The sequence below is a fragment of the Lysinibacillus parviboronicapiens genome, from assembly GCF_003049575.1.
GTDB lineage: Bacteria > Bacillota > Bacilli > Bacillales_A > Planococcaceae > Lysinibacillus > Lysinibacillus parviboronicapiens.
Genome location: NZ_PYWI01000019.1, coordinates 1 through 57671, shown reverse-complemented (window position 1 = coordinate 57671; position 57671 = coordinate 1). Strand labels below are relative to the sequence as shown.

Here is a 57671-nt window from a genome sequence, read left to right as displayed (position 1 = left end):
GAACAGTCCAAGTAAAGTTAAAATTAGGACTACAAGCTAGACAAGCAGCGCTATTTGTGCAAGAAGCAAATCGCTTTAGCGCTGATATTTTTCTTGAAAAAGATGAGAAAAAAGTAAATGCCAAATCCATTATGGGTGTTATGAGCTTAGCCATAGCAAAAGGCACAGAGGTTGTTTTAAGTAGTGAAGGCAACGATTCTGAGCAAGCGGTTACATCATTAGCGGCACTTATTGAAAAAGAAGATTAACATAAAACGGGAGCTAATAATTGCTTAGCTAGGAAGCACCCAGTCAAAAAAACCTCTGAGCCAATGGGACTCAGAGGTTTTTTATTATTTACGGTCGTTACGTTCAAAGATATGATCGATTAAGCCATATTCTTTGGCACGTTCTGCTGTCATGAAGTTGTCGCGATCAGTATCTCTTGAAATAACCTCAAGAGGCTGGCCAGTACGCTCAGATAAAATACCGTTTAATTTTTCACGTAGGAATAAAATGCGTTTTGCAGCGATTTCAATTTCAGTCGCTTGACCTTGTGCACCGCCAAGTGGTTGGTGAATCATAACTTCTGCATTTGGTAATGCACAGCGCTTACCAGGTTCACCAGCAGCAAGAAGGAATGCCCCCATTGATGCTGCCATACCGATACAAATTGTTTGTACTTTTGGCTTGATGAATTGCATTGTATCATAGATTGCCATACCAGCTGTGATAGAACCGCCAGGAGAGTTAATGTAAAGAGAAATGTCTTTATCTGGATCTTCTGCTTCTAAGAATAGCAGCTGTGCAACGATTGAGTTCGCTACGTTGTCATCAATTGCACTTCCTAATAGGATGATACGGTCTTTTAGTAGTCGTGAATAAATGTCATATGCACGCTCACCACGACTTGTTTGTTCAATAACTGTAGGAATTAAATTCATGTTAAATCCTCCTTAAAAAGCTAAATTCGAATACTTTTACTGAAATCATTCATTGAATTTCAGCTGTAACCTTATCATACACATTATAGTCAGGGAAGGTCAAATATTAACACTGATATTGAGAAATTTAATCTATAACAAAAAAATTTAAAACTTTTTCATTCTATAGTTGAATTGTGAGCAATACGTTTGTATAATAGAAAGGTCGCAAGTTAAAGTACAGTACACTATTTTGCAGGTATGCTTCAAAAAATGAGGGTTATCTACATGATGCTTTACCGTAAAGCCTAGAGTGAGTACTTTTTTTTTGTGTTCAATTGCCCTCGTGGTGTAATGGATAACACGTAAGATTCCGGTTCTTGCACTGGGGGTTCGATTCCCTCCGAGGGCGCCATTTTACTGTGAAATTTGATATATTTTTATAGCTCGACTCTCTAATAAGTAGCTTAGCAGCCTGCTTAGCAGAGAACGAGGGGAACATAGTGAGGATAACCTATATGGCATTATTCCCGTATTAATTCCCTTCAAACCTTCAAAAAAGCAACAACTCCAAATTATTTTAGTGAACATAACTGAACGTGAGGCTAGCTCGCTAGTCCAAAAGAAGAATCCTTTTCTGAGGGGGATTCTTTTTTTGTGTCTAAAATTATGTTATTTTTGCTAAAAAATTATATCAAAAATGTATTAGTATACATTTAATGTTATTAAATCGCTAAGTTAAACATTGTTTTTCTAAATAATGGATGTTGAATTTATTATTATAAAAATACTCTTACTTTTATGCAATATAGTATTGTATCTAGACTCTATTATCACTATAATTGACCTAATAGTCTAACATTTCTGAATTAAGAGAATTGAAGTGTGCGGAATATTATTTAAACTATTAGGGGGAGACAACTATGAAAAAACGTATATGGACGTTATTAATGATTGTTGCAGCGTTTTCACTAGTCCTAGCAGGCTGCGGTACAAAAGAAAACACATCTTCAAGTGACGGTGGCACTTCGGAAGATAATGGAGCCAAGAAACAGGTATATAAAGTAGGTACAGAAGCTACCTTTGCACCATTTGAATCAGTAGACGATAAAGGAAACATTGTTGGGATTGATGTAGATGTACTGCAAGCAATCGCCGATGAAATGGACTTTGAAGTGGAATGGAACAACATCGGTTGGGAACCAGTATTCCAAACAATAAAAAATAGTGAGACAGATATCGGTGCATCAGGTATTACGATTAATGAAGAGCGTAAAGAATCATTTGATTTTACAGAACCTTATTATGAATCTCAATTATTAATCGTAGTAAAAGAAGATTCAAAAATTAAATCATTAGCAGATTTAAAAGATAAAAAGATTTCCGTACAAATTAATGCAACAGGTCATATGGCTGCGAAAAAATTGCAAGGTGAAGCAAGTACAAACATCATGGCATTTGAAAATCAACCAGTTGCCATTCAAGAGATGTTAAACGGCAACGTAGATGCAACTATTGGTGATAATGCGGTTATATACGAATACATGGAGGCAAATCCAAAAGCGAAATTAAAAGTTATTAAAGATGATGCATTTGAAAAAGAATACTACGGCTTCATGGTGAGAAAAGGCAATGAAGAATTATTAAAAATATTAAATGAAGGTTTACAAAAAATTAAAGACAACGGTAAGTTAAAAGAAATTACAGGTACGGACTTTAAGTAGTAGAGGATGCCGCTAGCCTAAATATGCTAGCGGCTCATTTGATTTTTTAGGGTAATTCAATAGCAAGAATCTGAAAGGGAAAGTAGGGGTTCGGATGGACATCTTTGACTTACGCTGGGACATAGTCTGGAACTACCGTGATATGTTTGTACGTGGTATTGGTGTGACAATCATTTTAACGCTCAGTGGTTATTTTGGTGGTATTATATTAGGTTTACTGCTAGGATTGGGGAAATTATCAAAGAAAAAATGGATTTACTGGCCATGTAAACTTTATGTAGATTTATTCCGTGGGACACCAATGCTGGTGCAAATCTTATTAATTCACTTAGCCGTTATTCCGACAATTTTTGGGCATTCATTAGGATATATGGTGTCAGGTATTACCGCACTGGTTTTAAATTGTGCAGCTTATAATGCAGAAATATTCCGTGCTGGTATTCAAAGTATTGATAAGGGGCAAATGGAGGCGGCACGTTCACTCGGCTTAACTCATAATCAAGCCATGCGTAAAGTGATTTTGCCACAAGCTTTTAGACGTATGATTCCGCCATTAGGCAATGAATTTATTGCCTTATTAAAAGACTCATCTTTAGTTACAGTAATTGCGGCACCAGATATATTATATGCAAGTAAAGTAGTGGCAGGTGCAAGCTTCCGTTTCTGGGAGCCTTATATTGTAGCCGCATTGTTATATTTAATCTTAACGTATGGTGTAACAAAAGTTGTTGCCTATATAGAGAAACGTTTTAGCAACAGCTATGTCCCTCGTAAAGTAGAAGGGCGGGAAGCGCGATGATTAAAATTGAAAACTTACACAAATATTTTGGTAAGCTAGAGGTACTAAAAGGCATTGATTATGAAATACAAGAAAAGCAGGTTGTATGTGTAATTGGGCCATCGGGTTCTGGAAAAAGTACTTTTTTACGTTGCATTAATATGCTAGAGCAAGTGACAGATGGTGCAATATATGTGGAAAATGTAAAAATAAATGATCCGAAAACAAATATTAATGCAATTCGAGCGGAGGTTGGCATGGTGTTCCAACAATTTAACCTGTTTCCTCATATGACAGTGTTGGATAATGTAACAATGGCTCCGATGCAAATCCGCAATTTGAAGCGTCCTGAAGCTGAAGAGCTGGGACATGAGCTCTTGAAAAAAGTGGGTCTCGATAGCAAAGCTTACAACTATCCTGAGCAGCTTTCAGGTGGCCAACAGCAACGAGTTGCAATTGCCCGTGCTTTAGCAATGAAGCCTAAAGCAATTCTATTTGATGAACCAACTTCAGCTCTTGACCCAGAGATGGTAAAAGAAGTATTAGATGTTATGAAAAATCTAGCAGTTGAAGGGATGACAATGATTGTTGTGACACATGAAATGGGCTTTGCTCGTGAAGTAGGTGATCGAGTGGTGTTCATGGACGGCGGTTATATCGTAGAAGAAGGGACTCCCCAAGAGCTTTTCGGTAATCCACAAAATGAACGAACAAAAGCCTTTTTAGGAAAAGTCCTTTAATAATTAGTGAAACGAACGGTGCTCGTTCGTTTTTTTTGCTCTGATGAAAGTTGAGCGATAAAAAATAGAGCGATAAAATAGCAAAGTGTTTCGATAAATTTACACGTTATGTAGTGCCATTCAAAAAGATGCAGTCCCCTAGTGATTTTACATCACCTTTGGGACTGCATTTTTTGTATTTAATGAAGGGGATTTGTCGTAGTTGCAAAGGAATCAAGCATAGTACGCATATCTTGTTGTGAGTATTGAGGCACTTGGTAGTAGCCATGTTTATTTTGGTAAATAGATAATTCGTATGCCATCTCAATGCAGTTGGGAATACTATCAGCAACAACACGTCGAACAACAGGGTTTGTTGTTTCTGTTGCTGCAGCAGTCATACATTTTGCTGCACCCTTTTGTGCACCAAGTAAGAAGCCAGAAATGGTTTCATCATTAATTTCATTTGCATTTTGCATTGGCTTTTTCGGTTGTGAGGGTGTTAGGCCATATTTAAAATCATTGCCCGTTTCCATTTGATAGCGCCCAGTAGGAACAGATGGATCATGTCCTGTTTTAAAGGATTCAACAATCGTGTTGTACATTCCTAGGGTGAAATTATATTGGCGATCCAAAATGCTTAATAGCTCAGGATCTTTAACATGTGGACGTAAAATTATGCACTGGTTTAGTCCGGCAATGATTTCGCCAATTGTTTCATGCATGTCCATTACTTCATGGCCACCATGATTTAGGCTTTGTTGTTGGTTGAATGATGTCGCGTCAGATGACTCATTATAAAATGATTGTGACAAAAATAATTCCTCCTCTATGTCATATTTTGTTGCAGTATTTAGTATGTCTATTAAGACATATTTCATACGGGGGAAATACTTTTGCATATATAGAGAATAGTGTTGTTTTTTTAACAACACATTAGTGGTAAAGAAAAGAAAGTAGAGGAGGGCATATTGAATGAAAAAATTACTTGGACCAGTGGGAATAATTATTATTATACTTGTTGGATTAGCATTGCTCTTTATACCAAAATACAATAGCCTCGTGACAGCAGAAGAAAATGTTGATTCCAAATGGGCGCAGGTCGAAAATCAATTGCAGCGTCGCTATGATTTAATCCCGAATTTAGTGGAATCCGTAAAAGGTTATGCCAATCATGAACAAGAAGTCATTGCTAGTATTACCCAGGCACGTGCACAGATGGGCAGTGCAAACACGCCTGAAGAGCAAGCATTAGCAAATGATGCGTTGAATGGTGCACTGAGCCGATTGTTAGTAGTTGTGGAAAATTATCCGAATTTAAAAGCGGATGCAAATTTCCGTCAACTAATGGATGAATTAGCAGGAACGGAAAATCGTTTGGCAGTAGCACGTGAAGATTACAATAATGAGGTACAAGGATTTAATAAAATTGTTAAGCGTTTCCCAGGCAATTTAATTGCGGGTATGTTTGGCTTTGAACAAAAAGAATATTTTAAGGCAGCTGCAGGAGCTGAACAGGCACCGTCAGTAGATTTTAGTGAATCGGGTAAACAATAATGAATCGTTTTACATGGCTATTCGCAATCGTTTATTTTGCCTTTGTGGTGAACATAGGCGTCACACAAGCAGCGATGCCAAAACCAATGGAAAATACGTATATCCATGATTTTGCGAATGTGCTGTCGACTCCTGTAAAAGATGAGTTGAACCATTATTCTGAGCAGTTAGACAATGGTACAGGGGCTGAAATAATGGTCGTGACATTGGATAGCCTAAATGGGCAAGATGCCAAAATGTTTGCAACAAAGATAATTAGAGAATGGGGTATTGGTGATAAAGAAAAAAATAACGGTGTCCTTATTTTAGCCACATTTGGACAAGGAGAAGGAAATAATGATGTCGTTATTAGTGTTGGGCAAGGCCTAGAAGGTGCTTTACCAGACGGTAAATTAGGACGAATCTTGGATTCGGCTTTTTATCCATATGCAAGTACTGGAGAAATCGGTAAAGCCTTTCAAACAACCTATGCCGAAGTATTTCAAACCGTCGCACAAGAATATAATTGGGATGGCGATAAGCCTGAGCAACAAGAAGCGGATGAATCGATGCCCACATGGGTCTTTATCTTACTTATCATTATAGTGCTCATTGTCATTACGTTTTCATCCAATGGTGGCGGTGGCGGACCGCGCTCAAGAGGACGTCGAGGCTATCCAGGTAGTTTCGGTGGAGGTTTTGGTAGTGGTGGTTCACGCGGTGGGGGCTTTGGTGGTTTTGGAGGTGGCTCATCGGCAGGTGGAGGTGCAAGTAGAAAATTTTAAAAAAGTCAGCATCATTTCCGCAGAGATGCAATAAATTTAATTCTAACAGTAGACACTTCAAGTGGCTTGCCAAAAGGTAAGTCGCTTTTTAATTGGTTAAAAAGGAAATTTTCTTTTATTATTATCATTTATTGACAAAAATGCTGAAATTGTTATAATTTTATTATATCGACAAACGATATAACGCGAACTGATATAAGGAGGAGTCATTTTGAAGAAAAGATTTTTAACAGCATCATTAGCAGTCATTTTAACAGCTTCTGCTGTCTATCCTGTTTCGATGCAGGAAGTACGCGCTGCCAATGAAACTAGTAGTCAAGTAGAAGTAAAAGAGGAAAGTCTATCTGCTAAAGATTTTCTAGGTTTAACTGTAACAGCTCTAACATTCCAACATGGTTCAGAGACAATGCGTCAACAAATCATTGATAAGTGGGTAAAAGGTGAAGAATTAAAAGATTTAAGTGTTCATATTAAACGTGATGAAGCAGCACGTATTTTAGTCAGAGCTTTAAATAAAGAGGACAAAGAAACTACACTTGCTGAGTATCAAGAAAAAGCTAATAAGCTTGGTTTATTTAACGGTCTGTCAAATAGTGAAACGATTTCAAAACAAGATGCAGTCAAAATTTTAAACAATGCTAAAAATGTGAAAAACGGAGTTAGTAATGAAGGCGTGAAAGAAATTTCCGTTGAAGATTTCATGAAAAATCCTGGTAGCTTTGGCTATTCACTTTCACCAGATGGTAATTATCTTACTTATTCCGCTGCATGGGAAAATCGTTCAAATGTTTTTGTGAAAAAAATGAATGATGATAGCGAGCCAGTACGTGTATCGAGCTCAACGGATCGTGATATCTCTGGATCCTTCTGGAAAGATGATAATTTACTATACTTAAAGGATAAAGGTGGAGATGAAAACTTCCACATTTATTCAACATCATTTAATGGCAATGAGGAAAAGGATTTAACACCATATCCAAATGTAACAGTTGGGTTATTAAGTGGTTTACAAGGCGTTAAAGATGAAATTCTAATTATGATGAATAAAGAAGATGCAACTGTCTTTGATGTGTACAAGCTAAATGTTAAAACTGGCGAGACAAAACATGTTGCTAAAAACCCAGGTAATATTGCGAGCTGGCTAGCTGATCGCGATGGAAATATTCGAATTGCCGTTGCTTCAGATGGTGTAGAAGGTACTGTTTTATATCGTGAGACAGAAAAAGATGAATTCAAACCATTTATTGAAATGGCAGCAGGAGATGAAGTTACACCACTTGCTTTCTCTAAAGATAATAAACATATTTACGCAACTACTAATAAAGGAAGAGACAAAGTAGAATTCGTAAAATATGATTTAGAAGGCAAAGAAGAAGTCATTATGTCTAACGCAGAGGTAGATGTAGCGGGCGTATTATATAGTGCAGAGCAAGATAAGTTACTTTACGGAGCTTATTTAACAGATAAAACGCATTATCAATTTTTCGATAAAGACTTTGAGGAACTATTCCGCAAGTTACAAACTAAATTAGGCGTTGAAGAAAGCGAATTAGGCATTAACGATTACAATAAAGAAATGACGAAATTTATTGTCAGCGTGTCAAGTGACACTGTATATGGCAAATATTATTACTATGATTCAACAACAGATGAATTAACAGAGCTGACAACTTTAAGCCCATGGTTAAACCCAGAAGAGTTAGCACAAATGCACCCTATTTCATATAAGAGCCGAGATGGACTAACTATTAACGGTTATTTAACACTACCAAAAAACAAAGATGCTAAAAACCTACCACTTATCGTCAATCCACACGGCGGTCCATGGGCACGTGATATGTGGGGCTTTAACCCAGAAGTGCAATTACTTGCGAACCGTGGCTATGCTGTACTACAAGTGAATTTCCGCTCTTCTACAGGCTATGGTAAAGAATTCCTGGAAGCTGGTAATAAGCAGTGGGGTCTGAAAATTCAAGACGATATTACAGATGGCGTACAATGGGCAATTGATCAAGGAATAGCAGATCCTGAGCGTATCGGTATTTACGGTGCATCATTCGGTGGTTATGCAACATTAGCAGGTATTACGAAGACACCTGATTTATATGCAGCAGCAGTTGATTATGTAGGTGTATCAAATATCTTCACATTGTTAGATACAATTCCACCATATTGGGAAACAATGCGTAACATGTTCTATGAGCGAGTTGGGCACCCTGAAAAAGATAAAGAGTTATTAACAGAAGCTTCACCAGTGTTCCACGTTGATAAAATTAAAACACCTTTATTTGTAGCTCAAGGGGCTAATGACCCACGTGTAAATCAGGCAGAGTCTGATCAAATCGTTAAAGCGTTACGTGATAGAGGCGTCGATGTAGAGTACATGTTGAAGGAAAATGAAGGGCATGGCTTCCAAAATGAAGAAAATCGCATTGAGTTCTATAATGCTATGCTTAAATTCTTAGATAGCCATTTAAAAAAATAATAACTAGACTGTGTAGGAAGTAATCTTCTTGCACAGTTTTTTTCTAGTAACAGGCTCACACAGAACAGATGATTTCGTTTTATAATAGCGTTAGGAGGTGGGGAGTGAATGAACGTAAAATTTTTTAGTCGATCTAACTGTGAATTATGTGTAGAAGGCTTACGTACTTTAAAGCTTGTACAAGAAGATATAATATTTGATATTGAAATTATCGACATCGAAGCAGACGAAGTCCTACATGAAAAATATATGCTCATGATTCCTGTAGTGGAAAAGGATGGTCATATTCTACAATACGGCAATTTAGATTACGCAACCCTCGCACAAGCGCTTTTATAGCTGTATTGAATAAATAGAAGAAAGGGGTTTTGCTCATGTATATACCAGCAGCATTTAAAATCAAAGATGACTCGGAAATGATAGAAATAATACAAGTGAACAGTTTTGCAACTTTGTTTTCAACTTATGAAGGGATGCCTTACGCCACACATCTTCCTTTATTGTTCGATGAAACGCAAAATTGTTTGATTGGCCATTTTGCAAAAGGCAATCCGCAATGGAAGAACATCGAGCACCAACATGTTTTAGCGGTCTTCCAAGGTCCTCATTGCTACATATCTCCATCATGGTATGAAACAAATCAAGCTGTCCCCACATGGAATTATGTAGCGGTGCATGTTTACGGAGAAATAGAGCTTATTAAGAAGGAAGAGGAATTAGTCAATTCTTTTAACAATATGATTGCAAAATATGAAGGCAAGGGTAGTCCCTATAGCTTATCTGGAGTGGATGCACAGTTAATAGCGAATTTAAATAAAGGCGTTCAGGGCTTTAAAATAAACATCTCACGCATGGAAGGTAAAAAGAAATTGAGTCAAAACCATTCAATAGACCGACAAAATTTAGTCATTAAGCATTTAGAAGAAGTAGAGCAATCAAACGAACAGCAAATTGCCCATTTAATGAAGCAAAATATGAAATAATTATAAACACTCAGTTTAAAAGGAGCGCTCTTTTAAACCGAGTGTTTTATTGTTTATGCCTATAAAATATTAGTTTTCACAATTTGTTCAATGAAAGCGTTTTGAATATGAACAGTTTGTGAAGAGCTTCACGTAATGCTTTCTTTTAAAGAGAATCGGAGTACAATAGGAAGCAGTAAGAAGTTGTTATAAGACAGTTCGAATGAAATTATCACATTTTAGTGTTTGTTATATTACAAAAACAATTTGAAGGGAGATTTTACAATGTGGGTTATTACAGTATTTGAGAAAAAGGATATTCGTATTTTTGAATACACAAACAAAAATGAGGCTACAAAAGCTTTAGCAAGTTTCAAGAAAAACGCTGTATTATCTTTTACAAATTAATTGACAAAAAATCTCGTAACCGCAATTGAAGGTTACGAGATTTTTTTTGTAGAGGGTGAGAACAGATTGTTTCTTATTACCGAAGTACACGGTTTTCAAAACAATGATGCTCCTAAGTTTTTTTATCCTTTTACAAAATACTTATTTTTGGTTTTATAACGATTAATTAGGTAAAAATATTCATGGAAATTTATTGGTAAATAAGTTATTGTATGGATTGGATTTAACAAAAGGGCGGGGAAGTGTATTGTTTGAACATTCATTTTTTTGAAATTCTTTATTTCATACTTTTTTATGTTATTTTGTCTTTGATATATTATAGGACTGCAAAAGCAAATGGTTACGAGGAAGTTGCATATCTAAGTTTTATACCGATCATCAACATATATATAATGTTTTTACTTATTGCAAAAGGCAATTCAGATATCGAACGAAGAGCTTCAGCTAAGAAAATGGTAATTCTATTTACTTGCTTATTCATTGTCGGAATTATTCTGCCATTAAGATTTATAGTTATACTTATTGTAAATTATTTAATATACCGTATATTTTATCGATGGGTAGGTGATAAAACCTATGGCATTTTTTACATGATACTAAATGTATTTACTTGCGGAATCTTTTTCATTATTTACGGGTTGTTACATATGAATAAACCATTTCGTGTAGCTTAAACATGTTCTACATATAAAATAAACCGATTTTTAAAAATGAGAAGCCACAAAAAAACTATAAAAAAGTTTTTTTGTGGTTTTTTACCTTTGCCTGCTAGGTCAAATAAATAAATGTGAATACCATTATTTACTTGCCCTTTTTTAATTTAAGTATTATAATGAAATCATAAGTGGGACATAATTTTATACAGTGGGATAAAAAACGTCCCATTATAATAGAAAGGTAGTAGATGTGTATGTTAACCATACCAGAGGCACAGCAAAGACTACTTCCGGAAATGTATCCGCTTCTTCAATCAAGATATCGCATCTTGCAATCGATTCAACTAATGCAACCTATTGGACGACGAACACTTGCAGAATCACTAAAAATGACAGAACGTGAAATACGAAAAGAAACAGACATTTTACGTGAGCAAGGGTTATTAGATATTCAAAAATTGGGTATGGTATGTACGAGTGATGGCATCGCCGTTATTGAACAGCTACGAGCATTGGTTTATGAATGGTCTGGACTTACACAGCTTGCTAAATTACTCGAAAAACGTTTTGGCTTGCAACATGTGATTGTTGTACCAGGTGATTATAATGAAGATGAAACGGTATTGACATTGCTTGGTAAAGAGGCAGCACACCAATTTTTATCAAACATTATTGGAGAGCAAGTTGTCGCTGTTACAGGTGGCAAATCGGTGGCTTCGCTTGCGCAATTTTTACAACCAATTGACGCCAAGCAGAACGTAACATTTGTTGCTGCACGTGGGGGAATTGGACATGAAATGCAAATGCAGGCCAATACACTTGTCGCAACATTTGCAATGCAGATGAATGCCCAACATCGAACTTTGTTTTTACCAGAGCATTTAAGTGAGCAAGCCTATCAAGCGATGCTGAAAGAGCCAATGGTTATTGAAATGATGGCTTACTATGATCGGGCAGACTGCGTGATTCATGGTATCGGCTCTGCGGAGGAAATGGCAGTTCGTCGTAATTCGTCGCCAGAGGATTTACGGATTCTCGAGGAAAAAGGAGCTGTCAGTGAAGCGTTTGGCTATTACTTTAATGCCGAAGGAGCAATTGTCCATCGTATTCGTACGATTGGTATTCAGCTTGAACAAGTAGAGCAATGTAAGCATGTCATTGCGGTGGCAGCAGGTAAACAAAAAGTGAACGCGATGCTTTCTTATTTTAAAGTAGCGCCGAAGCAGACTATTTTTATAACGGATGAAGCGGCAGCAAAAGAAATTGCTGAACGTTACCTGTAAATATAAATACAAACATTATTGGAGGAATTTACAATGGCATTAAAATTAGCAATCAATGGATTTGGACGTATTGGACGATTAGTATTTCGTGAAGCAATGAAGCAGGAAGAATTTGAAGTCGTTGCAGTGAATGACTTAACAGATGCTGGCCAACTCGCGCATTTATTAACATATGATTCTGTACACGGTATCTATGATGCTGAAGTATATGCAGATGGCGATTCTTTCGTAGTGAATGGTAAAAAAGTAAAAGTATTTGCTGAAAAAGACCCTGCGCAATTACCTTGGGGTGAGCTTGGTGTTGATGTGGTGCTTGAGTGTACAGGTAAATTCCGTTCAATGGAAGAAGTAAGCAAGCATATTGAAGCAGGTGCAAAAAAGGCGATTCTTTCTGCGCCAGCGAAAGGTGACATGCCGACATTTGTAATGGGTGTTAACCACCAGGATTACAATCCACAAACTGATGATGTGATTTCCAATGCATCTTGTACAACAAACTGTCTTGCACCAGTAGCAAAAGTGCTAGATGAAAAATTCGGCATTGAACGCGGTATGATGACAACAATTCACTCATATACAAATGACCAACGTATTCTAGATTTCCCGCACTCTGATCCTCGTCGCGCTCGCGCAGGAGCAGTGTCGATGATTCCTACAACAACAGGAGCAGCAGTTGCGGTTTCTAAAGTATTACCACAGTTAAAAGGGAAATTAGATGGCTTCTCTATGCGTGTACCGACACCAAATGTTTCTTGTGTGGACTTAGTTGTCGAGTTAAAAGCAGAGGTGACGAAAGATGCTATCAATGCTGCTTTAAAAGAAGCTTCTGAAAATGAGCTGAAAGATATTTTAGGCTACAATGAGTTACCGCTCGTATCAATTGACTACAATGGCAACCATAATTCTTCAACTGTAGATGGTCTTTCTACGATGGTATTAGAAAATAGCATGGTAAAAGTTCTTGCGTGGTATGATAACGAAATTGGTTACTCAACTCGCTTAATGGACTTAGCTTTATATATGGCACAACAAGGTTTAAATCATAAATAAGTGTCATAATTCGTAATTTGAAGTAAAAAGTGTGACATAATACCGCTTTTTACGCATAAAAAGTATAGCCTTTATAATATCTAAAAGATATAATATACAAGGGTAATGGGAGTAGGGGACGTTTACCCTTACTCCTTTTTTGATAAAAAAATAATACAGTTTTTTAAAAGACATATAACGTGACTTTTGCTACTATTTAGTAAAAGTATTTTCACAAATAAAGGCATCGGTGGAAATTGTGTAGAACCAAGATGGGGGAAGCACATAACAGACTTGAGCCAAAAAACTTTGAAGGGGGTTTCTTCATGTTAAATAAAAAGACAATGAAAGATATTGATGTAAAAGGCAAGCGGGTTTTCGTACGTGTAGATTTTAATGTACCAATGGCTGATGGCGCAATTACAGATGAAACGCGTATTCGGGCAGCTATTCCTACAATCGAGTACTTAGTAGAACAGGGGGCTAAAGTAATTTTAGCGTCTCATTTAGGTCGTCCAAAAGGTGAAGTCAACGAAGGTATGCGTTTAACAGCAGTGGGTATTCGCTTAGCTGAATTGATGGGCAAATCGGTGACAAAATTGGATGAGTCAATTGGTGAAGTTGTAGAAGCAGCAGTTGCCAACATGCAAGACGGCGATATCGTACTACTTGAAAACGTGCGCTTCCATGCTGGTGAAGAGAAAAATGATCCTGCACTTGCCGCACAATTTGCAAGTATAGCGGATATTTATGTCAATGATGCCTTTGGAGCAGCACACCGGGCACACGCGTCAACTGAAGGAATTGCGAAGCATATACCTGCTGTATCCGGCTTCTTAATGCAAAAAGAGCTAGATGTTCTTGGTAAAGCTTTATCTAATCCAGAACGTCCGTTTACAGCGATTATTGGTGGTGCCAAAGTAAAAGATAAAATCGGTGTGATCGAAAGCTTATTAGAAAAGGTAGATCACTTAATTATCGGTGGTGGACTATCATTTACTTTCATTAAAGCACAGGGGTACGATGTTGGTAATTCATTATTAGAAGAAGATAAAATTGAGTTAGCAAAATCTTTCATTGAAAAAGCGAACGCAAAAGGCGTGCAACTACATATGCCAATTGATGCTGTTGTAGCAAACGAATTTTCAAAAGATGCTGACACGAAGATCGTAGATGTAAATGCGATTCCATCAGATTGGATGGGTCTAGATATCGGACCAAAAACAGCTGAAAATTACGCTGAGGTTATAAAAAATTCTAAGTTAATCATCTGGAATGGCCCAATGGGTGTCTTTGAAATGGATAAATTCGCTAATGGTACAAAAACTGTTGCACAGGCAATGGCAACAACAAATGGCTATACAGTGATCGGTGGTGGTGATTCTGCTGCGGCTGTGGAAAAGTTCGAAGTAGCGAACAATATGGATCACATCTCAACAGGTGGCGGTGCTTCACTTGAATTAATGGAAGGTAAAGAACTACCTGGTATTGTAGCGTTAAATGATAAGTAGAAGGTTAAGCGGTGGATTTCAAATAAACTTCATACCTACCCGTTAGTTCGGGATAAATAAAAGATAGGGGACACCAACGATGCGTAAACCAATTATTGCAGGAAACTGGAAAATGTATAAGACATTTGATGAGGCGATACAGTTTGTCGATGCCGTACAGGACAAACTCCCTTCAAATGACAAAGTAGATGCTGTTATTTGCGCACCGGCGCTATTCTTGCCAACACTTGTACAGGTAGCTAGCGAATCTGAGCTAGCCATTGGTGCACAAACGATGCATGACGCAAATGAGGGTGCTTTTACCGGGGAAATTAGCCCAGCACAACTTGCGAGTGTTGAAGTAGACTATGTGATCTTAGGACATTCTGAACGACGTGAATATTATAATGAAACTGATGAAGCGGTAAATAAAAAGGTCGCAGCAGCTTTGGCACATAGTATTGTACCAATAATATGTTGTGGTGAAACGCTTGAGGAACGAGAAGCAGGTATTACAGAACGCAAGGTAGCTGGTCAAATTACTGCAGCACTTGCTGGTTTTTCTGCACAAGAAGTAGAGCATATGGTCATCGCCTATGAACCTATTTGGGCGATTGGCACAGGTAAAACTGCAACAGCGGACGATGCCAACCAAGTATGTGGCGCGATTCGTGCAGTTGTGAAAGAACTTTATGATGGTGAAACAGCAGAGGCCGTGCGCATTCAATACGGCGGTAGCGTGAAACCAGACAATATTAAAGAATTATTAACGAAAGAACATATCGATGGTGCACTAGTTGGTGGCGCGAGCTTACAACCAGATTCATATTTAAAGTTATTGGAGGCGGCAGCAAATGCCTAAAAAGCCAGTAGCATTAATTATTTTAGATGGCTTTGCATTTCGTGATGAAACATTCGGAAATGCAGTAGCGCAAGCAAAAAAACCAAATTTTGATCGTTATTGGAATCAGTTCCCACATTCAACATTAACTGCGTCTGGTGAAGCTGTAGGGTTACCAGACGGACAAATGGGGAATTCTGAGGTTGGACACTTAAATATCGGTGCTGGCCGTATTGTGTACCAAAGCTTAACACGTCTAAATAAATCAATTCGTGAGGGCGACTTCTTTACAAACCAAGCTTTTTTAGATGCGATAGCACATGCCAAAGCACATAACTCGAAGCTACATCTCATGGGCTTACTATCAGATGGTGGTGTGCATAGCCATTATCAGCATTTGTTTGCCTTATTGAAATTGGCGAAAGAGCAAGGGTTAGCGGATGTATTTGTGCATGGTTTCTTAGATGGTCGTGATGTTGGTCCAACAACAGCCATTGCCTATATTGAAGAAACGGAAAAACAAATGGCTGACATCGGCATTGGTCAATTTGCCTCGATTCATGGACGTTACTATGCCATGGATCGTGACAAACGCTGGGACCGTGTAGCACTCACTTACAACGTATTAGTTGATGGAGTCGGTCAATCAGCAGAGAGTGCAAAAGGGGGCATAACTGAATCGTATGAACGCGAGGTAACAGATGAATTTGTAATACCTTTTAGTGTTCAAGAGCATGGAGAAGCGGTGGCGACAATTGGTGATAATGACGCTGTGATTTTCTTCAATTTCCGTCCGGATCGAGCGATTCAGCTATCTAAAGTGTTTACGAATAGTGATTTCAATGGCTTGGCCTTATCGGCAAACCATCCTAAAAATTTAAAATTCGTATCTTTCACGCATTATAGTGATGAAGTGAATGCACAAGTTGCCTATGAAAATGACAACTTAAAAAATACGGTTGGTGAAGTGCTAGCCTCTAATGGCAAAACACAGCTTCGTATTGCAGAAACAGAAAAGTATCCACATGTTACATTCTTTATGAGTGGTGGACGTGAGGACAAATTTGCTGGTGAAGAGCGTATTTTAATTGCTTCTCCCAAAGTAGCGACATACGATTTAAAACCTGAAATGAGTGCTTATGAAGTAACAGAAGCATTGCTTGCAGAGATTGCTGCTGAAAAATTTGATGGTATTTTATTAAATTTTGCGAACCCAGATATGGTTGGGCATAGTGGGATGTTAGAACCAACAATTAAAGCAATCGAAGCAGTAGATGAATGTCTAGGTAAAGTAGTAGATGCCCTACTTGCAAAAGGTGGCGCAGCTATTATTACAGCTGACCATGGTAATTCGGATGAAGTGATGACTTTAGAAGGACAGCCAATGACAGCTCATACAACAAACCCTGTTCCAGTGATTGTGACAAAATCAAATATAATGTTAAGAAATGGTGGTATTTTAGCCGATTTGGCGCCTACCATGTTAGAATTATTAGAGGTGTCACAACCTATTGAAATGACAGGTCAATCATTAATTGAAAAAGAGGAGAATTAATTATGCCATTTATTACACAGATTTATGCGCGCGAAGTTTTAGACTCACGTGGGAACCCAACAGTAGAAGTAGAAGTATTTACGGAATCAGGCGCTTTTGGCCGTGCGATCGTACCATCTGGTGCATCTACAGGTGAATACGAAGCAGTAGAATTACGCGACGGTGACAAATCACGTTACCTAGGCAAAGGTGTATTAAAAGCAGTTGAAAATGTAAATACAATAATTGCAGAAGAATTAGAAGGTAACTTCTCTGTTCTTGACCAAGTTGTCATCGACAAAGCTTTAATCGAGCTTGATGGCACAGAAAACAAAGGAAAGCTAGGCGCTAATGCAATTTTAGGCGTATCAATGGCAGTGGCACATGCTGCGGCAGATTATTTAGATGTACCTCTTTATCAATATCTTGGCGGTTTCAACTCAAAACAATTACCAGTCCCTATGATGAACATCATAAATGGAGGCGCTCACGCTGACAACAACGTAGATATTCAAGAATTCATGGTAATGCCTGTAGGCGCTGAAAGTTTCCGTCATGCACTACGCATGGGCGCTGAAATTTTCCATAACTTAAAAGCCGTATTAAAAGACAAAGGCTACAATACAGCTGTCGGTGATGAAGGCGGTTTTGCACCAAACCTTGGTTCAAACGAGGAAGCAATTACAGTAATTCTTGAAGCAATCGAAAAAGCCGGCTATAAAGCAGGTGAAGAAGTGAAACTTGCAATGGATGTTGCTTCATCGGAGTTATTCAACAAAGAAGATGGCAAATACCACTTAGATGGTGAAGGCGTTGTGAAAACTTCTGAGGAAATGGTTGATTGGTACGATGAGTTGACTGCTAAGTATCCAATTATCTCTATCGAAGACGGCTTAGACGAAAATGACTGGGCTGGTCATAAGTTATTAACAGATCGTATTGGTTCTCGCGTACAATTAGTAGGTGATGATCTATTCGTAACAAATACACAAAAATTAGCTGCTGGTATTGAGCAAGGCGTAGGAAATGCTATCCTTATTAAAGTGAACCAAATCGGTACTTTAACAGAAACATTTGAAGCAATTGAAATGGCGAAACGTGCTGGCTATACAGCTGTTATTTCTCACCGTTCAGGTGAATCAGAAGATGCTACGATTGCTGATATCGCTGTAGCAACAAACGCAGGTCAAATTAAAACAGGTGCTCCATCACGTACAGACCGTGTTGCGAAATATAACCAACTACTTCGCATCGAAGATCAACTTGGTTCAACAGCAGAGTATCTTGGATTAAATTCTTTCTATAATTTAAAATGATTGTCATTGATGTTTAATTGCTTGATACATTTCGAATGTCGAGCAGTTCACTCAAATAAATTGCCTCAGAAGTATATGAATGCTTTTGAGGCAATTTTTTTTAGGCAGCAGTGCTTATTTTTGTTATTTAAAATAAATTGTATAACTGTTATGGAGGAAAAAAATTGAAGTTTTCCAACTTCAGATAGGCTATAATTGAAACAAATAAGGAGGAATAGTATGGGCGTATTGCAATCATTAGTTGAGACTTTACCGGTTTTTCATGAAGTATTTAATAACGACATTGCCATTACATTAAATGATAAAGACACAAGGGAAGTACTATTTGTAACAGATGGTACAAAGGTAAAAACACAGTTGAAGGTTGGCTCTATCGCTGAGAATACACCAGATTTTCAGCAAGTGGTGAAGGGGAAAATTATTAAACGCAGTATTCCAACAGAACATTTTGGTATTCCAATAAATAGTGAAATCTATCCTGTACGTGAAAATGGTGCAGTTGTAGGGGTATTAAGCTTGCTCTTTCCGATAGAGGCACAGGGTAAAGTGGAAGCTTTTATGGAAAGCCTGCAATCTATTATTCAAGAATTACAGTCGAAAATACATACTATCGCAGCACATTCTGAAGAATTATCAGCAACGAGTGAATCGATTGCTGAGAAATCTCGCCATGCGTTAGAGAACTCGTCTCGCTCTAATGAGGTGACGGACTTCATCAAAACGATTTCCAAGCAAACAAATTTACTAGGCTTAAATGCATCCATTGAGGCAGCACGTGCAGGACAATATGGTGCTGGATTTAATATTGTGGCACAAGAAGTACGTAAACTTTCGAGTGAAACGTCCACTGCGACAGAACAGATTGAAACATCCCTTAAAACAATTACAAGTAATATACAAGCCCTTATGGAAAGTGTCGGGCATATAGAAGCTGCCTCGAACGAACAAGCAGAGCTCGTGCAACAGTTTAGCGATGCTATCGAAAAGCTCAGTGATGTCAGTGGGCAAATGGCGCATTATGTGAAGGAAGTATTGCGTTAGACATCTTTTAAATATTGTAGTTAAAGGGTCAGCCCTGAGTGATAAATACGATCACTTAGGACTGACCCTGTTTGTCTTTAAGATTGTTCCCAATATTTATCGAGTTCCTGGTCTAGGTATACCCAGCCCTTCCACGCAATATGAATCGTATCCATAATAAAATATGGATCATACTCGTGGTCAGAAAAATCGACATACGGTACATCTGCAGCTGTTAATACTTGCTCCATCTTTTTGTAATACTCCTGACGACGATCTTGTGGGTAGTGTCCGTAATCATACCAGCGACCATTAACTGGAATAGACACGAATAGAGGCTTCGCACCTGCATCCTTCAACACATCAATGACTAACTGAAAATCCTTATATTCAGGTGATTCAGTATAGTTTTCATGTTTACGGAAGCCCTCTAACTTTTTAAGGTTAGAATTTTCCAGTCGCTTGTAAAACTTATTTTCAATCATTAATTCATTTGAGACACGTTTTTCTCCGTAGGCCTCTGCATGTTGTAGTTGCTGTTCAAATGTTTGATTAGTAATAAGCTTGTCATTACTTTTTAAATTATGAGACTTATGAGGGAAAAGAGAGTAATATAAATCCTTTTTCTCTAGTAATGCTTTATGCACATGACCTGCCATCATAGCAAAACGCCCCATAATTGGATTTTCCTTACCATCAGACATTTTATATTGATACATAGCTTGTAAGAGATGGTCACGCTTTACCGTATCGAATTGCAGTAGACGTTCCATCGCATCATTTCGAAGTGTGGCATCGATTTCCTTATTAAATGCTAAATCATAGGCATGTAACATGGAATAGTTGGGCGAGAAATGAAGCTCTCCCATGCCTTTTTCTGTGAACCATTGTGGCGAAATGATAAAGACAATTTTTTTATCTTTTAAATTTTTCTCTTGTGCAGCAAAATTTAAAAAGTGTGTTATGGATTGCATACCCCCACGTCCAATCATAAATGTCGAATAGGGGGCATCCGTAGCACGCACGTAATTATAAGGATGAAAGGGGTCAAAACGATTTAACTCCGAAGAACCGTATAATGGCATAGAATTAGACTCTTGTAACATGCGTTCCTGTAAATACATGCCTTGAAACATCAAGGGGGCCATACTGGTCTTTGCTTGTTCAACATGTGCGTCTGAAATCCATGCCTTTATCCAAGAATTCGGAAAGAAAACAAAGGCAGCAAATAGAACAAATGCTACTAAAAGTGCTAAAAAACCTTTTTTAATCATTGTCTTTCAGCTAATTTCGCAGCAATACGATTAGGCGTGTTCCATTCCTCACGATTAAAATCTGTGATTGGCACTGAGATATCAAAGCGAGTTTCAATTTCTACTAATAGATTGATGGTACCAAAAGAATCAAGAAGCCCTTCTTCAAATAAATCGATGTCCGTGTTTTCTAACACTATATCATCCTCACATAAGTCTACGAGCATTTCTAGTATTTGTTGTTTTTCCATTTTAATCATTCTCCTTTAGTGTTTAAAATAATTGACCTGAAAAAATATAGAAACCAAAACAAACCGCATTAAAGGTGATAAATACGCCTATTGCATGTGTCCATTTATTTTTTGGCCAGCGTTTATGTTTTTTGTTCCAGCGTTCAAATTTATCGAAGCTGATAATTAGCATGGCATGATACAGTCCGTACACGACATAGTGCCATTCGAGTCCATGCCAAATACCCATTAAAAAGAATAGTAAAAAGAAGCCAAGATACGAAACAGTGTACTTGTTTTTAATCCATTTTTTTTTCGTCATCCATAGCACAAACCGCATATAGACATAATCTCTAAACCAGAAGGAAAGGCTCATATGCCAGCGATTCCAAAAATCTTTAATATTACGACTTGTAAACGGTCGGTTAAAGTTAATCGGTGTTTGAATGCCCATAATGCGACTAACACCAACAGCAAATGCACTGTAACCCGCAAAATCGAAAAATAAATAAAAGCTGTACATATACATATACGCTATATGTCCTTGAAAAGGTGTCAAATAGTTATACGTATGGTTAGGTAAATAAATAAGCGTATAATTATAAATAAGGTAAGCTAAAATAAATTTATATAAAAACCCTACAAATATATAGTTAATGCCACTGAACAGTAGCTTTTGATAGTCATTAGCAGAGGGCACTGTTTGCATATCTTTATAAAAGCGGCGCCAGCGATCGATTGGACCGGAGGATACTGTTGGAAAGAACAATAAGAAGTATGCAAGTTCTATCACAGAAATTTTATCTTTTATCAGGCCATCGCGTGTTTCTAAAATCATTTGTACAGATTTAAAGGTAATGTAGGACACGCCAAGAAAACCAAATAAATGATGTAGTCCTAGAATTGGTAGTACCTTCACAAGTACCAGTGGAAAAATAGCAAGTACTACGGCTTTGACAAATACCATAGTGCTGTTTTTTTGCAACCGATATTTTTGGTAACTAATAATCAGTACTAATTGGAATAAGGTGAAAAGTACAAGTGAAACAGTACCGTTGACTGAATGACCGAAAATAATGGCTAAAATAACTATTGAAATAAAAATATTATAGCGCTTGGCCGTTTTCCCGCTTAGTCCTAATAGAATAGTAGGTATCAATAAAATACTAATTATGATGAAAAAAGCGATATTTCCATAAGGCGTCATACTTTCTCCATAACCGCCAATCCTTTACGATCAACCTTACCATTTGTATTTAAAGGTAATGAGTCGATGTATATGAATTTTTTTGGAATCATGTAAGAAGGTAATCGATCCGATAATAAAGATTTAAGCTGTTTCGTCATCTGGAATGCCGAATCTAAAAGCTGGTCACGAAGAACAATATAAGCACTTAGCGATACAATGTCATCCCCTTTTATCACAGGAACAACGACACAGCCATTTACAGGCGATAAATCGCCAATCTGTTTTTCAATTTCTTCAATTTCTAATCGATAGCCATGCAATTTCACCTGGAAATCCTTTCGGCCTGCAAAGAATAAGTAACCATCCTTTTCATAGCCAATATCCCCTGTTTTATAAACACGAGAGCCCTCTACTAAAGGAAATGCCTTTGACGTTAAATCTGGTGCTCCAAGATAGCCTGCACTTACAGTTGGCCCAGAGATGATAATCTCACCATTTTCGTGTAGAGATAGATTAGGCTCAGTCATAGAAGCAATCGGTAACTGTTCAAATCGTTGCAAAAGTTCTTTAGTTACTTCAACGTATGAAACGGCAACTGTTGTTTCAGTCGGTCCATATAAATTGAAGATAGAAGCTTGTGGGAAGCGAAGCATTAATTCTTTTACGACTTTTTTAGGCAAAATCTCGCCACAGAACAAGAATGTATTTAAAGCGGGCATTAATCCCTGATGCCAATCCTTATTCATCAAACACATTTTGGCAAAGGACGGGGTAGAAGTCCACACACCTATACCTGAGCCTGCTAAATCATCGAATAATGACTTTGGATTCGAAATTTGTTCATGTGTGATGGCGTAAAGCGTGTGTCCCCCAACTAGTGAAGGATACAAATCCATCACAGACAGATCAAAGGAGTAAGGTGCTTGATTTAGAAATACACCTGATTGCTGGATAGGGAAGTGCTCATTCATCCAAGCTACAAAATGAGCTAAATTATTTGCCGTAATTTGGACACCTTTTGGCTTCCCAGTAGAGCCTGATGTGTAGATGATGTAATGAATCTCTTGATCTTTTACCCAAGTGGTAGGCTGAATTGTCGTGTTTGTTTTTTGTGTCATACAGTCGCTTACTGCTACTACGGGAATGGATAGGGGCGTAGTTAATTCCTCTGTCGTAAGTAACAGGCAAGCTTCTGATGCTTCTATAATGACTTGAAGGCGCTCCGCTGGTGTAGAAGAATCGACGGGTACATATGGATGCCCTGATTTAACGGTGCCTAAAAAAGCAACAAGCTGTAAAGGGGACATATGTCCGTAAACAATAATAGGCTGTTGTCTTGTTAACTTTAGTGCCATTAAATGATGTGCTAAACAATCCGAGTAATCCCAAAGTTCACCATATGTTATTGACTCATTATTGGTTTCGTAAGCTGGATGATTAGGATTTTGTAGGGCCGCATCTCGAATAGCGGCTATTACACTTAACATATTAAAATCTCCTTTTTCTAAAATTCCGTATATATAAATGGCCCGGCGTTCATATCATGGAAGCCATGAATTAAAAATAGTAATACCAAGACGATGAAATAAAACAGTGTCAAACCTATAAAACGTAGATGCTCATTTTTTTTGATGGATTGCATCTATCCACCTCCAATTTTTAAAAAATGTAAGTAATAACAACTTGTGTAAATATACTAGATTACGAGTTATTATTTCAAGTTATTTTTGTATATTTATTTTTTAACACTGTTTTGACGGTATGTGTAGAAAAATGTTGCTAATTCATAGCGAATTCATAAAATAATAAGATTAAATTAAGATTAAATTAAGATTCATTGGAAGTACATTGATATGAAGGGGAATGAGGGAAATTTTTTGAGTAAATGTTGTGAATCAGTTTATACGAAAATCGTCCAAAGAACAATAAGGTAAGGAAGAAAGAATGCGATATCATAAGTTGATTAACGCAACTTATGATATCGCATGATTTTTTATTTTTTTCAGCCTGAACGGTCAGTAAGAAGTCCATCGTGGTCGATGAACTGACCGTAAAAGCGATTGGTTCAACTAACAATCCGTGAAGTACGGAAAGAAGTTTCACTTACTCCCGCTAAAACGGTCAGTAAGACTTTCCGTATGGTAAATGAACTGACCGTAAAGCCCGATTGGTTCAACTAACAATCCGTGGGATAGAACACCCACGGATTGGAGTTTCACTTTATCCCGCTAAACGGTCAGTAAGACTTCCCGTATGGTAAATGAACTGACCGTAAAAGCCCGATTGGTTCAACTAACAATCCGTGGGAAAGAGCACCCACGGATTGGAGTTTCACTTTATCCCGCTAAACGGTCAGTAAGACTTCCCGTATGGTAAATGAACTGACCGTAAAGCCCGATTGGTTCAACTAACAATCCGTGGGAAAGAGCACCCACGGATTGGAGTTTCACTTTAGCGTATTTAATACTTTTTGTGAAATGTAGAATTCTGAGCCATTGTAAACATTGATTGTATCAAAAGTTTGCGTTTTTGAAGTTACTTCGCCATTCGCTGAAATTTGATCATAAATCACTATATTCTTGTTCACTGGAATGGTTACGGTCATGTCGTCTTTTTTAGCAATGAATTTTGGGTTCTCCTTATCAGTTAGGTCAATTTTTGTTGTAAAACCTTTTGCTGCTAATTCTTTCGTTGCAGGTTTATATAAATTGTCCGTAAGCTTAGCTAAATCAAAGTCCATAAACTGAGCCATTGCATGAGCTAAATCAGTATTTTCTACTAGGCCAGTCACTTTTGATGGACCGAATGAGTATAAGAATACATCTTCGCCCGTATGGCCACCCGTTGTAAAGCCGATATTTGCACGGTTAGCGAGCATTTTTACCATTTCACTGCTCAAGTCTTTTGCTGTGTTTAACGTGGAAAGTTCGTCCTCTGTTAAATTATCTAAACCGTATAATGCAGCTACTTCAATTAGATTTGATTTGTCTTCTTTTAATTGACTAAGCGCACCTTCAATTGTCATCGTTGCTTTTTTCAATGGGTCGATATAGGCAGAGACAGGGATGCTTGAATACGTACTTGTTGTATTGGCATTTCCCATCGTAATTCCGCTATTACCGTGGTCTGTTACGGCGATAACCATTGTGTTACCATCTTCTTTAGCAAAGTCAATTGCTTCTTTCACAGCATCGTCGAACGATAAAATATCACTAATCATACCAATTGTATCGTTGGCATGTGCTGCCCAGTCTACCTTACTACCTTCCACAAATAAGAAGAAGCCGTCTTCATCTTTTTTGAGCGTATCAATGGCTTTGTTTGTCATTTCAGCAAGAGTTGGTTCTGAGGCTCTCGTTTTCGCACGGTCTAAATCATAGGCAAGTGCACTAGGTGCAAAGCTGCCCCAAATTTTAGCTGAATGACTATTTAGTAGCTCATCGCGTGTTTTAACAATTTCGTAATTCTTCTCTTGTAAGACGTTCACTAAATTTTCGCCATCTTTACGAGCATTCTTCGTCGTCCCTGGTGAGAGCGATTCTAAACCGCCGCCTAATACGACATCTATGTTTTGATAAACTTGTTGCTCTGCTATATCTCCATATTGACTTCTATTGTTAACATGAGCAGAAAAGCCTGCTGGTGTGGCATGTTGAATTTCAGACGTGGAAATTAGTCCAGTTGATTTACCCTGTTGCTTTGCCCCTTCTAAAACATTGGCTACAGGTTTAAAGCCGTCTTCTTGTGCAATCTGTTCTAGTCCTGGAGAGTTAATGACAGATGGTAAAACACCGACATATTTATCATTAGATTTATGGCCAGTTGCTAACGCCGTTGCGGCAGGAGCTGAGTCCGTGATAGCTGATTCAGCAGAGTACGTACGCATAGCACCCGTTAAAATTTCGTCCATTGCCAGGGCTTCACCTTTATACCAACGGGAAAGAGTGATGGCATTATTACTACTACCATCCATCACCAACATAATAACATTAGTTGGTTTCTTCACCTCTGCTGCTTGTACTGCTGGTTGCGTCATGCTAAGCGATGATAAGGTAATAGCACTTGCTAAAAACAATGAGCTCCATTTTTTTGAGTATTTCATGATTTTCCTCCTTTTAGGTGAATTCGTTACTAATTGTAAAGGAGTAATGTGAAGAGGAAATGATAGATTTGTTAATAGATTATGGTAATTTTGTTAAAGTGCGTATAGCTCATAACTAATACCTAATAAAATGAATCCTTATTTAAGTACTTCTTCCATAACCTCACCATCTATTGTTTCATAGTAAAGTACATCACTTTCCAAATTTAGATTAAGTACTTCCTGCTCAAGCAAAACTTCTTCACTGCCATCACTCGAAAGAATTTTTGTTAAGTAACCGGCATTATCATAATCACTACAATATATAGCATCATGATGGACAGCTAAATAGTAGCACGATGTTTCTGTAATTTGCTTATTGACATTTGTTGCTAAATCATACTTATATACTTTGCCATCCTGAATGCTGTTATAGTAAATCGCGTTATTGGCTGTATCTGCATACCACATATTATGCATAAAAGCATAGGCATCGCTTGTGGCAGCATGGTAGTTTTCTGTTTGCCAAAGATGATCTTGGCTTAGTTTTTCATCATTTAATAAAAAGTATTCGTAGGAAATTGCATATGGTTCACTGGCGTCGATGTCATTCCATGTTGTATCGATATGGTACCAATCGCCATCGACGTTCACTAAATTCCAGGCATGCAATTCGTCGTTACTATAGCCATATACGTAGTCAGCATCAAGGCCAGCTGCCAAAAATAAACGATAGGCTAATAATGCGTAAGCTTGACAAACGGCAGTACCATCTTGAATAAGCTCATAAACGGTTTGACCTTCTGTAGCACCTTGTTCTGTGTAAGTGGCTAGTAAAACAACGTGGTCATTTACGGCCTTCGCTCGTTCGAAATCATTCATATCATTTGAAATGTATGTATTCACAAAGTTTTTTACATAGGCATCGATATGCCCTTCTTTTTTAGCATCTGTTAAATAGGTAATATTTAATTTAACTGGGTACTCTTTATCTTCTTCCCAATATGTCCACTGATAGTCAAGGAAATAACCTGCTGTATAAGGGTTAACATGGGACAGTAAATTCGCCATATCATTGAGTTGCTGCTCAAAGTCTTCACCCCGCAGTTTACCTGTATACGTCACTTCGAAGTCTTTCTCAAATTTTGCAATATGCTTTTCTATTTTTTTGATGAATTGGAGCAGTGCGGGGTCTTCGTCAAACAATGTGGTAGAAAAAAGATCATTGGTTGATATTTTAGAGGATAAAGCCTTACTTTCCGGGTGCTTTAGTTCTCCAGCAGATTCAGCAGTATCTTGGGAATCTTGGGATTCCTCAAGCGCCACCTCTTCTTCTGTTAGTGTTGTATCGATCTCACCTGCACAAGCCGCAAGTAAGCATACTAGACAAAAGAAAAGAACAAGCGGTATTTTTTTCTTCATACATAACCCTCCCGTTTTTAGATTTCAATCCATTATATTCCACAAAAATAGAAAGGTAATGCCATTTTAAAAGAAATCTACTAATAATAGACAAATATTGTGATTTTGTGATCTTCGATTGTCATCGTACCCTTTTTTTGTTATAATGTAGTGTGTTGTGATGTTTCAAAGTTCGGGAGGTGCAGTAGATGCATACAGTAGTATTAGTATCATTAGTTGTCGTATCATTAGCATTGGTTGTTGTTGTATTACTTCAATCAAGTAAAAGTGCAGGCTTGTCAGGTGCCATCTCGGGTGGAGCTGAACAACTATTTGGAAAACAAAAAGCACGTGGTATGGATTTAATTCTTCACCGCGCAACAATTGTGTTAGCAGTATTATTTTTTATTTTAGCAATCGCTATTACAAAAATCTAATAGTTGAAGATGTATCGCCTAACCACGCATGGTTGGGCGTTTTCTTTTATAGTCATTCAGAATAAGACGCCAAGTTGGCGAGTGGGTGTACATAAATTTATTGAGTGAAGATGACACTCCAGGGATGTCATGGGTTTTGAAAAGCGTTAGTTGAGCTGGCACAAATTCAAAATTCGGACGTATAACGTCAAGGCGTAATGGATTGTGGGTATAATAGACATAGATGTTTGATGATGAAGGAGAGCTTGCAATGAATAAATCACTATCACAGCCTTTTTTCTTTCAGGCAGGACCTCGTGCGGTACTATTATTGCATGGATTTACGGGTAGCTCTGCAGATGTGCGTATGCTAGGAAGATTTTTAGAGAAAAAAGGGTATACTACATTAGCACCTCATTATAAAGGTCACGGTGTGGAACCTGAAGAACTAATCACAACAGGCCCAGCGGACTGGTGGCAGGATGTTGTAGCGGCCTACCAACAATTACAGGAAGCGGGTTATCGAGAAATTGCCGTAGCAGGACTTTCACTAGGCGGTGTTATGGCTTTAAATGTTGCCTTAAATAATCCTGTAAAGGGCATCATTACGATGTGTGCACCTATGACAATGCGGACTACCGATGTTATGTTTGAAGGTGTATTAAAATATGCAAAAGACTATAAAAAATTTGAAGGAAAAAATGAAGCACAAATTGATACTGAAGTTTCTTTCATTGCAGAGAAAGGCATGCCTTCTTTGCAAGATTTACGTGACTTTATCTCACAGACACGTAAGGAAATCGATATGATTTATGCGCCAATTTTTGTCATTCAGGCTACTAATGATGAGGTAATTGAGACAGAATCTGCCAACATTATATATAATCAAACTGAGTCACTTGAAAAACACATCAAGTGGTATGAAAACTCAAAGCATGTTATTACACTAGATCAGGAAAAAGATCAATTACATGAGGATATTTTGCGTTTTTTAGAAAGCTTAAATTGGGCACACTAAAATGTATAGTTAGGATTTTCACAAGAAGGAGGGAATATGTATGACAGAACATAAAGATTCACTACAAAGTCGTTTACTCGATTTTTTCGGTGAAGAAGAATATAAGCCATTAACAGTTGGTGAAATCGAGGACAAATTTGGCTTTGAGGATGCTGAAGAATTTAAAGAACTCGTCAAAACGCTCGTGCGTATGGAGGGACAAGGTTTGGTAGTCCGCTCTCGTTCCAATCGTTATGGCCTACCAGAGCGTATGAATTTAATGCGTGGTAAATTTATCGGACATGCAAAGGGCTTTGGCTTTGTTGCACCTGATATTGAAGGAATGGATGATGTGTTCATTCCACCGCATGAAGTAAATGGTGCGATAAATGGGGATACGGTACTTATTCGTGTTTTAAAGGAATCATTCGGTGATCGCCGTGAAGGAACAATTACGAAGGTAGTGGAACGTGGACAAACGAAATTTGTTGGCACATTCCAAGCAAATCGAGGTTTTGGCTTCGTGGTTTTAGACGACAAAAAACTGCCAATGGATATCTTCATTGCCAAGGGCGATACATTAGGAGCTGTTGACGGACATAAGGTTGTTGTGGAAATAGCCACATGGCCAGAAGACTTAAAATCAGCAACAGGCTATATTACAAAAATTTTAGGACACAAAAATGATCCAGGTGTGGACATCCTGTCTATTTTATATAAACATGACATTCCATCAGAATTCCCAGACGAAGTAGTTACGGCTGCACAAAGAGTGCCTGATGAAATTTCACAAGCGGATTTAATGGGACGTCGTGATTTACGTCATGAAACGATTGTCACAATTGATGGAGCAGATGCAAAAGACTTAGATGATGCTGTAACAGTAACGAAAAATGTGGATGGTACTTACAAACTTGGCGTACATATTGCAGATGTTAGCTATTATGTAACACAAGGTTCTGTGCTAGATATCGAAGCCTATGATCGTGCGACAAGTGTCTATTTAACAGACCGCGTTATTCCGATGATTCCACATCGACTATCGAATGGTATTTGTTCATTAAACCCACAGGTAGATCGTCTAACGCTGTCCTGTGAAATGATTATTGATGCGAATGGTAATGTTATTTCGCATGAAATTTTCCAAAGTGTTATTAAAACAACGGAACGTATGACCTACACAGACGTCTATAAGATATTAGAGGAGCAAGATGAAGCACTTATTGCTCGTTATGAACCACTTGTACCAATGTTTAAAAACATGGCTGAGCTTTCTAAAATTTTACGCCGTAAACGTGAAATGCGCGGTGCCATCGACTTTGACTTTAAGGAGTCCAAGGTAATTGTCGATGAGGATGGTTGGCCAGTCGATATCGAGTTGCGTGAACGTACTGTGGCAGAGAAATTAATAGAAGATTTCATGCTGGCAGCCAATGAAACAGTTGCCGAACATTTCCACTGGATGAATGTCCCGTTCCTATACCGTATTCACGAAGATCCAAAGCCAGAAAAACTACAACGTTTCTTTGAATTTGTGACGAACTTCGGTATTTTAATTAAAGGTACAGGAAATACCGTGCACCCTAAGGCATTACAAGATGTCTTAACGGCAATTGAAGGTATGCCAGAAGAGCCTGTTATTTCAACAATGCTCCTACGTTCGATGCAACAGGCGAAATATTATCCTGAAAGCATAGGCCACTTTGGTCTATCAACGGATTTCTATACACATTTCACTTCACCGATTCGTCGTTATCCTGACTTAGTGGTACATCGTTTAATCCGTACGTATTTAATTAACAAGGATACATCAAGAGAAACGGTTGCACAGTGGGGCATGGCAATGGATGAAATTGCTGACCATACTTCGGAGCGTGAACGTCGTGCTGTTGATGCAGAACGTGATACAGATGCACTGAAGAAAGCACAATATATGTCCGATAAAATTGGTGAAGAGTTTGAGGGCATTGTCTCTTCCATTACGAACTTTGGGATGTTCATTGAACTACCAAACACCATTGAAGGTCTGGTGCATATCAGCAATATGACCGATGATTATTACCGTTTCGATGATCGTCAAATGATTATGATCGGTGAACGTACGAACCGTCAATTCCGCATTGGGGATGAAGTAACAGTACGAGTTGCGAATGTCATCGTTGAGGAATCATCGATTGACTTCGAAATCGTCGGGATGGTAACGTCATATGGACGTACTCGGAAAACAACACCGACCGTTATTCATGCACGTAAAAATTATAACGACAACAAGGATGGCCGCAGCAGCCGCAAAGGACGTCGCGATGATGATACTAAATCAGTGCGAGGTGATTCTTCAAAACGTGGAGACTCAAGCAAACGCGGCGATTCTTCGAAACGCAGCGACTCATCGAAACCTGGAGAGCGACGTGAAAGTGATCGCGATCCACGTGGTCGTCGCAAAGATGGCTCAAGCCCAGGTCCTAAAAAAGGCGTAAAACAAAAGCAAAAGTTCTACGAGGGCGTTGCTAAAAAAGGTAAAAAGAAAAAATCAAAACGATGATAACAAAAGGCGAAAAGCATCCATTTACCTTCGGCAGTGCTGGAGTATACTTGTACTTTATATGCATATGTACACCGCGGGTGGGTGCTGGAAGCTAGATAAAATTCAGAAGGCGAAAGTGCGCTTTATGGCACTTTCGTTTATGTGATTATAATCCTGTGTGGGCAGGTATCATCCTGCTCCACCTTTGAATAGAGGGTGAATCGTATGGCAAAAGGTGCTGGAAAAGTATTAGCACAAAACAAAAAGGCAGGGCATGACTACTTCATTGAAGAGACGATTGAAGCAGGCATGGTACTTACGGGGACAGAAATCAAATCAATTCGTGCCGGCAAAGTCCAACTAAAGGATTCCTACGTAAGAATCAGTAGTGGCGAAGCATGGATTAGCAACATGCATATCAGTCCATTTGATCAAGGGAACCGTTTCAACCACGACCCTCTGCGTTCTCGCAAATTGCTCCTACATAAAAAGCAAATCGGCGAACTAGTGGGTGCTGTTAAGCGTGATGGTTACACTATTGTCCCGTTGAAAATGTATCTGAAGGACGGCTATGCTAAGCTCCTAATTGGCGTTGGAAAAGGGAAGAAAGACTATGATAAGCGTAATGACATGCGCAAAAAAGAAGCAAAACGCGAAATAGAACGTGTTTTCAAGGCAAAAAATCAAGTTTAAGAGAATCACAGCTCACCACATTGTGTGGTGAGTTTTTTTGTTTGGCGGATAAAAGAATGGGATATCTCATTTGCGGATAGAACGATCGAAGTGACGGATAGAACGGTCAAAGTGATGGATAGAGAGCTAGAAGTGACGGATAAAGTACCCAAACTGACGGTCACAACTTGGAAATAACCGACTTTAAGTTCTAAATAATTAAGGGTAGAAAATATAATAAAGAACGAACTAGCAGCTAGCGATTTAAGGAGGAGAAACGATATTAACGATTAAGCGGAAGTTGATGTTTGTGGAAATGGAGCATATTTATTTTGCGGAACAATGTGACGAAGTGAAAGAAAGAAAAAAGCTAGTTTGCTATACACAAACAAAGCAGCCTGAGCAAAAGCTTGAAGGCCATACGACATTGCAAATCATCTTGCAGCAAGAGGAGGACGCGTTGTTAGCTGATTTATCTAAAATGAATCGCTACATGCTTCGTCGTGCAAAAAAGGAGCCCTATCAAGTAATTGTGAAAGAAGATCCAACAGATTTAGAGCTAAAGGAATTTCAGCAATTTTACAATGCATTTGCCAAAATGAAGGATACAAACCGCGTACGGAAATTTCATATGCAGACTTTACAACTTCTTCGTGAAAAGGGTGCATTGGTTTATACAAAGTTGCAAAATAATGAAGGCGATGCACTGTGTTATCGCATTTATATTGTAGATGGTGATATGGCATTGAATTTATACACGGGTACGGCTGCCTGGATAAAAGATCGACCCGATTTAAAGCAGCAAATACGTTTTGCCAATCGTTACTTACTATGGGAAAATATCATGATGTTCCGAAACAGAGGCTTTGCGCGCTATGATTTCGGTGCATTGACCAACAAGGAAGAAATCAAAGAATTTAAGCTAGGCTTTGGCGGGCAAGAAGTGGATGTCTATTTTGGTTATCTCACCGACTCTATGATAGGAAAGCTATTTTTACAATTGCGCAAGCTGAAATTTAAGCTAGTGAAATAATCAACCAAGGCGGCACACTTGAAGTGTCGCTCATTTTGTTCTATAATATGAATTACTGATTGCCAGATTTCATGGAAGCGTACTTTAAGCTCCCACCGTACTAGAAGAAATTCTAGCCTACTTGAAAGCTTTTCTGTTGAAAAGTTATAAAGGTTTCAAGACGCGAGTATTGTTCATGGAAATGAACGAAAATACGATGTGTATTGGAAGCCGAATCAAGGGGACGTTACGGATTCGACAGGGATGGTTCAAGCTTTGGTCGCGCGTCGGAGGTCTCGGCTCCGTCATCAACGGAAGTTATATAATAACTGGCAAACAACAAAACTTAGCTTTCGCAGCGTAAGCTCTTAAGCGCTCTGCCTATGCATCGCCCATGTGCATAACGTAGGGCCCAACTTTAGTGGGATACGGTCGGTGGTACCACCTGAGTCACCGACAAGAGATTTCCAGGTTAGCGTACAGGACGCCTGTTTGTCGGCATAATGCTACGTGAAATGCGAATAGGCAAACTACACGCGTAGAAGCTGAAGTATTGGAGTTTCTGGACGCGGGTTCGACTCCCGCCGTCTCCATACATTGGAAACAATATAGTTTCGAAAAGTGTCAAATTCTTTGATATATCAAGGGTTTGGCGCTTTTTTTATTTCAAAAACTTTCAACTAATATCAAACGCTTTTGGGTCATTTTTTGGGTCAAACTAGGTCAAAATTAGGTCAAAGAATTAGCGTGAATTGATGTATGCATCAAATTTTTCAATGGTGCTAGCTTTGGTTTTCTTGGTTACATGGGTATAAATGTCCATTGTCGTTTTAACATCTGTATGTCCTAGCCTCTCCTGTACTTCTTTAATACTTGCACCCGCTTCAAATAATAGTGAGCAATGGGTATGGCGTAAACCATGTGTAGTAATAGGCTGAAGCTTGTATTTATCAATTACTTTATGGAGCCACTTTTGCGTTTGAACAGGTTGGATGAAGCGGTTATGTTTATTGCTAAATACGAGTTGTTTTTTATTAGATGTATTAATGCCTTTTTCTAAATAAACCTTACTTTGCTGGAACTTCCATTTTGATAGTAAAGACATTGACGTTTCATCCATTTTAATTGTTCGTACTACACCATTTTTAGTTGTCTTCAGGTACAATTGACAATCCTTGCCGCGTGAAATCGCTTTGTTAATACGAATTTCACTTCGCTCAAAGTTGATATCATTCCACGTCAGTGCTAATACCTCGCCTTTACGCATACCTGAATAGCCCAATACATGAAATATTGTATAAACCATTAGATTATCTTGCTGTTCAAAGCTTTGAAGTAGTTTTATTAATTGTTCTCGTTCGTAAAAGTTTTCAAATTCTGCCTCATCTAAAACGATTTGCTTTCGCTTCTTAGGCATCTCAACCAATGTAAAAGGATTTTTATCAATGTAGCCATGTTTAATCGCATAATCGAGAACTTTTGCAGCATAGGACTTAACCATGCGAAACCGCTTTAGCTTCTTGGCCCACTGATTTACATGCTTTTGGCAAGTTGCAATATCAATCTTGTCAACTTTATAAGTACCCATAGCAGGTAAAATGTGATTTTTAAAGATACCGATAGTTTTTACAAATGTACTTTCTTCAACGCTGTTTTCGTACTGCTCAACCCACATGTTATAAATATCTTGATACGTTTCATATTGTTGTTTTTTATATGTGCCACTGTATACCTCGAGCTGTAACTGCTTCATAGCATCTTGAGCTTCTTTACGTGATTTGAAACCACGTCGAGTAGTGGTTAAAGGCTTTCCAGTTAATGAATCTGTACCAAGGTAAAACTTAAACATAAAACGCTTTTCGCCATCTTTTAATGTGTACTCTTTGATTTGGGGATTTCTCGCCAAAGTAATTCCTCCTCTGTACTGCTTACGGAGACAGAGTGTGAGGTAGGGTAGTACCTTACATACTTATCATATTATGTATTGGGTTTGAAGACAAATTAGAGTTTGCAGACAAAAAAAGAACAAGTCTAAAAAAATGTAAGCCCTTAATCAAACACGCATATAAATAGTTTGACACTTCCGGAACGACATAATAAACGAAGGAGGTGCCATTCTTATGCCAACACTGAATAGTAGCATACTTTATGGAATGAAAAGAGCATGGCTGTAAGAACCATGCTCTTTTAAAAAAATATATTAAGAGATTTTTTTATCGGTGTGATGAGGAAATAGTTCTGCAATTTGTCTCTTCCAGCCATCAAGATGCACAAAGCGATGCTTATGGATATTGGAAGCAATAATTTCGGCTTTTGTCATTTTGGAAAGCTGTTCCCAATCGCCTTCAAATACATACGTGGCATTGCCATATTCAGCGTTTTCGAAGATATAAAGATTCTCCCTCGTAAAGCCAAAAATGATGTATCCTTGATAACCATTGTCTCCGATAGCATGGAAATCTGGATTGTATTTAGAAATTGTTTCAAGTCGTTCAGCAATAATGATTTTTTTGCCCTTCGATTTACTGTTGAGTACAGGTGTAAGATGATGTTTGAATGTCTCCCACGGCATTTCTCCCTCAGGAAGTATATCCCAGCCAAGTTTGACCGTTCTTGGCACTTCGTATCGTTCCAAATTCTCCTGAAAGATTTCAGCTTGTTTAAAAATCGCCAACATAAGATTGATACGATGGACGATGTCCGTTTCTTCTGTTTGACCTTTAGTAATAGTATCTCCAGCAATCACAAACTTGTTTTCACCTGACTGTACAATCATCAACTCTACCCATGGGGCTGGAATCCATTTTCTCGGATAACGTTGGTAGGGAATATCCACGGTACGAGAGTGAGAATTTCCACCCCAGTCCGTCCATGACCAATGTTGCTGACGGTAAACAGTTTCTTTGGGCTTGTCCTTTTGTGGTACATCTTTTCCGTTTACGTTGAATTTACTAACAGGACCAAATTTTGGTGCGGGTACTAGGGATTCACCTGATAGTAAAGTTTTAAATCCAATTTCTTGTAGCTTCCTTGCAACTTCCGCCGTGATAGCAACTCCAATATTTGCCTTACCACCTTCATTGATGTGAGACATATATTTTTCTGAATTTCTAATTCTTTTTTTTTCTGTAATTTTCAAGTTGCATTCTCCTTAAAATTTAATATTTTAAATGGAGTAAGCAATGTATCTATTTAATTATAAAAATCCAACCCTCCTAATTCTGCTCCATTAGAGGGTTATTTCAACTAATCATATGTATTTTACATCTATAAGTAATACTCGAACGAAAATCGAACGTAATGTGAAATTTGCAAATAACACAAATTACCTCTTGCTTTCGATCTTCGTTTTATTATAAGATATAAACGTATTAACCTACATAATAAATTGAGTTAGAAAATAACCAAATCTGATGTTACCAGCATCAGACCAAATGAAGAAAAGATTTAATAGAGTACATTTTTACTCCATCTTATAATATATTATAAGATGGCTATTTGTGTTTTGTCAATATGAAAATATGAATTTTCGAAATTTTTATGCATAAAACTCCTGTGCGATTCATAGGAGTTTTTTGCCGATTTTAGGGGCTGTTAAAGTGAATAAGTAGTACAGACGCAACAAAAAGGGTGAGTTGCATAGAATACCACTTTTATTCTATCTGCGATGAAAATGATATTCCATGCATTAGGGATGTAAGAAAAGCACCTCCTTCAAATTGATACGTACCTAGGGACACTGCTCATTTTTATGCGTTGGTTTGATTACGGGCTTACAAATAAACTTGTTCTAGTAATTCATATATCGAATATAGTTTTCAAACGCATTATTCTTGATTTCATCCGTTTCGATAATATAAACATCTGAAGTAATATCTTTAAAGCTATGACCTAACCTTTTCTTAATTTCATAATGTGTTGCGCCACTCATATAGTACATTGTTGCATGTGTACGTCTTAGGTCGTGAGGTGAAATCTTTTTAAGTTTATATTTTTCTTGAATTTTATTGCACCAGTCCCACGCTTTTGAAGGATAAGAAATATTATTTTGTTTATTAGAAAATACAAGGTTATCAGTACTTATATTACAATGCAAATCAGATTGAATTTGCTTCCATTCATTTAAAATTGTAAGTGTGCGATCATCAATCTTTAATAGTCTATGATCAGATGTTTTAGTAGTTGAAATAATTAATTTCCCATTTTCATCATAGGTGACAGCTTTGTTAATTGTAATTTCCTTCTTATAAAAATTGATGTCACTCCATTGTAAGGAAAAACCTTCTCCTCGCCTAATACCTGTATAGCATAGCAGCCGTAAATAAGCATACTTTTTTATATCTTCATTTTTAGTAGCTTCTAAAAACTCTATTAGTTCTTCACGGCTATAGTAGTCTTTGGAGGATTCCTTTTGCTTTTTAATGGGTGTCGTTACATCCTTCATGGGATTTCGTTCAATAACACCTAATTTCCTCGCATAATCAAATACTTTGGCTGCATAATGTTCGACTGTTTTGTGTTTTTTTAATTGATCATACCAAATGAATGCTGCGTTCTCGCAATGTTTGTAAGTAATTGATTGTATTTTAACGTGGCCTAAACATGGAAGAATATGATCGTGAAAAAGTTGCTTTGTTTTATGAAGGGTCGAAGATTTAACTGATTTTTGATAAATTGATAACCATTCATTATAAATATCACTATATGTCTTTTTCTCTGGGCGATATCCATCTTTAAATTTTATTTTAAGACGTAAATATTCGTTAGTAGCGGCAGTAATTGTTTTAAATCCACGACGAGTAGTTTCAATTCGTTTACCTGTAATAGGATTAGTTCCTAAATAAATTTTGAATTTATAGCGGGTTTCACCAGCTGCTAATTTATATGGTTTTATTGCTTTAATTTTGGCCATTTATATACCCTCCATTAATAGCAATTATCTTCAATAAATTTGTCTAACTCATGTTTATAAATTCGTTTAATGCCGTCCACTTCAAATATTTTTAATCCCTCGTACCTAAATTTTTGAAATGTATTATATGATACTCCTAAATATTCTGCGGCCTCCCTAACTGTGAGTAACTGTTTATTAGGTTTGGATATTTGCTCAGTAATAGCTGTAATTATTTCAATTTTCAATTCTTCTAGATATAGTTTTAATGCTCGTTCTGTCATTTTAATGGCTCCTTTGCTTTTGGTATAAAACAATATAGCCCACGAATTTAAATATTTTAAGAGTAATTTTAATTTTTTTCTTCTTTTCTGGGAGTGGAGAATTAAAAGACAATATGCTACACTTTATCTAACCTAGTTTTAACAGAACTGAATATTTATCGAATGGCCTCCTATTAAAATACGCCAACAGTTTGAATTAGGGGGTCATTTTCATTTATGGTTAAAAAATCTTCATTTTATTTTTTACAATGGAACAGTAAAGCACACCAAACTGATAGTTGGTGTGCTTTTATATATTTATCGATCCCATTAAATAATATCAACTAACCTCAAAAGATTTAACGATCAATTCCTTCGCTTTTTCAAAGTCAGTATCATTTTTAATTTGGATTTCTAAATCACCTGTGCCGTAGTGACCGATGTTTCGAACGTCTCGAGTAAAACCGGGTTCTAATTCTATTGTCGTTGGATCTACTTTTACGTATACAAGGAGGATATTATTTTGTGTACGTAATTCAACACATGCGAAGTTTTTAATACGTTTAAAGGCAATGTAATACTTTAAAATGCTTTCTTGTACATCATCACTTAAAGCGAATAAGAATGCTTTGAGTGCCTCGTATCGATTAATGAGCTCTGTATCTGCTTGGGCCATATAAACTGCAATCGTTTTCCATGCTTTAGGCTTATCTGTTGAAGAAATATTAGCAGACATTTCTGTAAGTACAGTTTGTGCCATCGTTGCATTTACTAAATCTAACATTAAGAACCCTTCATCGTAATGCTTATATTGGTAAAGTTCGATATTGCGGTTGATCTGCTGAACAGCATGCTCGTCGTATTTTGTGAAACTACCAGCGATACATAGTAAACGTGGACTGCTCCAATCAATTTTGTTTGCGAAATCTTGGCCAAATTTATTTAAAACGAGTAATTGAAATTCAGCTTTATGGTCTAGTAGCCAGTCTAAATAATACAAACCTTGGTTCATAACGTTTTCATTCATAGATCGCTTATATTCGATAATAACAGGAGAGTGATTTTCATCGATTCCTAATGTATCTATACGCCCACCATGTTTTTTCCCAGTTGAATATTCTGAAGCTAAAAAGCGAATCCCTAAAAATGTATCAAGGTTACCCTCGATTAAACTCTGTAACGATTTTTCTAAAGCAATAGATTTTCCTTGTAGCTCTTGAATATTATCGTTGTCGATTTTGTAAAACTTTATGTCTCCCATTTTAAATCCCCCGCATTAAATTTCTATTTATTTTTTAACTTCACTTTCCAAAGAAATTCTCCCTTAACAAGTAAAAATCCTTTGTGATAGATGGCAGTATACTCGTTATCATCAACATCGATTAATATTACTTTATATGTAAGTGTTTTTTGGGTAACTCCATCTTCATCAACTGCTAATGGAAAGCATTGTGATGAGGTGAAGCCAAAATGAAAGTCAGTTACAATTTCATCTTTAGGCGTTAATTTTAGTTGGAAGTCTGCGCCTTCGTGGTTGTCTTTTATCCCGTATAATCTATGCTCAGTTAGTTTAGTTTCACCTTCGTATATCTCTAAACAGCCCCATACGATTGTTGTTGTTTTATCAGTGTGGTTACTTAATCTACATTTTAACTCAGCGCAGCCTAATTCAGGTTTTGTTGCATATAAGAAGCCATCTGAAACCTGTAACTTCACTTGTCCCTCGTTGTACATTTTATCTAAATCCGCGCGGGTGGTGAAATCGTTTGTAGCACTGCGTCTGATTTTCATGAAGCCTTTATTTAAAGTGCCATATTGTTTCTTTAAAAGATAAGGCCGTTTTTCAGGTCTGATTTCTATTACATGAAATCGCTTTTCTTGATAGGAAATAGCATGCAACTTGAAGGATAAGAAAGGTTCTATGTTTTCGAAAATTAGTTGTTCAATTATAGACTGATCTGTGAATGAGTCTAGTCCAACCAAATCCTTAACACCCTTCTCCTCTTTAACACCACAGACAATATATTTAGAATTTTTACTGTGAGCATTCGCAAAAGCAATTACATCTGTAAGTAGGTCTACATAACGCTCTTTTACATAAAACGTCTTCTTAAAATCCAAAATTTCACTTTCATCTAAAGTTAATAAATGCTCGAATTGGTCCATATCCATATTGCATCATTCACTTTCTAATTATTATTCGATTAATCGCATTTTTTCTATATAATAGTAAGTATACTAAAAAAGAAATACGGAATGTAAAAATTATGAAAAAAGCAGGTAATTAGGAGTGCAACAACAAACAGGCTTAGATTTAGTTAACAGGTGAAATACAGCTGTTTAAAAACCTTAGTTTCCCTTTAAATATGGAAACTAAGGTTCTGTATTGGTGGATGCCAAAAGCAGGAATAAAAGATAAAAGCTATAACGAAATTATTAGTTTCTCAAAGTTGATGAAAAGAATTGATTATTTTTATAGGGTTTAATTTTATTAGTCATTGCAATGTATCTACAACTTTTACAGTTCAAAGTAGGATTTTTTAGAATGTATTAAAAAATATAATGAAGAAATTGTTTTACAAAGTGATAAGGAGTAAAGAAATGACAGCTATTGAAATTCTATCATGGCCATTTGTACAAGAAAGTATCAATCAAATCAACAACAAAGAACAGTATTTAAATTATCCAGTCATTTATGTTTTAAATGGCAAAAAAGAAGCTTATATTGGGGAAACTGTTTATTTTAAAAATCGTATGAAAGCTCATTTAAAATCACGTAAAAATATTAACCAAGTAAATTTGATTAAGCATGAACAGTTTAATCGTTCAGCAACGTTTCATCTAGAGACAAAGTTGATTAACTACTTTCTAGGTGATGAGAAATATACGCTTCAAAATAAAAGTAAAACGGCTAGCGATTTTTCCCACAACTACTACAACAAGTCTTACTATGATCAACAACTGTTTAAAGAACTTTGGCAAAAGCTATATGAAGAAAAGCTTGTCGACAATGAGCTGCATGTGATTGAAAACAAAGATATTTATAAATTATCTCCATTCAAAGAGTTATCTTTAGAACAACTTGAGTTAAAAGATAAAGTACTTGAATTTTGTGAGAGACAAGTAACTCAAAGCTCTAGTGAGTATGGAAGTCTATTAGTCATTGAAGGTGAAGCGGGCGTTGGTAAAAGCGTTGTCTTAAGTTCTATTTTCAACACCATTCAAGAAAGAGCAGAAGAAGCATCTTCAAACTTATATCGTACAGAAAATTATTTAGCCGTGAACCATGAGGAAATGTTTAAAACATATAAAAATATAGCTAAACAGGTGAAGCATTTAAAAGGGAAAAACTTTGCAAAGCCTACATCTCTGATTAATACGTTGCAAAAAGAGGAAAAAAAGGCTGATATTATTTTCGTTGATGAAGCGCATTTACTGTTAACAAAATCAGATACTTACAATAACTTCCATGGAAGTAATCATTTAGAGGAGTTGTTAAAGCTAGCGAAGGTAGTTGTCATCATTTATGATCAATACCAAGTGCTGAAACTGAAGAGCTTATGGGGAGCTGCAACATTAGAAGAGCTCAAAAAATTAAGCACTTTTCACGAAGAATACCAGTTAACAAACCAATTCCGTATGCAGGCGAATGATGACGTAATCAATTGGATTAACGAGTTTAAACATAAAAAATTAATGCCGCTTCCTAAAGATAATAACTATGAATTTAAAGTGTTTGAATCGATGAAAGACATGCATGATGAAATTAAAGCAAAAAATACAAAGCACGGTTTAAGTCGTGTTGTATCAACGTTTGATTACATACATAAAAAAGACGGTGGGACATACTCCGTGAAGGAATCAAATGGTGAGTATCAACTCCCATGGAATACAACAAGTACAAAATATACATGGGCTGAAAAAGCAGAAACTGTTCATGAAGCTGGTTCAATTTATACGATACAAGGCTTTGATTTAAATTATGTTGGGGTCGTACTTGGGCCATCTGTTCAATATGACGCTACTCAAGATGGAATCATCATTGATACGAGTAAGTATATGGATAAAGGTGCGTATACAGGTATGGACGGAATTGAAAATGTAAATGAAGCAAAGGAAAAAATCGTCCTAAACTCAATCAATATCTTGATGAAGCGCGGAATTAAGGGTCTGTTCATTTATGCAAGTGATGAAGCACTGCGCAATAAACTTTTAGAATATCAAAAAGTAGGTGAATAGCATGAGTGAGTTAGAGCAACTCTGTGAAAATATTTTTTGCAATTTCGAGACCAACGTAACTGGCAGCAATTCCATAATCCTAAGGATCTAGCGCTCTCCTTATCACTAGAAGCAAGTGAATTATTAGAACTATTTCAATGGAAAACGAGTGAGGAAGCGGTTGAAAAGAACTTAGATAAGATGAAGGAGGAGCTAGCGGATGTTTTGATTTATGCGATATTGTTTGCGAATGAGACGGATATGGACTTAATAAATATAATAAATAATAAACTTCAAAAAAATAATAGGAAATATCCTGTTGAAAAGTTTGCTGGAAAAAATACTAAATACAATGAGATATAAATATTAATACAAATATATAATATTCATCTAAAGAGCATTTAAAAAACCTTAGTTTTCGTTTAAATACGAGAAACTAAGGTTTTTCTTATGGGAAATTATCTGATATAGGGAAGTAACAGTACATATAATCCCTTTTTTTGTTCCTCTGATAAATTTTTAATTATATTAAATAATTCGTCATCTATATTTTCACTTTGTAGAGATTGATCTTGTGGAATCTTAATAGTTGTATCAACTTTGTTTTCCATTAATAAAAAGAATGAGCTAAGCGTTAGCCCAAATTGTTCGCAAATTTCACTTAACAGTGCATAATTCGCTTCCTGAATACCGCTCTCTATTCGTGAAATAGATGCTTGAGAAATATCTAATTTTTGAGCAAAATCGCTCATACTTAAATTATTTTCTTTGCGTAACGAACGTATTAACTGTCCTATTTGCAAGTTATTCATAAATGTTATTTCAACTCCACTTATATCGTTTAATTAATCGTACAGTTATTGTATTTTACAATCAATAGAAAATAAATTATACTTAAAATGTAAATATACATAATGGGTAAATAAGGGGGTTGAACGTTATCGGAAACTTTGAATCAGCACTTATTTTATTAATAGATGAAAGGATTGATGTGCTTTATCATAACAAAGTTTTTAGGAATCACCAAAATGAAATGGTTAAAGATGTTAAACAGAAATTATCCAAAACTCTTTCAGGCATAAGTGAAATAGAAGTTAAAGAGATTTCTGAGTCGATACAGATATCAATTCTTAATTATCAGCACTTATTATTTCAAGATATATACAAGCAAGGCTTTTTAGATGGGATTGTACTCAGAGAAAAGATACCGGGGGGATCGATAAACGATGAAAGCACTTTTTAAAGGTCAACTCACGATGGATGTATACAAAATTGTAGAGAGTTTAGAGGATGAAGAAGCTACTCGAAATTTAGCACATGAAGATATTACATCTGAATTGTTTAAAGAACTAAGGACATTAGTCGAAGCAAAAGGCTATCGCGTTCCTTACGTGGGGATAAATTTAGAATATGAGGGTGAACCTACTAAACAATATGAATCAATAGTAAATAAAGCTATTAATGAAGCAAGGCATCGTGAAATTTATATTCGTGGAAAAGGAACTATAACACATATAACTTTTTAATTTATAGCATTTAATGTTGCTGTTTTTGGGGTTCAAAATTACTTCTAAAAAACTGCTTTTTCTATAATTGTAAATTCAATATTGAAATCCTTGTATTGTAAGGGGTGACGCAGTTGAATAAAGACAACATAGAAATCGGAAAAATAAAAACATTATTTTCCAAAGATAAAATTTATAATGCTTTAAAAAAGTATAGTGATCAAGAAGAAGTGCTTTTTCCGGAGTTTTTAAAAACTTTAAGTGTTAAACAACTGTATACATTTGTAGAAGTCTCGAAGATTCTTAAAATAAATGATAGTAGTTTACTTTATTACATTACAAAGTTATGTAAATTTAAATATCTTGATGATCAAAGAATGGGGCGAAATTATAATTTTGATTATATAAGTATTTATAAATTGTATTTAGTACAACAATTTTTAAAGAGACAAGGAAAAAATATGAATAATGTTAAGCTTTTGTTATATGAAAGCACTGATGATTCTCAAAAAGAAATTAATTTAACGAAGAATAGCATAAAAAAGTTAGAACAATATATTAGTTACCTTATTACATGTGAAATAGGAAATATACAAACAAAAGAAGAGGTTCAAGCATTATATAAGAAAATTAAGATATTTGAAATAAGAATAGTGTCTTGGATTGAAAATCAGGAAGAAATTTTTAAAATAGAGAATTCTTTATATACATTGCAAAAGAAAGTTGTTGAGATAAACGATGAATTAAATAAATGTGCGAGGAAATTACTTTATCTTGAAAGTGATTTTAATATTATGTTGTTGAAAAATGACTATAATTTGCAAATAAAAGAATTTAAAGAGGTTATTAAAAAAGCAAAGAAAAGCATATTTAATAGGTTTTTAAGTAACCGTGAATCAGATATAGGGGAAAGAATATGTACAGCAAATTTAAGTAAACTGCTTTTAGATTTGAGAAACGAAATTTTTATTGAACAAGAACACAAAAGTAATTTAGAAAAAGAACTTTTCTTTGTATATAAAGAAATAGAGAGAGAAACTATTAAGAAAATGGAGTATATTGAAAGAAATAGAGAGTTTATAAATTCTTTTTTATCATAAGCATTGTATGTGCGGAATTTTCAAATTCACTTGGATTAAATATGAAACCAGAAACAGTTGAGATTGATATTACTAAAGAAGATGATGAGCATTGTAAGGTGAGAAGAGAGGGAGAGAATTTCCTCTCTTTATGTTTTGTATAATTAGGTTCTATTTATATAATGCTTCTGAATGAATATTTAATTTTGACTATAGTATTTCATTAAAAGTTCTGTTTCTACCTGCATTGATTTGTTTAAAGTTCTTTCTACTTCTAGTAGCCAGCCTTTATAGCGGCGCGAAAAGTCTACTTTTCGAAAAGTAAAAGGATATAAGTCTGTTAACATTTCGTCTTTTATAATTTCTAGAACAAATTCAATTTCTAAATCCCCTGGTAAATCTAAGATAAATACTTTATAATGTGTTCCTCTTTCAGCATTGTAGCCTTCTCTTATTGAATGCTTACGTAATCCATTTCCCTCAACTTTACGTCGCCATGCTCCAATTGCTTCTTTTAATCGTTGAGTTTCAGTTTTTAATGAGTGTTCTAACGAAATAATTTTTTTATTTAGTTCTACAATTTGTTCATTTTCTTCATATTGATTTAGTATTTTAACCACATCCTTTGATATTTTAAACATTATAGCTACGTAAAATGATATTTATAGAGTACTCACAACAAATTTTATTCAGCTAAATAAATTCGTGTAACATCTTCACGGTTATGACCAATTAATTTAGAGACTGCTAATCGTGCATTCTCTTCGTTATAGCCTTTCTCAATGAATAGTTCATATTGCTCTTTTGCATAGGCATGTCTAAAGCTATGCATTGTAATTTCAACACCGCTTGGGCGTGGATTGAATGGATCTAATATTTTATGGCGACTATTCCTGATAAAATCTTGCGCACGTTGAATCACTTGATGTGCTTTTTGATCTGGCGGTACAAAAAGTTTCTCTCCGCGATTGACCTGTTGCATTGCATCTTGTAAAACGCTAATAGATTGTACTTGTAAGGGAATTTGTCGTATTAGTCCCCCTTTTCCTTTAACAGTTAGAAAACCTTCACGTAATGCTTTTTCAGCATCTGCACGGCTTAATCTAACCGCTTCATGTACACGTAAGCCTTGCTCACGACATAGCATAATAATGAGTGCGAGTGAAGGAGTTCTAGATTGTTGTGCAAGTGTTACTAAAGCTTGATATTCTAGTTCAGTAGGACGACGGTCAACTCGACCAAAGCGTCTTCTTTCTAAATGGAATTCGTTATAATTTTCGCTTAACGTTTGATTGCTACTCAATTGATAACGGGTATTCGGGATTTGGTCATGAAAATATCTTATAGCTGCTAAATCATTTTTAATTGTAGAAGCGGATTTGCCTTCGCTTTGTCGTTCGATTACATAATCTACAAGATGCTTATTTTGAATATTAGCAAGTGTTTTTAAATTATAGTTGTCCGCTACGAAGCGGCAAAATAAGTCCATATGATTGTAGTATTGAGGTAGTGTTTTATTCACACTGACTCCTTTTCCATGTCTAGCAATTTTATTTAATTGGAGTATCAAGTTTAAATAGGTTCCTTTATTGCTCACATCTTTATTAGTAGATATGGCCAGGCGAATCTCTCTTTCTGTTTTAATCCATCCTCGATTTCCGATAACAAGCATTCCTTTCTTCATAACTTTATAAAAAAGGGCAGACTCCGCCCATGTAGTGAAATTTGCCTATCTTTATGAAATTTATATAGAAGGGTGTTGGAAAAGCATGAAATAACAAGCATTCCTACCTTATAATCCATACTGTCTATATGGTGTTATATAAATTATTGATTTTCATAAAGATAATGAAAGTGTTAAGTAATACATTTGCACAACTTTAAGCATCCGTGCTTAACGCTAAAGTAGCGGGTGCAACTCACTTATGCTTGCTCTAAAGCAAGATTCACCTAAAAGGTAAGAAGTGAGGTCAATGTCCGCAGACAAAAATCCAATGACTAAATGTAACAAGTAACCTACTTTTAAAAGTAGTCGCTAATGCACTTGGCAATATTTCCGTCACTCCTGCCCATAGAGTGCTAGCCCCTTATATTTTTAGGTGTACTACCACCATTTAATATTTATCTCCAAGCTAATTTTGAGATAAGGTATTTGGAACAACTGGTATCGAGCAACAGCTATGTGATCCAGACCAAATCAGAGGTAGGCAACAGCACGATCTGAAATTGGATTTTTTCTTTATATAAAACGCTGTGTTGATTCTGTTAGAGCAAAAAATCAGCGTTCTTTTTTGCTCTATATTACAAAGATTGGTGGGGTAAAATGCCAACTAGAAAAAATAATTGAATTGTTCAATATATAGAAAAATGCTCAAAAGTGAGCAGAGGATATTTTTAGGGGCTTTCAATAAAAATTGAGTTTTAAATAAAAGGAAAAAAATTAAGTGGTTTTCAGTCCAAGAGACCGTATAAAATTTTTTGATAGATAAAAATAAATGAACAAAAGAAGGATTTTTATATATGATAGCAGTTGATTTATTCTATTTGAATAGATGTAAGTGGATTTCTGGTAATAAAATTCGGATTTATTGTTTATTAGAGTAGTTTATTTTTCATTTAATTTAACAATACCTTCAAATCACTATATCAAATTGAAAAATGGTAACCATTAAAAGTAACCAACACGAAAAAATCTTTATATACTATTTAGTGGTCACATCAATACAGGGCTTGTATATGAGGCTACCGCCAGTATAAAGGTTCGTTACGTTTTATCGACACTAATATTGGTTACTCATATTAGAAACCAGATTATGAGTAGGGTAAAATGACCAGCCTTACAATATATTGAAATATCTTGTATCCACTGCTAATGTTAAAAAGCAATCCACCTTTTTCTAAATTACCTTTTTTTAATTATCACCGATACATAAACTTCACTTAAAGATAGAACTATTTCAAAGCAGGGGGGATTTCATTGCGAGCATTCAGAATTCGATTCATAAAGTGATTAGAGATTTTTTTATTAATTTTTCAAGATAAAAACACAAAAATTGTATTTTTTTGAATTTCATTACTTAATGTTTGTTGAATTGAACTATTGACTGTTATGATGGTATCACTATCTCATTTGGGGGGCTAAAAGCTTGGAAATATTATTGCCGAATATAGTAAGCTCAATTGCTAGTATTGATAGTTTCAATCAGCAAGTATATGCAGCAATTGATAAAAATTATAAAAAAATAAAAATTAATGCTTCAAACTTAACTTTTATAACTCCATTAGGAATGGTAAGCTTGGTACTTGCTATACAAAATTTAAATAAATTTATGGATGTACATTTAGATCTAAACGGCTGCCAGAATGTATCGTATCTTGAAAGGTTAAATTTTTTTAAAAATTTACCTTCAAATATATTAAGAGATTATCATATAGAGGAATTCGAGTTAAGGAATAGAAATGATACAAGCTCAATTTTATTAGAAATTTTACCATTAAAAACAGAAGAGGATGTTGAATGTATGACAGACTCTATTTTTAAAATATTTACTCAAAATAATTTATCGAAAAAAATTGCTAATAATATAATGAACATTACAACGGAACTAGGTACAAACATTCTTCATCATAGTGAGGGGAATGGGTATGTAACAATTCAATTATATAAGACTTCTAATAAAATTCGTATAGGCATTGCCGATGATGGAGTGGGTATTATACAAAAATTTAAAACTAAGGAAAATTCCTTCGTTGCTCAACACGAGATTTTAAGAAAGGCTTTTATGGTAAACGAAAGTACAAGAGAATCTTCCGGTGGTATGGGATTGAATAATATGCGAATAAATTCTTTTGCTGATAGTTTTAAAAGTACTAGGCTGTTATTGAAGACAGGTAATAATATATACGATATTTTAAGTCGAGATATTCATATTTTTAAAACGACATCAACGTATCCAGGTACTTACTACGATTTTTGTATAGAAGTAGCTTGACAATAATTAAAAAGTATAATAAGGTTAATTTAACGTTTTCAAATCTAGAATTGAAATCAAAGGGGTGATTATTATTAATGCGGTATCACTTTGTCCGGAGTTGATAAGTAATAAGTACCTTATTAGTAGAATAAAAGTAGCACCAATTAAAGAGGAAATTATTAAAATAATTTCACATGCAGATACCAACACAGTTTTTTACTATGATTTTAAGGATGTTCAAGCTATAAATAGCTCTGGAGTAGATGAATTGGTTAGTAAAGTAATTAAGCATTTATGTGAATATGAAAAAGATAAATATCTTTATTTTATCAATCTTAATAATCAGGATCATGAGCATGCTTATAATATTGAAACAACTTTACACGGCACAAAATTAGCGATTGTTGAAAAAGACGCCAATGGAAAAGCGAACTTTATCGGTGATATTTCTGACACGCATAGTAAAATTTTAGACCAGGTATACTTACTAAAAATGACTACTGCTAGAGATATAGCTGATTTACTAAACAAACAACCGAATTTAATTAGCACACATCTAAATTCACTCTACAAGCAAAGATTAGTTAAACGAGTTGAGGAACCTTTGATAGAGGGTGGAAGACAATTTGTATATAAAAGTATTTTTTAGGGAAGGAAACTTCCTTAAAAATCTCTATAGGTTTCAATTTTTAAATTGAAACCAATTTTAAAATACTGTTTTCAATTTTTTTTTTGAAAATGAAAGGGGGTGAGTAAGATAAGTATCAACAACAAATCATATGGGGCAATAGTTTTGGTAATTACCGGAATGCTAATTTTACTTTTTTCTAATCAGTATTTTGCAAATGTGCATGCTGAAAATGTTCAAAGAGCAATTGAAATAATTTTTAGTGAAAATGCTAAGGAACTGTCAATATTTTGGTTTTTAACACTACTGGGAGCAGCACTAGAATTATCAGGAGTAATATTAATGTTAAAAGTGACTTGGGAGTCTATTAAATATTCGTACTATGAATATAGTATTGGATTACATGTTGTAATATCAATCATAGTATTTGCAGGAGCTTTTGCAACAATTTTCTATGCATTAAAAGCTGTTATTGGAATCTTATTAATTGCTGTAGTAGGAATAGCATTATTAATTGGAGATAACAAAAAGTGATAATTTGAGGGGGTGCAGAGATGAAAAGACATTCAGGTGGGAAAGTGGGAAAAGCCGGAAGAACGTTAAGCAGCAAAAAAAGTTCAAAAAAACAAAAAAGCGGAGCTGCTAAAGTCTTGAAGAAACATCAAGATGAAAAACATTAAAAGCTTAAATGCCGGCAAACATTTAAGCTTTCAATGAATGGAGCAATTTTATCTTGATTGACGGCAATCAATTAAGGTATATCACTCTAAGGGTTGTTTTTATAACTGTATTTATAATTTTAGTTTTCTTTTTAAATAAATTCAACTACATATTTAGAGTATGCTCCTAATTAAATCTATAAGGGAGTGATCGTGATGTGTAAAATAACACCTCATTTTCGTTGTGCGCACATGGTGAGAGGCCATTTTAGAAATACTCGATACGGTAGAATATGGATAGGACCACATGAACGTGCAGCAACGGTTGTTAATGACCATTGTATTTGGGATTAAGTCGTAGGGCAGTTTACTGCCCTATAATAAATTGGGGGTAGAATTATGAGATTTTCTAAGTATTTTTGTTTAAATAATTCATCACAAAAAGATTTGAGTTTTATAGATATTCGGGTTGATTGGGATAATAAATTATTTATTGACCCAACTCGTATTGAAGCTGAAACAGATACGTTTTCAGCAGAATGTGACAGTATTATTCTAGACTTTTTCAATACTGTATTAGATTTATATGGAGTAAAAAATATAGATGAAGCTAGGAGTAACTTGGTATATTCTGGTGAATCCAATGAATTGTTTTTAGGATATACTGAAGGGTTTCCTCAAGGTACAGGCAATAGTGAGGAAGAGTTAGCTGAAATATTCAACTATATTCACATTAAAGAATTAATTTCAAAAGGTTTAATTGGTCGTATAGAAGACTTGCATGTATTTATTGATAAATTTGGTTGCGATAAAATGTCCGATTTAATTGCAAGTTTAATTAAGAAAAAATTAGTTGAATATACTGTCCAACAAAGTGAGAAATATAATATAAAAAGAGATTTTGAGTTAACAAAAAAATATTGGAATCACCATACACATCAATGGGACGAATTTACGGAATACGTGCCTAGTATAAAAGGGCATGGTGGGAGAGATTTTCCTGTCGTGCTTGTACCAAAAAGGTATGTAGTGACTTCGTACTTATATGATGCAGGAAAGTATTGGGGAAAGATAGTCAGCCGAAGTAGGCAAGATTTTCATAAGATAGAAAGAACTACTCTCTATATTAATAAGGCTAATAGTAGAGGACAACTTAACAAAAAGGATATTTGGGAGCATGAGTCTCAAGGTAGGAGTTTAAAAGAATACCTTATAGATTATACGATTGATGATTTGAATGCTATAAATAGATTTAGACAAGGAATAAAAAATACTCAAAGATCAAATGAAAATAATGCTTTAAGTGATGAGGAAATAGACTTTATTATTAATGAGTCTTTAGGGAATTATTCGTTAAAATCAATTATTTAGTAATTATGAAATAGCCTTTCTGATATGTTCCCCATTAGGTAGACAGATGAAAAATAAAATCTGTTTATTTAATGGAGTGTATTTTTGTGGCTAAAAGTAAATATTCAAAAGATGAAAAATAAGTGTGAGAAGTATTATTTACATAAGATGTCTAAATTCATTTTTATAATCACGATCGTTACCAGAAACGGTTAAACGGCCAAAGCCCTTTAGAATTCAATGCTTAGGCTGCTTAACGTATTTAAATTATTTCCACTGTCTACTTGAATGGGAGAAGTTCACTTTCCAGACAGCTATTATTGTTTTTTGAAATGTTGCCTTTTTAACAAAAGTTTTTCAACACTGGATGCGTGCTAAACAAAAGTAGTTTGAAACCATCTTCCCCATCTAAGTTTCGTTTTATTCTCTAAAGATATATGTGTTGTTGGTTAAGCGTTAACCTCTTACTTGTAATATATTAAGATTATTATAGGCTAAACTAACTATTTCGTGATTTTGTAAATTACTTTTCATCAGAGTTTTAACGATCGGAAGTGAAAATAAAAAACGAAGTGAAATTTTTTACTTCATCTTTGAACTCTAACTATTTACATGAACATTATTGCTTAGGGAAACAGTTTAAGGGAATATATTATTATTAAAATCATCCTAACTTTAAGGAATTTACAATACATAAAATATATATATATATTTGTAATTTATTGGTGGTATAATAATAGTATCATCCTAGATTCACTTTCTGATTTTAATACTTGGAGGGAAATACATGGCACATAAAGTTTTTGTAAGTTATCATCATGCGAATGACCAGGCTAAAGCAGATTACTTGAGAACTGCATATGGTAAGGATAATACACTTATTGATAGATCACTTCCTGCAGAAGTTGATAGTGATGATAATGATTATATCCTTTCACTAATTAGAACTAATCATTTAAAAGATTCAACAGTAACTATAGTTTTAATTGGAAGTGAAACTTCTAAAAGAAAATGGGTTGATTGGGAGATATATTCTTCCCTTAGACCTTATGGCAGTCGAAGTCGTAATGGTCTGTTAGGAATTTATTTACCAACAGCCGGTGATACACCAGCACGTTTACAAGATAATATTGACAGTGGGTATGCAGTAACAATGAACTGGAGAGATTTATCAACTAAGTTAGATTCTAAGATTGAAGAAGCTTTTAATAATCGTTCTAAAGGGGAATTGGTTCGTAATTCTCGGGAAAGAAGAAAACGAAATAGCTAGTAAAGTATAAGACCATTCTAATTTAAGAAATGGTCTTATGCTTTTGAAAAAATAGGAAAAATTAGGAGGTGTAATAAATGGCTGATATAATAAATCCTTTAAATATTTTTATTGCTTGGCATTCGTCCTTTGAAAACGGGAGAAATTTGGCTAATTCGATATTTTCTTATTATAATCATGACATCAATAATCCACTATCTCGCGGAATTGGAATACCCGTCTTCTTTAGAACAGGTCAAACACCATTAAATATTGATTTAACTAATGCCGAATATAATGCAGTTATATTATTAGTGGATGATAATATGGTTATTGATAAACAATGGGAGAAATACATAGAAGAAATTTTCATGCAAGTAGAAAAATTTAACGCCAAAAGTATAATATTGCCTATAGCTATTTCTGATAATGCTTTTAAACTTTCTAATAGGCTTCCTACAAAAAACTTTATTAGATTATATGATGTTGATTCTAAAAAAGAGGATTTTCTATTAAGTAGAACTACTCATGAATTATGTAGATTACTTTACAATATTGATAGAATAAATCATGAAACTACTGATGAACAAAAAAGTCCCCCACCATTAAAGCTTTTTATCAGTCATGCAAAAGAAGATGGTGTGGTTGTTGCGAAAAAACTAAGTGACTATATGCAGAGTCAATCTCCCGTTAAAACTTTTTTTGATGCAAATGATATTGCTATTGGGTATGATTTTCCAGAAGAAATAGAATTAAATATCCAAACGTCTGTCTTACTAGTAATTCACACGGATAAATATTCTACTAGAGAATGGTGTAGGAGAGAGATATTATTAGCAAAAAAAAATAATCGACCAATAATTGTTGTTAATTTATATGAAGAAGGAGAAGAACGTATTTTTCCGTACTTAGGAAATCTAAAAACAATAAGATTCAATAAAGATTTAGAAGATAAGATAATGTATGAAAAAATAATTCTGATTACATTGAAAGAAACATTAAGATATAAATATCATCAAATGTTTGTAATTTATCTAACAAAAAAATTCTATATTAACCAAGTTGAAATTATCTCCCAGCCTCCTGAACTGTTATCATTAATAAAATTGAATAGTAGTGTAAATAAATTAACAATTTATCCTGATCCTCCACTTAGCGAAGAAGAAATAGATATAATTACAGGGGTTGCAGATGATATGCAATTTTATACACCAACCTATATACCTTTATTAAAGGAAAAAGGTGAGTATGAAATTCATGAATTGTCATTTTTAGATGGTCTTAATGTGGGAATTTCTATTTCAGAAAGTCGAAACATTAAAGAGTTAGGTTTTGAACATATTCATTTACAAGATGCACTTGTAGAATTCACCAGATATCTGTTGGCTAGTGGTGCCTCAATTTCTTATGGTGGAGATGTTAAATATGACACTGAATTCAATTTTGCCAATATTTTATTCGATTTAGCGACCAATTATCAACAAGAACATAAAAGGCCTTCTGATCAAATAACAAACTATGTTTCTTACCCGATTTATACACAAATTTCTACTAATTTATTAGCTAAGTTAAGTGATGTTGCTAGATTTATTAATGTAGAACCCCCAGAAGGTTTAGTAGGCAATCATGATAAAATTTATAAGGGAGAAACTATAGAAGATTTATATGTTTGGTCCAGAAGTCTTACTTTAATGCGTCAGAGAATGAATAATGATATTAATGCTAGGATTATATTAGGAGGAAAGTTAATTGGTTATAAAGGGACAATGCCAGGAGTAGTTGAGGAAGCGTATCTCGCATTTTTACATAAAAAGCCTGTTTATTTAGTTGGTTCTATGGGGGGGGCATCTAAAGTTATTATAGATGCCATAAGTGGGGGAAAACCGGAAGAACTCACTGAGGATTATCAATTTATGAATGTTAAATATAAAGAATTATATACACAATATAATGAACTAGCAGAGCAAAATAAATTAGAATTAATAAATTACGAAAAATTGATTTCCTTCTTTAATGATGTAGGAATTGAAGGATTAAACAATGGTTTAAGTATTGAGGAAAATAAAAAGCTATTTAAATCTACTAATACCACAGAAATGATAAGTTTAGTATTAAAAGGATTGATGGCTATTAATCATCAAAATTAAAACTAATAAATATTTATTAAAACGATAAATGAAAATAGAATTTAGTACACTAAAATCTTATATTTTAGGAGGAATTAATTACATTGAATAGAGATTTTATTTGGGAAGGGGATTACGGAAATAGATCCCATTTAATACCGATTTTAAAAGAAATTTTGGAAAAACAAAATGCCAATTCTCTTCAGATGGTACAGGCTTTTATTAATAATAATCCGTATACATTAGAATTTTATTTGGTTTTAAGCTATGACAGTCCTGAAGAACAGCATATTGCAGAAATGATTGCAATGTTACAAAATGCTGATTTAATTTATAGACCGGATATAACACACAATGAACTATTTAGTGAATTTGGAAATAGAAGATTTAATTCTTCTACTTTCGTGAATGGTGGAGATTTAGAGATAAGATTTTCACACCTTTTTGTCTTTGTTGAGAAGAAAGAGTTAAGGGAACAAGGATATAAGTTTTCGGGTCCCCTAGGTAGAGATATGCCTGTTTTTTTAAGTCACCAATCTAAAAATAAAGAAGAAATTGAGGAATTAATCCCATATCTTAATGGGGAGGGACTCCCAATTTGGTTCGATAAATATAATATAGACTATGGAGAATCTATAGTTGAAGAAGTCGAAAAAGGGATAAAAAGTTCAGGGGCTGTGGTCTTTTGGATAACAAAAGACTTTATAGAATCGGATTGGTGTAAGAAAGAATTAAAAGATTTTTTAAATCGGTATAATTATAAAAAAGATATTCTTATTATTCCAGTAATTTCAGATGATGTAGAAATCGAAGAATTGAACAGTATTTCTGATTTGAAATATATAAAAAATACAAATGAAGAATTAAATTTGATTGCTAAAGATATAGTACCTAGGATTAAGAAATTTTATAATGAAAATTTTAAAAGGTGATTCTCTTTCTATGAAATGATTTGCTGCGAGCTACAGAAAAAAACTTTGCGGATCCTAATTTGTTAGAATTAAGAATATAGTTATATGCAAAGCTGCTTATTTCTAAATTCAAATGAAAAGTAATATAAAATTAAACTTGAAAATGAGGAATTGATAATGTCGTGGGGAATAAAGAAGAAAAAAAGGAGGAATAAAACTATTTATTTAATACTTAGTTTTGTATTTTTGTTGCTATTTTTTATTTGTTTATTAATTCATTTTTATAAATCTTATTCACCTGGGAATATTACTATAAATGCTCCATTTGGATTGGGAACATATGAATTTAGTAAAGCAGAGCTCTCCCAAAAAGAATTAGATATTTCATGGAAATTGTATGTGGAATTAAGTACTAGAAAAGCAGCCATTCCAATTGATGCGGATAACGACATTATTACTGAAATATATGATTCGTGGTATGAATTATTTAAATCTACTAGAGGATACTTACTTGAATTATCATCTGAAGATCTCGAAGGGAATGATAATGCTCAACAGATTGTGAGTTTATCCCTTAATGTATTAAATCAAGGTTTACGACCGCATTTAACTGAATGGCATGGGAAATATAGAAAGTGGTATGAATCGGCATTACAAAATCCAGATTATAAAGATTTATCCCCTCAAGAAATTCAAAAGAAATATAAAAACTATGATGAATTAATGAAATCAATAGAGGACGTGAACAGAAACTTAATAGTATATGCAGAAGAATTGAAAAAATTTTCCATGGAAGAACCACTAAATTTCCCCACTAAAATCATTACTAAAATAATTGACAAGGTGGAGGACCTTGATTATTCTGAAGAAAAGTCAAATATAAAATAACTTCAAATTTAATGGGAATTTCGAAAATAGAATGGAGCATACCTTGTGATTGTGTTGCCACATACACTCCATACATGTGGAGTGTGTCTCACAACTCATTTTAACTGTACATTAAGTAATTTTCATTTTCACGTTCGTTTGCTTTTCATACAGCTGAGTTTTCTTAGTTTGTAGTTCCTTAATGTTATTATCTGTTAAATTACTATACTCGACCAATTTTTCTTTCGAGATAATATTGTAAGTGAACAAATTTTAAAGATAGGTTAAGGAAAAAGAATGCCTCCGTAAGCAAAAAAATTAGTTTTTTTCTTATTTCGGGTCAAACTGTGGGTCAGGCTTTAAAACAGGTGCTGAAAAACCATTGTAAACACTGGTATTTCAGCACTTTTTATATTTTCCGTTTCAAGACCCGCCGTCTCCATACATTGGAAACAATAGAGTTTCAAAAAGTGTGATTTTAAGGTAAGCCCGTAATCAAATAACGCATATAATCATTCAAGCACCTCCGGTACGATAGACGTATCAAATGAAGGAGATGCTTTCTTATGCCGATTACCAAGCTAACAATTGTCCCCGTGACACTAAATCCTATCACTGATGAATCTTCACCTATCATGCCAACAAAAAATACCCCTGGTCCGAGCTGTGTCATCAAAACAGCGAGTGCTGAAATTTCCTTCTTCAATG

54 protein-coding genes, 1 tRNA gene and 1 other RNA gene (1 of these 56 running past the window's edge) are annotated in these 57671 nt (G+C 35.4%); 38 read left to right on the top strand and 18 right to left on the bottom strand.

The features are described from left to right. Positions 1–248 carry the 3' portion of an HPr family phosphocarrier protein gene (locus tag C9J35_RS15890; RefSeq protein ID WP_107925261.1) on the top strand. The gene continues 10 nt to the left of window position 1, outside the view, so the window shows 248 of its 258 coding nt (coding positions 11–258); its start codon lies off the left edge, out of view; it ends in the stop codon at positions 246–248. A gap of 84 nt (positions 249–332) precedes the next feature. Here C9J35_RS15890 and clpP read toward each other — a convergent pair whose 3' ends face one another. Further along, positions 333–923 carry an ATP-dependent Clp endopeptidase proteolytic subunit ClpP gene (clpP, locus tag C9J35_RS15885; protein ID WP_054767967.1) on the bottom strand — a complete coding sequence of 197 codons (591 nt, stop codon included), beginning with the start codon at positions 921–923 and terminating at the stop codon, positions 333–335. A 319-nt stretch (positions 924–1242) separates the two neighbouring features. Between clpP and C9J35_RS15880 the strand changes: the two genes are divergently transcribed. The 4 genes from C9J35_RS15880 to C9J35_RS15865 all read left to right on the top strand — a co-directional run bounded on the left by C9J35_RS15880 (position 1243) and on the right by C9J35_RS15865 (position 4144). Continuing rightward, a tRNA-Arg gene (locus C9J35_RS15880) sits at positions 1243–1317 on the top strand. 508 nt (positions 1318–1825) lie between these two features. Then, positions 1826–2626, top strand: coding sequence for a basic amino acid ABC transporter substrate-binding protein (locus C9J35_RS15875; protein ID WP_107925260.1), 801 nt, complete (start codon positions 1826–1828; stop codon positions 2624–2626). Between the two features lie 94 nt (positions 2627–2720). Further along, the gene (locus C9J35_RS15870; protein ID WP_107925259.1) at positions 2721–3425 is read left to right on the top strand and encodes an amino acid ABC transporter permease; all 705 of its coding nucleotides are present in this window, start codon (positions 2721–2723) and stop codon (positions 3423–3425) included. Next, positions 3422–4144 carry an amino acid ABC transporter ATP-binding protein gene (locus tag C9J35_RS15865; RefSeq protein WP_107925258.1) on the top strand — a complete coding sequence of 241 codons (723 nt, stop codon included), beginning with the start codon at positions 3422–3424 and terminating at the stop codon, positions 4142–4144. The genes C9J35_RS15870 and C9J35_RS15865 overlap by 4 nt, the downstream gene beginning before the upstream one ends. 179 nt (positions 4145–4323) lie before the next feature. Here the strand turns inward: C9J35_RS15865 and C9J35_RS15860 are convergent, their stop codons facing one another. Further along, positions 4324–4938, bottom strand: coding sequence for a spore coat protein (locus tag C9J35_RS15860; RefSeq protein ID WP_054767968.1), 615 nt, complete (start codon positions 4936–4938; stop codon positions 4324–4326). Between the two features lie 160 nt (positions 4939–5098). Here C9J35_RS15860 and C9J35_RS15855 point away from each other — a divergent pair, with 160 nt between their 5' ends. From C9J35_RS15855 to C9J35_RS15795, 13 genes are all read left to right on the top strand, one after another. Then, positions 5099–5680, top strand: a complete 582-nt coding sequence (locus C9J35_RS15855; RefSeq protein ID WP_107925257.1) for a LemA family protein — start codon at positions 5099–5101, stop codon at positions 5678–5680. Next, positions 5680–6444 carry a TPM domain-containing protein gene (locus C9J35_RS15850; protein WP_235616333.1) on the top strand — a complete coding sequence of 255 codons (765 nt, stop codon included), beginning with the start codon at positions 5680–5682 and terminating at the stop codon, positions 6442–6444. Before C9J35_RS15855 ends, C9J35_RS15850 begins: the two co-directional genes overlap by 1 nt. A gap of 211 nt (positions 6445–6655) precedes the next feature. Then, a complete protein-coding gene (locus tag C9J35_RS15845) occupies positions 6656–8929 on the top strand; it encodes a S9 family peptidase (RefSeq protein ID WP_107925256.1) in 2274 nt (757 codons plus the stop codon). 108 nt (positions 8930–9037) lie between these two features. Next, a complete protein-coding gene (locus C9J35_RS15840; protein WP_107925255.1) occupies positions 9038–9268 on the top strand; it encodes a glutaredoxin family protein in 231 nt (76 codons plus the stop codon). A gap of 35 nt (positions 9269–9303) precedes the next feature. Beyond that, positions 9304–9912: an FMN-binding negative transcriptional regulator gene (locus tag C9J35_RS15835; protein ID WP_054767970.1), complete on the top strand. Its 609-nt coding sequence runs from the start codon at positions 9304–9306 to the stop codon at positions 9910–9912. A gap of 264 nt (positions 9913–10176) precedes the next feature. After that, on the top strand, positions 10177–10299 hold the full coding sequence (locus C9J35_RS24585) for a hypothetical protein (RefSeq protein WP_010857399.1): 123 nt from the start codon (positions 10177–10179) through the stop codon (positions 10297–10299). Between the two features lie 910 nt (positions 10300–11209). Then, a complete protein-coding gene (locus tag C9J35_RS15825) occupies positions 11210–12238 on the top strand; it encodes a sugar-binding transcriptional regulator (protein WP_054767972.1) in 1029 nt (342 codons plus the stop codon). A 33-nt stretch (positions 12239–12271) separates the two neighbouring features. Next, the gene (gene gap, locus C9J35_RS15820) at positions 12272–13288 is read left to right on the top strand and encodes a type I glyceraldehyde-3-phosphate dehydrogenase (RefSeq protein WP_107925253.1); all 1017 of its coding nucleotides are present in this window, start codon (positions 12272–12274) and stop codon (positions 13286–13288) included. A 305-nt stretch (positions 13289–13593) separates the two neighbouring features. After that, the gene (locus C9J35_RS15815; RefSeq protein WP_107925252.1) at positions 13594–14778 is read left to right on the top strand and encodes a phosphoglycerate kinase; all 1185 of its coding nucleotides are present in this window, start codon (positions 13594–13596) and stop codon (positions 14776–14778) included. A 79-nt stretch (positions 14779–14857) separates the two neighbouring features. Continuing rightward, complete coding sequence (tpiA, locus tag C9J35_RS15810) at positions 14858–15619, top strand: triose-phosphate isomerase (RefSeq protein WP_054767973.1); 762 nt, start codon at positions 14858–14860, stop codon at positions 15617–15619. Beyond that, positions 15612–17153 carry a 2,3-bisphosphoglycerate-independent phosphoglycerate mutase gene (gene gpmI / locus C9J35_RS15805; protein WP_107925251.1) on the top strand — a complete coding sequence of 514 codons (1542 nt, stop codon included), beginning with the start codon at positions 15612–15614 and terminating at the stop codon, positions 17151–17153. The genes tpiA and gpmI overlap by 8 nt, the downstream gene beginning before the upstream one ends. Positions 17154–17155: 2 nt before the next feature. Further along, positions 17156–18448, top strand: coding sequence for a phosphopyruvate hydratase (gene eno, locus C9J35_RS15800; protein WP_054767974.1), 1293 nt, complete (start codon positions 17156–17158; stop codon positions 18446–18448). 219 nt (positions 18449–18667) lie between these two features. Next, a complete protein-coding gene (locus tag C9J35_RS15795) occupies positions 18668–19489 on the top strand; it encodes a methyl-accepting chemotaxis protein (RefSeq protein ID WP_054767975.1) in 822 nt (273 codons plus the stop codon). A 77-nt stretch (positions 19490–19566) separates the two neighbouring features. Here C9J35_RS15795 and dltD read toward each other — a convergent pair whose 3' ends face one another. The 7 genes from dltD to C9J35_RS15760 form a co-directional block, all read right to left on the bottom strand. Then, a complete protein-coding gene (gene dltD / locus C9J35_RS15790; RefSeq protein ID WP_107925250.1) occupies positions 19567–20742 on the bottom strand; it encodes a D-alanyl-lipoteichoic acid biosynthesis protein DltD in 1176 nt (391 codons plus the stop codon). Next, positions 20739–20972 (bottom strand): D-alanine--poly(phosphoribitol) ligase subunit 2, encoded by a 234-nt coding sequence (gene dltC, locus C9J35_RS15785; RefSeq protein ID WP_054768007.1) that lies wholly within the window; start codon positions 20970–20972, stop codon positions 20739–20741. The genes dltD and dltC overlap by 4 nt, the downstream gene beginning before the upstream one ends. A 22-nt stretch (positions 20973–20994) precedes the next feature. Next, positions 20995–22158, bottom strand: a complete 1164-nt coding sequence (gene dltB / locus C9J35_RS15780) for a D-alanyl-lipoteichoic acid biosynthesis protein DltB (RefSeq protein WP_107925249.1) — start codon at positions 22156–22158, stop codon at positions 20995–20997. Beyond that, the gene (dltA, locus tag C9J35_RS15775; RefSeq protein ID WP_107925248.1) at positions 22155–23627 is read right to left on the bottom strand and encodes a D-alanine--poly(phosphoribitol) ligase subunit DltA; all 1473 of its coding nucleotides are present in this window, start codon (positions 23625–23627) and stop codon (positions 22155–22157) included. Before dltA ends, dltB begins: the two co-directional genes overlap by 4 nt. Positions 23628–23644: 17 nt before the next feature. After that, a complete protein-coding gene (locus C9J35_RS15770; RefSeq protein ID WP_054767976.1) occupies positions 23645–23782 on the bottom strand; it encodes a teichoic acid D-Ala incorporation-associated protein DltX in 138 nt (45 codons plus the stop codon). An 804-nt stretch (positions 23783–24586) separates the two neighbouring features. Continuing rightward, positions 24587–26242 carry an alkaline phosphatase gene (locus tag C9J35_RS15765; RefSeq protein ID WP_107925247.1) on the bottom strand — a complete coding sequence of 552 codons (1656 nt, stop codon included), beginning with the start codon at positions 26240–26242 and terminating at the stop codon, positions 24587–24589. 138 nt (positions 26243–26380) lie between these two features. Beyond that, positions 26381–27643, bottom strand: a complete 1263-nt coding sequence (locus C9J35_RS15760; protein ID WP_107925246.1) for a transglutaminase domain-containing protein — start codon at positions 27641–27643, stop codon at positions 26381–26383. A 188-nt stretch (positions 27644–27831) separates the two neighbouring features. Here C9J35_RS15760 and secG point away from each other — a divergent pair, with 188 nt between their 5' ends. The 6 genes from secG (at position 27832) to ssrA (ending at position 33839) form a co-directional block, all read left to right on the top strand. Beyond that, positions 27832–28059 (top strand): preprotein translocase subunit SecG, encoded by a 228-nt coding sequence (gene secG, locus C9J35_RS15755; RefSeq protein ID WP_010857413.1) that lies wholly within the window; start codon positions 27832–27834, stop codon positions 28057–28059. A gap of 250 nt (positions 28060–28309) precedes the next feature. Next, on the top strand, positions 28310–29056 hold the full coding sequence (locus C9J35_RS15750; protein WP_107925245.1) for an alpha/beta hydrolase: 747 nt from the start codon (positions 28310–28312) through the stop codon (positions 29054–29056). A 40-nt stretch (positions 29057–29096) separates the two neighbouring features. Continuing rightward, positions 29097–31577, top strand: a complete 2481-nt coding sequence (gene rnr / locus C9J35_RS15745) for a ribonuclease R (protein ID WP_107925244.1) — start codon at positions 29097–29099, stop codon at positions 31575–31577. Between the two features lie 207 nt (positions 31578–31784). Continuing rightward, on the top strand, positions 31785–32252 hold the full coding sequence (gene smpB / locus C9J35_RS15740) for an SsrA-binding protein SmpB (protein WP_107925243.1): 468 nt from the start codon (positions 31785–31787) through the stop codon (positions 32250–32252). A gap of 289 nt (positions 32253–32541) precedes the next feature. Then, positions 32542–33264, top strand: a complete 723-nt coding sequence (locus tag C9J35_RS15735; RefSeq protein WP_153062966.1) for a GNAT family N-acetyltransferase — start codon at positions 32542–32544, stop codon at positions 33262–33264. Positions 33265–33483: 219 nt separating this feature from the next. Beyond that, positions 33484–33839, top strand: a transfer-messenger RNA (tmRNA) gene (gene ssrA, locus C9J35_RS15730). 146 nt (positions 33840–33985) lie between these two features. Here ssrA and C9J35_RS15725 read toward each other — a convergent pair. The 6 genes from C9J35_RS15725 to C9J35_RS15700 form a co-directional block, all read right to left on the bottom strand. Next, the gene (locus tag C9J35_RS15725; RefSeq protein ID WP_235616332.1) at positions 33986–35149 is read right to left on the bottom strand and encodes a site-specific integrase; all 1164 of its coding nucleotides are present in this window, start codon (positions 35147–35149) and stop codon (positions 33986–33988) included. Between the two features lie 294 nt (positions 35150–35443). Further along, on the bottom strand, positions 35444–36382 hold the full coding sequence (locus C9J35_RS15720; RefSeq protein ID WP_107925241.1) for a hypothetical protein: 939 nt from the start codon (positions 36380–36382) through the stop codon (positions 35444–35446). A gap of 651 nt (positions 36383–37033) precedes the next feature. Then, on the bottom strand, positions 37034–38155 hold the full coding sequence (locus C9J35_RS15715; RefSeq protein ID WP_107925240.1) for a tyrosine-type recombinase/integrase: 1122 nt from the start codon (positions 38153–38155) through the stop codon (positions 37034–37036). 14 nt (positions 38156–38169) lie between these two features. After that, positions 38170–38418, bottom strand: coding sequence for a helix-turn-helix domain-containing protein (locus C9J35_RS15710; RefSeq protein ID WP_054767984.1), 249 nt, complete (start codon positions 38416–38418; stop codon positions 38170–38172). Positions 38419–38737: 319 nt separating this feature from the next. Further along, positions 38738–39658 carry a DUF5655 domain-containing protein gene (locus C9J35_RS15705; protein ID WP_107925239.1) on the bottom strand — a complete coding sequence of 307 codons (921 nt, stop codon included), beginning with the start codon at positions 39656–39658 and terminating at the stop codon, positions 38738–38740. A gap of 23 nt (positions 39659–39681) precedes the next feature. Then, entirely contained in the window at positions 39682–40518 is an 837-nt protein-coding gene (locus tag C9J35_RS15700; protein ID WP_167395990.1) for an AlbA family DNA-binding domain-containing protein, read from the bottom strand. A 480-nt stretch (positions 40519–40998) separates the two neighbouring features. Here C9J35_RS15700 and C9J35_RS15695 point away from each other — a divergent pair, with 480 nt between their 5' ends. Then, complete coding sequence (locus C9J35_RS15695) at positions 40999–42636, top strand: DUF2075 domain-containing protein (RefSeq protein ID WP_107925237.1); 1638 nt, start codon at positions 40999–41001, stop codon at positions 42634–42636. Positions 42637–42672: 36 nt separating this feature from the next. After that, positions 42673–42978, top strand: coding sequence for a nucleotide pyrophosphohydrolase (locus C9J35_RS15690; RefSeq protein WP_107925236.1), 306 nt, complete (start codon positions 42673–42675; stop codon positions 42976–42978). 95 nt (positions 42979–43073) lie between these two features. Here the strand turns inward: C9J35_RS15690 and C9J35_RS15685 are convergent, their stop codons facing one another. Then, positions 43074–43427: a helix-turn-helix domain-containing protein gene (locus tag C9J35_RS15685; protein ID WP_054767986.1), complete on the bottom strand. Its 354-nt coding sequence runs from the start codon at positions 43425–43427 to the stop codon at positions 43074–43076. Between the two features lie 119 nt (positions 43428–43546). Between C9J35_RS15685 and C9J35_RS15680 the strand changes: the two genes are divergently transcribed. From C9J35_RS15680 to C9J35_RS15670, 3 genes are all read left to right on the top strand, one after another. After that, positions 43547–43858: a hypothetical protein gene (locus C9J35_RS15680; protein WP_054767987.1), complete on the top strand. Its 312-nt coding sequence runs from the start codon at positions 43547–43549 to the stop codon at positions 43856–43858. Next, positions 43842–44141, top strand: a complete 300-nt coding sequence (locus C9J35_RS15675; RefSeq protein ID WP_054767988.1) for a hypothetical protein — start codon at positions 43842–43844, stop codon at positions 44139–44141. Before C9J35_RS15680 ends, C9J35_RS15675 begins: the two co-directional genes overlap by 17 nt. Before the next feature lie 113 nt (positions 44142–44254). After that, positions 44255–45220, top strand: a complete 966-nt coding sequence (locus C9J35_RS15670; RefSeq protein ID WP_107925235.1) for a hypothetical protein — start codon at positions 44255–44257, stop codon at positions 45218–45220. A 179-nt stretch (positions 45221–45399) separates the two neighbouring features. On the opposite strand, the gene C9J35_RS15665 is transcribed toward C9J35_RS15670, so the two are convergent. Next, positions 45400–45840, bottom strand: a complete 441-nt coding sequence (locus tag C9J35_RS15665) for a hypothetical protein (RefSeq protein ID WP_107925234.1) — start codon at positions 45838–45840, stop codon at positions 45400–45402. 44 nt (positions 45841–45884) lie between these two features. After that, positions 45885–46871, bottom strand: coding sequence for a tyrosine-type recombinase/integrase (locus tag C9J35_RS15660; protein ID WP_054767992.1), 987 nt, complete (start codon positions 46869–46871; stop codon positions 45885–45887). Positions 46872–48345: 1474 nt separating this feature from the next. On the opposite strand from C9J35_RS15660, the gene C9J35_RS15655 reads away from it, so the two are divergent. The 9 genes from C9J35_RS15655 to C9J35_RS15620 all read left to right on the top strand — a co-directional run bounded on the left by C9J35_RS15655 (position 48346) and on the right by C9J35_RS15620 (position 56984). After that, the gene (locus C9J35_RS15655) at positions 48346–49191 is read left to right on the top strand and encodes an ATP-binding protein (RefSeq protein ID WP_107925232.1); all 846 of its coding nucleotides are present in this window, start codon (positions 48346–48348) and stop codon (positions 49189–49191) included. Positions 49192–49255: 64 nt separating this feature from the next. Further along, on the top strand, positions 49256–49822 hold the full coding sequence (locus C9J35_RS15650) for an ArsR family transcriptional regulator (RefSeq protein ID WP_153062965.1): 567 nt from the start codon (positions 49256–49258) through the stop codon (positions 49820–49822). 144 nt (positions 49823–49966) lie between these two features. Then, positions 49967–50335 carry a hypothetical protein gene (locus tag C9J35_RS15645; RefSeq protein WP_107925230.1) on the top strand — a complete coding sequence of 123 codons (369 nt, stop codon included), beginning with the start codon at positions 49967–49969 and terminating at the stop codon, positions 50333–50335. A 20-nt stretch (positions 50336–50355) separates the two neighbouring features. After that, positions 50356–50481 (top strand): hypothetical protein, encoded by a 126-nt coding sequence (locus tag C9J35_RS24580; RefSeq protein ID WP_255250348.1) that lies wholly within the window; start codon positions 50356–50358, stop codon positions 50479–50481. Between the two features lie 378 nt (positions 50482–50859). Beyond that, positions 50860–51831, top strand: coding sequence for a DUF8370 family protein (locus C9J35_RS15640; RefSeq protein WP_107925229.1), 972 nt, complete (start codon positions 50860–50862; stop codon positions 51829–51831). A gap of 766 nt (positions 51832–52597) precedes the next feature. After that, positions 52598–53080 (top strand): TIR domain-containing protein, encoded by a 483-nt coding sequence (locus tag C9J35_RS15635; protein ID WP_054767999.1) that lies wholly within the window; start codon positions 52598–52600, stop codon positions 53078–53080. 77 nt (positions 53081–53157) lie between these two features. Beyond that, on the top strand, positions 53158–55206 hold the full coding sequence (locus tag C9J35_RS15630) for a TIR domain-containing protein (RefSeq protein WP_107925228.1): 2049 nt from the start codon (positions 53158–53160) through the stop codon (positions 55204–55206). An 83-nt stretch (positions 55207–55289) separates the two neighbouring features. Beyond that, on the top strand, positions 55290–56117 hold the full coding sequence (locus tag C9J35_RS15625) for a toll/interleukin-1 receptor domain-containing protein (protein ID WP_107925227.1): 828 nt from the start codon (positions 55290–55292) through the stop codon (positions 56115–56117). Between the two features lie 156 nt (positions 56118–56273). Beyond that, positions 56274–56984: a hypothetical protein gene (locus C9J35_RS15620; RefSeq protein WP_107925226.1), complete on the top strand. Its 711-nt coding sequence runs from the start codon at positions 56274–56276 to the stop codon at positions 56982–56984. Positions 56985–57671 lie beyond the last annotated feature (687 nt).

Excerpts from the sequence above, each read along its gene's own strand:
- clpP (WP_054767967.1), bottom strand. The coding sequence starts at position 923 with ATGAATTTAATTCCTACAGTTATTGAACAAACAAGTCGTGGTGAGCGT.
- C9J35_RS15875 (WP_107925260.1), top strand. The coding sequence starts at position 1,826 with ATGAAAAAACGTATATGGACGTTATTAATGATTGTTGCAGCGTTTTCA.
- C9J35_RS15870 (WP_107925259.1), top strand. The coding sequence starts at position 2,721 with ATGGACATCTTTGACTTACGCTGGGACATAGTCTGGAACTACCGTGAT.
- C9J35_RS15865 (WP_107925258.1), top strand. The coding sequence starts at position 3,422 with ATGATTAAAATTGAAAACTTACACAAATATTTTGGTAAGCTAGAGGTA.
- C9J35_RS15855 (WP_107925257.1), top strand. The coding sequence starts at position 5,099 with ATGAAAAAATTACTTGGACCAGTGGGAATAATTATTATTATACTTGTT.
- C9J35_RS15850 (WP_235616333.1), top strand. The coding sequence starts at position 5,680 with ATGAATCGTTTTACATGGCTATTCGCAATCGTTTATTTTGCCTTTGTG.
- C9J35_RS15840 (WP_107925255.1), top strand. The coding sequence starts at position 9,038 with ATGAACGTAAAATTTTTTAGTCGATCTAACTGTGAATTATGTGTAGAA.
- C9J35_RS15835 (WP_054767970.1), top strand. The coding sequence starts at position 9,304 with ATGTATATACCAGCAGCATTTAAAATCAAAGATGACTCGGAAATGATA.
- C9J35_RS24585 (WP_010857399.1), top strand. The coding sequence starts at position 10,177 with ATGTGGGTTATTACAGTATTTGAGAAAAAGGATATTCGTATTTTTGAA.
- C9J35_RS15825 (WP_054767972.1), top strand. The coding sequence starts at position 11,210 with ATGTTAACCATACCAGAGGCACAGCAAAGACTACTTCCGGAAATGTAT.
- gap (WP_107925253.1), top strand. The coding sequence starts at position 12,272 with ATGGCATTAAAATTAGCAATCAATGGATTTGGACGTATTGGACGATTA.
- C9J35_RS15815 (WP_107925252.1), top strand. The coding sequence starts at position 13,594 with ATGTTAAATAAAAAGACAATGAAAGATATTGATGTAAAAGGCAAGCGG.
- tpiA (WP_054767973.1), top strand. The coding sequence starts at position 14,858 with ATGCGTAAACCAATTATTGCAGGAAACTGGAAAATGTATAAGACATTT.
- gpmI (WP_107925251.1), top strand. The coding sequence starts at position 15,612 with ATGCCTAAAAAGCCAGTAGCATTAATTATTTTAGATGGCTTTGCATTT.
- eno (WP_054767974.1), top strand. The coding sequence starts at position 17,156 with ATGCCATTTATTACACAGATTTATGCGCGCGAAGTTTTAGACTCACGT.
- C9J35_RS15795 (WP_054767975.1), top strand. The coding sequence starts at position 18,668 with ATGGGCGTATTGCAATCATTAGTTGAGACTTTACCGGTTTTTCATGAA.
- dltD (WP_107925250.1), bottom strand. The coding sequence starts at position 20,742 with ATGATTAAAAAAGGTTTTTTAGCACTTTTAGTAGCATTTGTTCTATTT.
- dltC (WP_054768007.1), bottom strand. The coding sequence starts at position 20,972 with ATGGAAAAACAACAAATACTAGAAATGCTCGTAGACTTATGTGAGGAT.
- dltB (WP_107925249.1), bottom strand. The coding sequence starts at position 22,158 with ATGACGCCTTATGGAAATATCGCTTTTTTCATCATAATTAGTATTTTA.
- dltA (WP_107925248.1), bottom strand. The coding sequence starts at position 23,627 with ATGTTAAGTGTAATAGCCGCTATTCGAGATGCGGCCCTACAAAATCCT.
- C9J35_RS15770 (WP_054767976.1), bottom strand. The coding sequence starts at position 23,782 with ATGCAATCCATCAAAAAAAATGAGCATCTACGTTTTATAGGTTTGACA.
- C9J35_RS15765 (WP_107925247.1), bottom strand. The coding sequence starts at position 26,242 with ATGAAATACTCAAAAAAATGGAGCTCATTGTTTTTAGCAAGTGCTATT.
- C9J35_RS15760 (WP_107925246.1), bottom strand. The coding sequence starts at position 27,643 with ATGAAGAAAAAAATACCGCTTGTTCTTTTCTTTTGTCTAGTATGCTTA.
- secG (WP_010857413.1), top strand. The coding sequence starts at position 27,832 with ATGCATACAGTAGTATTAGTATCATTAGTTGTCGTATCATTAGCATTG.
- C9J35_RS15750 (WP_107925245.1), top strand. The coding sequence starts at position 28,310 with ATGAATAAATCACTATCACAGCCTTTTTTCTTTCAGGCAGGACCTCGT.
- rnr (WP_107925244.1), top strand. The coding sequence starts at position 29,097 with ATGACAGAACATAAAGATTCACTACAAAGTCGTTTACTCGATTTTTTC.
- smpB (WP_107925243.1), top strand. The coding sequence starts at position 31,785 with ATGGCAAAAGGTGCTGGAAAAGTATTAGCACAAAACAAAAAGGCAGGG.
- C9J35_RS15715 (WP_107925240.1), bottom strand. The coding sequence starts at position 38,155 with ATGGCCAAAATTAAAGCAATAAAACCATATAAATTAGCAGCTGGTGAA.
- C9J35_RS15710 (WP_054767984.1), bottom strand. The coding sequence starts at position 38,418 with ATGACAGAACGAGCATTAAAACTATATCTAGAAGAATTGAAAATTGAA.
- C9J35_RS15705 (WP_107925239.1), bottom strand. The coding sequence starts at position 39,658 with ATGGGAGACATAAAGTTTTACAAAATCGACAACGATAATATTCAAGAG.
- C9J35_RS15695 (WP_107925237.1), top strand. The coding sequence starts at position 40,999 with ATGACAGCTATTGAAATTCTATCATGGCCATTTGTACAAGAAAGTATC.
- C9J35_RS15685 (WP_054767986.1), bottom strand. The coding sequence starts at position 43,427 with ATGAATAACTTGCAAATAGGACAGTTAATACGTTCGTTACGCAAAGAA.
- C9J35_RS15675 (WP_054767988.1), top strand. The coding sequence starts at position 43,842 with ATGAAAGCACTTTTTAAAGGTCAACTCACGATGGATGTATACAAAATT.
- C9J35_RS15665 (WP_107925234.1), bottom strand. The coding sequence starts at position 45,840 with ATGTTTAAAATATCAAAGGATGTGGTTAAAATACTAAATCAATATGAA.
- C9J35_RS15660 (WP_054767992.1), bottom strand. The coding sequence starts at position 46,871 with ATGCTTGTTATCGGAAATCGAGGATGGATTAAAACAGAAAGAGAGATT.
- C9J35_RS24580 (WP_255250348.1), top strand. The coding sequence starts at position 50,356 with ATGAAAAGACATTCAGGTGGGAAAGTGGGAAAAGCCGGAAGAACGTTA.
- C9J35_RS15640 (WP_107925229.1), top strand. The coding sequence starts at position 50,860 with ATGAGATTTTCTAAGTATTTTTGTTTAAATAATTCATCACAAAAAGAT.
- C9J35_RS15635 (WP_054767999.1), top strand. The coding sequence starts at position 52,598 with ATGGCACATAAAGTTTTTGTAAGTTATCATCATGCGAATGACCAGGCT.
- C9J35_RS15630 (WP_107925228.1), top strand. The coding sequence starts at position 53,158 with ATGGCTGATATAATAAATCCTTTAAATATTTTTATTGCTTGGCATTCG.
- C9J35_RS15620 (WP_107925226.1), top strand. The coding sequence starts at position 56,274 with ATGTCGTGGGGAATAAAGAAGAAAAAAAGGAGGAATAAAACTATTTAT.